At 42.0% G+C, this 57,671-nt stretch carries 57 protein-coding genes and 3 tRNA genes (2 of these 60 cut by a window edge); 27 read left to right on the top strand and 33 right to left on the bottom strand.

Features of this window, described 5'->3' with window-relative positions; translation table 11 throughout:
* On the top strand, positions 1-1,323 hold the 3' portion of the coding sequence (locus tag CYK47_RS01850) for a sensor domain-containing diguanylate cyclase (protein ID WP_122898357.1). The gene continues 114 nt to the left of window position 1, outside the view; only the last 1,323 of its 1,437 coding nucleotides appear in the window; its start codon lies off the left edge, out of view; the stop codon is at positions 1,321-1,323.
* A 25-nt stretch (positions 1,324-1,348) separates the two neighbouring features.
* On the opposite strand, the gene CYK47_RS01845 is transcribed toward CYK47_RS01850, so the two are convergent.
* Entirely contained in the window at positions 1,349-1,528 is a 180-nt protein-coding gene (locus tag CYK47_RS01845) for a hypothetical protein (protein WP_122898355.1), read from the bottom strand.
* Positions 1,529-1,726: 198 nt separating this feature from the next.
* On the opposite strand from CYK47_RS01845, the gene CYK47_RS01840 reads away from it, so the two are divergent.
* The 3 genes from CYK47_RS01840 (at position 1,727) to CYK47_RS01830 (ending at position 3,911) form a co-directional block, all read left to right on the top strand.
* Positions 1,727-2,953, top strand: coding sequence for a pyridoxal phosphate-dependent aminotransferase (locus tag CYK47_RS01840; RefSeq protein ID WP_122898353.1), 1,227 nt, complete (start codon positions 1,727-1,729; stop codon positions 2,951-2,953).
* 215 nt (positions 2,954-3,168) lie between these two features.
* The gene (locus CYK47_RS01835; RefSeq protein WP_122898351.1) at positions 3,169-3,414 is read left to right on the top strand and encodes a hypothetical protein; all 246 of its coding nucleotides are present in this window, start codon (positions 3,169-3,171) and stop codon (positions 3,412-3,414) included.
* A gap of 62 nt (positions 3,415-3,476) precedes the next feature.
* A complete protein-coding gene (locus CYK47_RS01830) occupies positions 3,477-3,911 on the top strand; it encodes a PaaI family thioesterase (RefSeq protein ID WP_122898349.1) in 435 nt (144 codons plus the stop codon).
* On the opposite strand, the gene CYK47_RS01825 is transcribed toward CYK47_RS01830, so the two are convergent.
* Both CYK47_RS01825 and CYK47_RS01820 read right to left on the bottom strand, forming a co-directional pair.
* Entirely contained in the window at positions 3,908-4,741 is an 834-nt protein-coding gene (locus CYK47_RS01825) for an alpha/beta fold hydrolase (RefSeq protein ID WP_252150237.1), read from the bottom strand. The genes CYK47_RS01830 and CYK47_RS01825 overlap by 4 nt on opposite strands.
* Before the next feature lie 31 nt (positions 4,742-4,772).
* Complete coding sequence (locus tag CYK47_RS01820; RefSeq protein WP_122898345.1) at positions 4,773-5,189, bottom strand: hypothetical protein; 417 nt, start codon at positions 5,187-5,189, stop codon at positions 4,773-4,775.
* A gap of 236 nt (positions 5,190-5,425) precedes the next feature.
* Between CYK47_RS01820 and CYK47_RS01815 the strand changes: the two genes are divergently transcribed.
* Positions 5,426-5,501: transfer RNA gene (locus tag CYK47_RS01815), tRNA-Asn, on the top strand.
* Between the two features lie 45 nt (positions 5,502-5,546).
* Here the strand turns inward: CYK47_RS01815 and CYK47_RS15410 are convergent.
* From CYK47_RS15410 to CYK47_RS01755, 13 genes are all read right to left on the bottom strand, one after another.
* Entirely contained in the window at positions 5,547-5,699 is a 153-nt protein-coding gene (locus CYK47_RS15410; protein WP_164709130.1) for a hypothetical protein, read from the bottom strand.
* Between the two features lie 131 nt (positions 5,700-5,830).
* The gene (locus CYK47_RS01810; protein ID WP_122898343.1) at positions 5,831-6,658 is read right to left on the bottom strand and encodes a DUF4198 domain-containing protein; all 828 of its coding nucleotides are present in this window, start codon (positions 6,656-6,658) and stop codon (positions 5,831-5,833) included.
* Positions 6,659-6,775: 117 nt separating this feature from the next.
* Positions 6,776-7,429 carry a MiaE family protein gene (locus CYK47_RS01805; protein WP_122898342.1) on the bottom strand — a complete coding sequence of 218 codons (654 nt, stop codon included), beginning with the start codon at positions 7,427-7,429 and terminating at the stop codon, positions 6,776-6,778.
* Positions 7,430-7,437: 8 nt separating this feature from the next.
* Positions 7,438-8,163, bottom strand: a complete 726-nt coding sequence (gene pdxJ / locus CYK47_RS01800; protein ID WP_122898340.1) for a pyridoxine 5'-phosphate synthase — start codon at positions 8,161-8,163, stop codon at positions 7,438-7,440.
* A 9-nt stretch (positions 8,164-8,172) separates the two neighbouring features.
* Positions 8,173-8,883 (bottom strand): DNA repair protein RecO, encoded by a 711-nt coding sequence (gene recO / locus CYK47_RS01795; RefSeq protein ID WP_122898338.1) that lies wholly within the window; start codon positions 8,881-8,883, stop codon positions 8,173-8,175.
* 6 nt (positions 8,884-8,889) lie between these two features.
* Positions 8,890-9,087 carry an NF038104 family lipoprotein gene (locus CYK47_RS01790; RefSeq protein WP_122898336.1) on the bottom strand — a complete coding sequence of 66 codons (198 nt, stop codon included), beginning with the start codon at positions 9,085-9,087 and terminating at the stop codon, positions 8,890-8,892.
* 20 nt (positions 9,088-9,107) lie between these two features.
* Positions 9,108-10,136: a GTPase Era gene (era, locus tag CYK47_RS01785; RefSeq protein ID WP_122898334.1), complete on the bottom strand. Its 1,029-nt coding sequence runs from the start codon at positions 10,134-10,136 to the stop codon at positions 9,108-9,110.
* Positions 10,137-10,142: 6 nt separating this feature from the next.
* On the bottom strand, positions 10,143-10,835 hold the full coding sequence (rnc, locus tag CYK47_RS01780; protein WP_122898332.1) for a ribonuclease III: 693 nt from the start codon (positions 10,833-10,835) through the stop codon (positions 10,143-10,145).
* Positions 10,810-11,181 carry a DUF4845 domain-containing protein gene (locus CYK47_RS01775; protein ID WP_122898330.1) on the bottom strand — a complete coding sequence of 124 codons (372 nt, stop codon included), beginning with the start codon at positions 11,179-11,181 and terminating at the stop codon, positions 10,810-10,812. Before CYK47_RS01775 ends, rnc begins: the two co-directional genes overlap by 26 nt.
* 17 nt (positions 11,182-11,198) lie before the next feature.
* Positions 11,199-12,026, bottom strand: a complete 828-nt coding sequence (lepB, locus tag CYK47_RS01770) for a signal peptidase I (RefSeq protein WP_122898328.1) — start codon at positions 12,024-12,026, stop codon at positions 11,199-11,201.
* 25 nt (positions 12,027-12,051) lie between these two features.
* Positions 12,052-13,869 (bottom strand): translation elongation factor 4, encoded by a 1,818-nt coding sequence (gene lepA, locus CYK47_RS01765; RefSeq protein WP_122898327.1) that lies wholly within the window; start codon positions 13,867-13,869, stop codon positions 12,052-12,054.
* Positions 13,870-14,250: 381 nt separating this feature from the next.
* On the bottom strand, positions 14,251-14,694 hold the full coding sequence (locus CYK47_RS01760; RefSeq protein WP_122898324.1) for an acyl-CoA thioesterase: 444 nt from the start codon (positions 14,692-14,694) through the stop codon (positions 14,251-14,253).
* Between the two features lie 82 nt (positions 14,695-14,776).
* On the bottom strand, positions 14,777-16,159 hold the full coding sequence (locus CYK47_RS01755) for a Do family serine endopeptidase (RefSeq protein WP_122898322.1): 1,383 nt from the start codon (positions 16,157-16,159) through the stop codon (positions 14,777-14,779).
* 230 nt (positions 16,160-16,389) lie between these two features.
* On the opposite strand from CYK47_RS01755, the gene nadB reads away from it, so the two are divergent.
* Complete coding sequence (gene nadB, locus CYK47_RS01750) at positions 16,390-18,036, top strand: L-aspartate oxidase (RefSeq protein WP_122898321.1); 1,647 nt, start codon at positions 16,390-16,392, stop codon at positions 18,034-18,036.
* A gap of 35 nt (positions 18,037-18,071) precedes the next feature.
* On the opposite strand, the gene CYK47_RS01745 is transcribed toward nadB, so the two are convergent.
* The 5 genes from CYK47_RS01745 to pabC form a co-directional block, all read right to left on the bottom strand.
* Positions 18,072-18,947, bottom strand: a complete 876-nt coding sequence (locus CYK47_RS01745) for an arginase family protein (protein WP_122898319.1) — start codon at positions 18,945-18,947, stop codon at positions 18,072-18,074.
* Positions 18,948-18,957: 10 nt separating this feature from the next.
* Positions 18,958-19,917 carry a hypothetical protein gene (locus tag CYK47_RS01740; RefSeq protein WP_122898317.1) on the bottom strand — a complete coding sequence of 320 codons (960 nt, stop codon included), beginning with the start codon at positions 19,915-19,917 and terminating at the stop codon, positions 18,958-18,960.
* 120 nt (positions 19,918-20,037) lie between these two features.
* The gene (gene tmk / locus CYK47_RS01735) at positions 20,038-20,643 is read right to left on the bottom strand and encodes a dTMP kinase (RefSeq protein ID WP_122898315.1); all 606 of its coding nucleotides are present in this window, start codon (positions 20,641-20,643) and stop codon (positions 20,038-20,040) included.
* A 2-nt stretch (positions 20,644-20,645) separates the two neighbouring features.
* Positions 20,646-21,683, bottom strand: coding sequence for an endolytic transglycosylase MltG (gene mltG, locus CYK47_RS01730; protein WP_122898313.1), 1,038 nt, complete (start codon positions 21,681-21,683; stop codon positions 20,646-20,648).
* Positions 21,684-21,686: 3 nt separating this feature from the next.
* The gene (pabC, locus tag CYK47_RS01725) at positions 21,687-22,490 is read right to left on the bottom strand and encodes an aminodeoxychorismate lyase (RefSeq protein WP_122898311.1); all 804 of its coding nucleotides are present in this window, start codon (positions 22,488-22,490) and stop codon (positions 21,687-21,689) included.
* A gap of 173 nt (positions 22,491-22,663) precedes the next feature.
* Between pabC and CYK47_RS01720 the strand changes: the two genes are divergently transcribed.
* The 6 genes from CYK47_RS01720 to CYK47_RS01695 all read left to right on the top strand — a co-directional run bounded on the left by CYK47_RS01720 (position 22,664) and on the right by CYK47_RS01695 (position 28,158).
* Positions 22,664-23,671, top strand: coding sequence for a sulfate ABC transporter substrate-binding protein (locus CYK47_RS01720; RefSeq protein WP_122898309.1), 1,008 nt, complete (start codon positions 22,664-22,666; stop codon positions 23,669-23,671).
* 29 nt (positions 23,672-23,700) lie between these two features.
* Positions 23,701-24,306 carry an RBBP9/YdeN family alpha/beta hydrolase gene (locus CYK47_RS01715; RefSeq protein WP_122898307.1) on the top strand — a complete coding sequence of 202 codons (606 nt, stop codon included), beginning with the start codon at positions 23,701-23,703 and terminating at the stop codon, positions 24,304-24,306.
* Positions 24,307-24,392: 86 nt separating this feature from the next.
* Complete coding sequence (gene cysT, locus CYK47_RS01710; protein ID WP_122898305.1) at positions 24,393-25,226, top strand: sulfate ABC transporter permease subunit CysT; 834 nt, start codon at positions 24,393-24,395, stop codon at positions 25,224-25,226.
* Positions 25,223-26,107, top strand: a complete 885-nt coding sequence (cysW, locus tag CYK47_RS01705) for a sulfate ABC transporter permease subunit CysW (RefSeq protein WP_122898303.1) — start codon at positions 25,223-25,225, stop codon at positions 26,105-26,107. Before cysT ends, cysW begins: the two co-directional genes overlap by 4 nt.
* Before the next feature lie 11 nt (positions 26,108-26,118).
* Positions 26,119-27,180 carry a sulfate/molybdate ABC transporter ATP-binding protein gene (locus CYK47_RS01700; RefSeq protein ID WP_122898301.1) on the top strand — a complete coding sequence of 354 codons (1,062 nt, stop codon included), beginning with the start codon at positions 26,119-26,121 and terminating at the stop codon, positions 27,178-27,180.
* Positions 27,181-27,234: 54 nt separating this feature from the next.
* Positions 27,235-28,158: a CysB family HTH-type transcriptional regulator gene (locus CYK47_RS01695; RefSeq protein ID WP_122898299.1), complete on the top strand. Its 924-nt coding sequence runs from the start codon at positions 27,235-27,237 to the stop codon at positions 28,156-28,158.
* Between the two features lie 35 nt (positions 28,159-28,193).
* Here the strand turns inward: CYK47_RS01695 and rutG are convergent, their stop codons facing one another.
* The 6 genes from rutG to rutD all read right to left on the bottom strand — a co-directional run bounded on the left by rutG (position 28,194) and on the right by rutD (position 33,367).
* Positions 28,194-29,525: a pyrimidine utilization transport protein G gene (gene rutG / locus CYK47_RS01690; protein ID WP_122898297.1), complete on the bottom strand. Its 1,332-nt coding sequence runs from the start codon at positions 29,523-29,525 to the stop codon at positions 28,194-28,196.
* Positions 29,526-29,536: 11 nt separating this feature from the next.
* Complete coding sequence (locus CYK47_RS01685) at positions 29,537-30,052, bottom strand: flavin reductase (protein ID WP_122898295.1); 516 nt, start codon at positions 30,050-30,052, stop codon at positions 29,537-29,539.
* A 21-nt stretch (positions 30,053-30,073) separates the two neighbouring features.
* Positions 30,074-30,454 carry a pyrimidine utilization protein C gene (gene rutC, locus CYK47_RS01680; protein ID WP_122898292.1) on the bottom strand — a complete coding sequence of 127 codons (381 nt, stop codon included), beginning with the start codon at positions 30,452-30,454 and terminating at the stop codon, positions 30,074-30,076.
* Positions 30,455-30,464: 10 nt separating this feature from the next.
* Positions 30,465-31,199 (bottom strand): pyrimidine utilization protein B, encoded by a 735-nt coding sequence (gene rutB / locus CYK47_RS01675; protein WP_122898290.1) that lies wholly within the window; start codon positions 31,197-31,199, stop codon positions 30,465-30,467.
* Positions 31,196-32,296: a pyrimidine utilization protein A gene (gene rutA / locus CYK47_RS01670; protein WP_122898288.1), complete on the bottom strand. Its 1,101-nt coding sequence runs from the start codon at positions 32,294-32,296 to the stop codon at positions 31,196-31,198. The genes rutB and rutA overlap by 4 nt, the downstream gene beginning before the upstream one ends.
* 273 nt (positions 32,297-32,569) lie before the next feature.
* Complete coding sequence (rutD, locus tag CYK47_RS01665; RefSeq protein ID WP_122898461.1) at positions 32,570-33,367, bottom strand: pyrimidine utilization protein D; 798 nt, start codon at positions 33,365-33,367, stop codon at positions 32,570-32,572.
* A 179-nt stretch (positions 33,368-33,546) separates the two neighbouring features.
* Between rutD and CYK47_RS01660 the strand changes: the two genes are divergently transcribed.
* The 4 genes from CYK47_RS01660 (at position 33,547) to CYK47_RS01645 (ending at position 36,602) form a co-directional block, all read left to right on the top strand.
* Positions 33,547-33,900, top strand: a complete 354-nt coding sequence (locus CYK47_RS01660; RefSeq protein WP_122898286.1) for a hypothetical protein — start codon at positions 33,547-33,549, stop codon at positions 33,898-33,900.
* 1 nt (position 33,901) lies between these two features.
* Positions 33,902-35,590, top strand: coding sequence for a PepSY-associated TM helix domain-containing protein (locus tag CYK47_RS01655; protein WP_122898284.1), 1,689 nt, complete (start codon positions 33,902-33,904; stop codon positions 35,588-35,590).
* Entirely contained in the window at positions 35,587-35,928 is a 342-nt protein-coding gene (locus CYK47_RS01650; RefSeq protein WP_122898282.1) for a DUF3325 domain-containing protein, read from the top strand. Before CYK47_RS01655 ends, CYK47_RS01650 begins: the two co-directional genes overlap by 4 nt.
* A 149-nt stretch (positions 35,929-36,077) precedes the next feature.
* The gene (locus tag CYK47_RS01645; protein WP_122898280.1) at positions 36,078-36,602 is read left to right on the top strand and encodes a tetratricopeptide repeat protein; all 525 of its coding nucleotides are present in this window, start codon (positions 36,078-36,080) and stop codon (positions 36,600-36,602) included.
* Between the two features lie 11 nt (positions 36,603-36,613).
* On the opposite strand, the gene CYK47_RS01640 is transcribed toward CYK47_RS01645, so the two are convergent.
* Complete coding sequence (locus CYK47_RS01640) at positions 36,614-37,087, bottom strand: hypothetical protein (RefSeq protein ID WP_122898278.1); 474 nt, start codon at positions 37,085-37,087, stop codon at positions 36,614-36,616.
* Between the two features lie 59 nt (positions 37,088-37,146).
* Positions 37,147-38,460, bottom strand: a complete 1,314-nt coding sequence (locus CYK47_RS01635) for an amidohydrolase (RefSeq protein WP_122898459.1) — start codon at positions 38,458-38,460, stop codon at positions 37,147-37,149.
* 359 nt (positions 38,461-38,819) lie between these two features.
* Between CYK47_RS01635 and ahcY the strand changes: the two genes are divergently transcribed.
* The 5 genes from ahcY to CYK47_RS01610 all read left to right on the top strand — a co-directional run bounded on the left by ahcY (position 38,820) and on the right by CYK47_RS01610 (position 46,018).
* Entirely contained in the window at positions 38,820-40,202 is a 1,383-nt protein-coding gene (ahcY, locus tag CYK47_RS01630; RefSeq protein ID WP_122898276.1) for an adenosylhomocysteinase, read from the top strand.
* A 76-nt stretch (positions 40,203-40,278) separates the two neighbouring features.
* Positions 40,279-41,115 carry a methylenetetrahydrofolate reductase [NAD(P)H] gene (gene metF / locus CYK47_RS01625; RefSeq protein ID WP_122898274.1) on the top strand — a complete coding sequence of 279 codons (837 nt, stop codon included), beginning with the start codon at positions 40,279-40,281 and terminating at the stop codon, positions 41,113-41,115.
* 27 nt (positions 41,116-41,142) lie between these two features.
* Complete coding sequence (locus tag CYK47_RS01620) at positions 41,143-41,859, top strand: 16S rRNA (uracil(1498)-N(3))-methyltransferase (protein ID WP_122898272.1); 717 nt, start codon at positions 41,143-41,145, stop codon at positions 41,857-41,859.
* A 560-nt stretch (positions 41,860-42,419) separates the two neighbouring features.
* Positions 42,420-44,699 (top strand): NADP-dependent malic enzyme, encoded by a 2,280-nt coding sequence (locus CYK47_RS01615; protein ID WP_122898270.1) that lies wholly within the window; start codon positions 42,420-42,422, stop codon positions 44,697-44,699.
* An 83-nt stretch (positions 44,700-44,782) separates the two neighbouring features.
* Positions 44,783-46,018, top strand: coding sequence for a multifunctional CCA addition/repair protein (locus CYK47_RS01610; protein ID WP_122898268.1), 1,236 nt, complete (start codon positions 44,783-44,785; stop codon positions 46,016-46,018).
* A 30-nt stretch (positions 46,019-46,048) separates the two neighbouring features.
* Here the strand turns inward: CYK47_RS01610 and epmA are convergent, their stop codons facing one another.
* From epmA to CYK47_RS01590, 4 genes are all read right to left on the bottom strand, one after another.
* Positions 46,049-47,023 carry an EF-P lysine aminoacylase EpmA gene (gene epmA / locus CYK47_RS01605; RefSeq protein WP_122898266.1) on the bottom strand — a complete coding sequence of 325 codons (975 nt, stop codon included), beginning with the start codon at positions 47,021-47,023 and terminating at the stop codon, positions 46,049-46,051.
* Positions 47,020-48,087, bottom strand: a complete 1,068-nt coding sequence (locus CYK47_RS01600; protein WP_122898264.1) for a 4-phosphoerythronate dehydrogenase — start codon at positions 48,085-48,087, stop codon at positions 47,020-47,022. Before CYK47_RS01600 ends, epmA begins: the two co-directional genes overlap by 4 nt.
* 388 nt (positions 48,088-48,475) lie before the next feature.
* A tRNA-Ser gene (locus CYK47_RS01595) sits at positions 48,476-48,566 on the bottom strand.
* 86 nt (positions 48,567-48,652) lie between these two features.
* A complete protein-coding gene (locus tag CYK47_RS01590; protein ID WP_122898262.1) occupies positions 48,653-50,674 on the bottom strand; it encodes an NADPH-dependent 2,4-dienoyl-CoA reductase in 2,022 nt (673 codons plus the stop codon).
* A 255-nt stretch (positions 50,675-50,929) separates the two neighbouring features.
* Here CYK47_RS01590 and argG point away from each other — a divergent pair, with 255 nt between their 5' ends.
* The 6 genes from argG to CYK47_RS01560 form a co-directional block, all read left to right on the top strand.
* Entirely contained in the window at positions 50,930-52,273 is a 1,344-nt protein-coding gene (gene argG, locus CYK47_RS01585; protein ID WP_122898260.1) for an argininosuccinate synthase, read from the top strand.
* A gap of 169 nt (positions 52,274-52,442) precedes the next feature.
* On the top strand, positions 52,443-53,477 hold the full coding sequence (pyrC, locus tag CYK47_RS01580; protein WP_122898258.1) for a dihydroorotase: 1,035 nt from the start codon (positions 52,443-52,445) through the stop codon (positions 53,475-53,477).
* Positions 53,462-54,121: a ribonuclease T gene (rnt, locus tag CYK47_RS01575; RefSeq protein WP_164709129.1), complete on the top strand. Its 660-nt coding sequence runs from the start codon at positions 53,462-53,464 to the stop codon at positions 54,119-54,121. Before pyrC ends, rnt begins: the two co-directional genes overlap by 16 nt.
* A 20-nt stretch (positions 54,122-54,141) precedes the next feature.
* A tRNA-Glu gene (locus CYK47_RS01570) sits at positions 54,142-54,217 on the top strand.
* Between the two features lie 332 nt (positions 54,218-54,549).
* Positions 54,550-57,054, top strand: coding sequence for a TonB-dependent receptor plug domain-containing protein (locus CYK47_RS01565; RefSeq protein ID WP_122898254.1), 2,505 nt, complete (start codon positions 54,550-54,552; stop codon positions 57,052-57,054).
* Between the two features lie 46 nt (positions 57,055-57,100).
* Positions 57,101-57,671, top strand: the 5' portion of a protein-coding gene (locus CYK47_RS01560; protein WP_122898252.1) for a hypothetical protein. It continues 242 nt past the right edge of the window; the window shows 571 of its 813 coding nt (coding positions 1-571); its start codon is at positions 57,101-57,103; its stop codon lies beyond the right edge, outside the window.

Here is a 57,671-nt window from a genome sequence, read left to right as displayed (position 1 = left end):
CTTGCGCGTTATTTAACTGCCCATCCGCATGAAGTATTAAATTGTGCTCGCGCAGTTAAAGTTTTAGATGTGAATCCAAAAACTCTACAGCTTTTATCTGCCCAAAATGTCGATGACATTCAAAACAATTTAACCCAAATTTTTCGTGAAGATATCATTCCTTGGCATACTGCCCAATTGTTGGCAATTTGGCAGCGCAAACTTGAATTTATTGGCGACACCATCAACTATACCTTGCGTGGCGAATGCTTAAATTTACAAGTACGCGGTTTTGTCTTACCTGAACATCAGCATGATTTTTCTAAAGTGGTAATCACCACAGAAGATATCAGCGAATATAAAAACATGCTGCGTTTAGAAGCAAAAAATCGTGAACTGGCAGAAACGTTATTTCAAAGTTCACCTGCAGCTTTATTATTGTATGACTTAAATGCGATTCGCCAATGCTTAGAACAACTCGATCTAGAACATGTTTCTAGCGCAGAATGTTATGCTCAAATCAGTGCGTGTTTGGATCGGTTAGATTTAATTAAAGCGAACCAAGCCGCTCTAGATTTAATGCAAGTAACAGATATCGACCATCTTAAACACAATTTAGATGCTATTTTTTGGCAAGATGCCTTAAAACAGTTTTTTTGCCAATCTTTGGCAGCACTTTGGCACAGTTCCCAACAACAACAAGGAGAAAGTCACTTTATTCGCTTAGATGGCAGCACTTGCCATGTGTATATGCAATTTAATATTTTTCCAAGCGAGCCTAAATGGCAATTATTACAAATTGCGCTGACGGACATTAGCGCACAAAAACAGGCGGAATATATTTTGGAACATTTAAGTCAACATGACAGCTTAACCGGTGTTTATAATCGTGGGCATTATATGCAAGAAATTCAGCGCCTTGAGCAACAAGCACCGAAACATTTATCTTGTATTTATTTAGATTTAAACCACTTAAAACCTATTAATGATCAATATGGACATGCCATTGGTGATCAACTTTTACAACGTGTCGGTCAATTATTACAGCGGTTTATTGCGGGCTATCCGTACTTTGCGGCCCGTTTAGGCGGTGATGAGTTTATGATCTTAATGCCTGAGGTCAATCAAGCTCAATTGGCCCAGCACTTAGCCCAACTCACACAGCTATTACAGCATGAGCAACAACACCATGAACATGCTTTAAATGTGTCTTTAGGTGCAGCAACCCAGTATCCAGATGAAAGTATTCATAGCATGTTACAACGTGCAGATCAGAATATGTATTTACATAAACAGCAGTATTATCAACAAAATCCAAGCTATGAACGACGCAAGAATGGTTAAAAAAAGCGCTCCACGAGCGCTTTTTTTAACGTTTACCCATCGAACGACGTGTCCCGCGAGGTGGCATCCAAGTACGATCGGCATATTGTTCAGGTTTAGGGCGCACATCATTATGTGCTTTGTCTAATTTGGCTTTTTCTTCCGCAGTTTGTGTCGGAAACGGGAGATTTACCAACAGCTTTGGTACAGCAGCTCGCTTAGTCATGACAATGGCTCATATCAAATTAGGCGTTATTTTAAGGTTTTTTTGGATTTGATGCGAGTAACTTAAACTTTTTCAAAAAAAAACCTTGATATATCGAATTAAATTTCATTTTTTTGCTTTTTTTTCAGCACGAGTAATTTTTTTGGGCTAAGATAGTATGCTTTTTATTTTTTAATCCCTATAAGAAGGAATACTGCCGTGGACGTACGTCTCTCTGATCGTGTAAATAGCATCAAACCGTCCCCTACTCTTGCTGTGACCAATAAAGCAGCAGAATTAAAAGCTGCGGGTAAAAATGTCATTGGTTTGGGCGCTGGCGAACCTGATTTCGACACACCACAACACATCAAAGATGCAGCAATTGCAGCAATCAACAATGGTTTTACAAAATATACAGCTGTAGACGGTACGCCAGGTCTTAAAAAAGCAATTATTGCCAAATTAAAACGTGACAACAACTTAGAATACGCTGCAAACCAAATTTTAGTGTCTTGCGGTGGTAAACAATCTTTCTTTAACTTAGCGTTAGCTTTGTTAAATAAAGGTGACGAGGTGATTATCCCTGCACCGTACTGGGTGAGCTACCCTGACATGGTGATCATCGCTGAAGGTACGCCTGTTATCGTAAAATGCGGTGAAGAACAGCGTTTTAAAATCACCCCTGCACAGTTAGAAGCGGCAATCACTGACAAAACACGTTTAGTGGTACTCAACAGCCCATCTAACCCGACAGGTATGATCTATACCAAAGAAGAACTTGTTGCTTTAGCTGACGTACTGCGTAAATACCCTGAAGTATTTGTTGCTTCAGATGACATGTACGAACCAATTCGTTGGGATGACGAATTCTACAACATCGCAACGGTTGCACCTGACCTTTACGACCGCGTAATTGTGTTAAACGGTGTGTCTAAAGCGTATGCAATGACTGGCTGGCGTATTGGCTATGCAGCGGGTCCTGCGAAACTGATTGGTGCGATGAAAAAAATCCAATCACAATCAACTTCAAACCCAACTTCAATTTCGCAAGTTGCGGCTGAAGCTGCATTAAACGGTCCTCAAGACGTTCTTGAGCCAATGATTGAAGCGTTCAAACGTCGTCACGACTTAGTGGTTAATGGTTTAAATGCCATCAATGGTATTTCTTGCCTACCTGCTGACGGTGCATTCTATGCATACGCAAACATCCGTCCGTTAATTCGTGCAAAAGGTTTAAAATCTTGCACAGAATTCTCTGAATGGTTACTAGAAGAAACTGGCGTTGCCGTTGTTCCTGGTGATGCATTTGGTTTAGGCGGTTTCATGCGTATCTCTTATGCAACTGCTGACGAAGTACTTGTTGACGCGCTTGCACGTATCAAAAAAGCGGCTGACTCAATCGAAGGCGTAGATGCTGCGATTGCTTCAATTGCTGCTGAAAAATAATTTGATGATTTAATCAAATGAAAAAGCCCGCGTTAGTCGCGGGTTTTTTTATACTCAAGTTTAAAAAAACCAAATTAATTGCTTATTTTCCAACTGATTTTTTAAAAAATAAATACTTAAGTTTACCAAGCCTACATATTTTGCAACGTAATTTCGCTGTTCAGCTCAGCCTCTTCAGCCTAAGATAGCCCCATCTTTCCCATAACGAGCCTCTTATGCGTTATCAGGTTATTGACGTTTATCACAAACATGATCTTAAACACTATATTGCCAAGTGTATAAAACCGCATTCACCGCAATTTATTATTGTGCAAAGTCCACGAATTTTATGCCTCGATTTAGACATCTTAGACGTAAGCGACGATATCCAACATGCCTCTTCTGCGATGGGTGAACAGATTGGTATGAAAGTGTTAAGTCAATTCGACAGCTTTGATAAAACCTATATGTCACGTCATTAATACTTGACCAAAGTGGCTGATATTCATTAAGTTAAAACAACAATAAAAAATTGAGAATAAGCATGAATATCAAACAAATGACTGGGCTTGAAATGCTCACTGCAATGTGCTTAGGCAAATTACCACGCGCGAGCATTAGTCAGACCATTCCTATGCAACTGTTTGCAGTCACAGAAGGTGTAGTACGTTTTAAAGTCAAAGCAGATGAGCGACATTTAAATCCTTTAGGCGGTGTGCATGGTGGCTTTGCCGCAACTGTGCTTGATTCAGCCACAGGCTGCGCAGTGCATACGATGTTAGATGCAGGTGTGGGTTATGGCACGATTGATCTGAATGTCAAAATGTGCCGCCCTATTCCACAAAATACCGAACTGCTTGCCACAGGCACCGTACTCAATATGAGTAAAAACTTAGGTATTTCTGAGGCCAAAATCGTCGATCAAGACGGTAAAATGTATGCCTATGCCACCGCCACCTGCATGCTGATTCATCCTTAAGTCACATTGGCTAAAAAATCCTGAATCGTCTTTAACACATAATCGGGTTGTTCTTTATGTGGTACATGATGACAACCCTCAAGGATTTTCACCGTGGCGAATGTGCCGATATGAGCAGCAAAACATTCAGGATGTGCAAGCGAACCATATTCATCATACTCACCATGTAAAATTAAGCTAGGTGCTTGAACCTTTTGCGCTTGCTCATCTAAATGCCAAGCACTAAAGCCTGCACTTAACCATGTATTGACCCATGCATCTAATACCCATTGGGCTTTATCAGCATGATATTTCGCTAAACGTGCCAACTGTTGCGGATCTTTAAACGACTCTGCCGCAACTTGAATAGCGTGTTTGGTTTTATCTTCATTAAAAGCTTGGGCAGCTTCGGTAATTAACGCGACACATTGCTGTGGATAAGTTGCCGCACAGGCGACTGCCATGCCACCACCTACACTATGTCCAAATACCACAAACTCATCTATATCAAAGGCCTGTAACACTGCTTGAAAGGCATGTGTTGCTTCCGTCACCACAAAGTCTAATGCTAAGGACTTGGGATGCACGCTCGATTGACCAAAACCCAAACGATCATAAGCAATTACGCTACGCTGGGTCACTTGCGCCAGTTGGGCTGGAAAATCCCGCCAAAGTGCCACACAGCCTAATGAATCATGGATTAAAATAATTGGAGCTTTTAAGCTGCCTTCAACTTGCCAACATTTACTGTACAGTTGACCCTGTTGGGTTTGAATATATTGTTCATGACTGATGGGGGTCATCGTTGCTTGGCTCTTGTTATTCTTGAGCAAATACCATAATGGAGCCATGCTGGCTTGTAAAGCGTGCAGAAACCATGCGTCACGCAGCTTGCGGTGCGCTTAAACTCTTATAAATACTGTAATACTGAACTGCGCTTTCGACTTCTACTTTAACGGCTTGATTTTGGCTGACTGACCACGCCCAAGCTTCATACTTTCCGGTTAAAATATTGCCATGAATATCGTATACATATAAATCTTGCTGCTGGGGCAAATGGCGTTTTAATACGGGATCGGCATCAAAAATTTGTGCAGCAGGCTGAATCACCCACTTATTACCCAACCACAACTGTAACAACTCACCTAAACACAATTCAGCACGATTAAATGGCCATAGGTCAAGACTGGCCTGTTGCACAGGCGTGGCATATTGCGCTGGCGTATTTAAAATATTGAGATATTCAGCTTGATAAAAAGCAAATTGAGAGAAAATTTCTGAAATGGTAAGCGTCTGCATGCGCTGTCTCCGATTTAGCCATTTTAGTGCTGGCAAGTTGGTTTAAATCCACACTGTTTAGGTTAAACCTAAACGCTGTTGTTGTTTTTAGACTAACAAGCAGCTTCACTTTTGACAAGTAGTCATACCCGAAAAATATGATATTTTTCAATATTGTTTAAATACTAGACATTTACATGATTTTTCTTAGATTTATCTTGACCACTTTAAAAATCTCTCTATAATCGCATTCAGATTCTCCAATAGCTCAGTCGGTAGAGCGACGGACTGTTAATCCGCAGGTCCCTGGTTCGAGCCCAGGTTGGAGAGCCAAATACCAAAAAGCCCAAGCATTTAAGACTTGGGCTTTTTTTATGCCTAATCTTTTAAGCAATCTGCTTGGCGTAAAGACAATACGACTTTTTCAGCTTGCTCAATTTTATAGTGTTCAACCGCAATACGCCGTTGCTGCTGTTGATTATATTGACACATACTGCCAATACGACCCTCAGTATAATTGCCCCAATGCATTGAACAATAATTTAGTCATAACAGCATCGTTATTGCCAAAGCTGTGAGGACTAATATCTTGGTCAACCAAAGAAGATATGCCTATTCTTATCTCCAAAGCATAAAAAAACCTGCCGCAGCAGGTTGAGATGTTAGTCAGTCACATTAAATGCCAACGTATATTTATAACGCTTAAGCTGATTACCTTTTTGAGTCAAAGGTTGTTGATAATCAATGGTGAGTAAATATTGCCCTGCTTGCTCTAGATTAAAATGTAGCTCACCTTTGGTATTAGATTTCACGGTTTTGAGCACTTTTTGCTCACGGCTAAAATCTGTGGTTTGCGCCAAAATATGCGCTCCAACATTGGCCACGCCTTTTTTATTATCTAAGACATTAAATTGCACCGCTTGGCCCGCTTTAAGCGCATTTGGATGACTGATAAATTGCACATCAAAACCGTCATGAAGATGATGAATCACATGGTTAGACGTTGCTCGACGTGATACAAAAGTTTCAATGATTTCTAAGCTTTGAACAGTTTTGACTTGACTATTTTTCTTTAAATTTTCTGCATAAAACACTTTATCATTGGCTTTGGCAGGATCAAACTTAGCTGCAATGAGTGGCTTCCATGTTTTGCCATCCAAAGCAAAACGACTGGTCAAACCTTGCTTTTCACCGCGAATACGGTAAGTGCCATCGATTTTATTTTCTAGGCTAAAACTGCTCACGGTTTGGGTTTGGCTAAAGGCATCATCTTGTAAATAAACTTTTTTGCCTTCAGGATTATGGTAATGAAATTTAAAGTTTTTAATAGCAACTTCTGAGGCAAATGGGTTGTCATAGAAACCTGCAATGACTGCCGTGTGATTATTAAAAGTTTGATAGCTTAAAGGTGCAACAAAAGGATAATGTGCATGGCTATAAGTAGCGGCTAGTGTCGCCATCACAACTAGAGAACGTGTGAAAATTTTCATAAAGTTTAAACTAAAATATCATGTGCACATTATGCTACGTGGCTGGCTTTAATTTTGCAAATAATTATTATTCTCAAATCTATGCATTAAAAAATCCCTCACGAGGAGGGATTGTATTTAAGCTGCTTGTACTGGTACACCACTATGGAAACGGAAGGTATCATCCGGACTTAAAATCAGATTTTTTTCTACTTCACGAATATGCTCAATGCGGTCTTGAATGGTTTCTTGCGGATTTTTCAGCTGGTAGTTTTTCGCCACATCCACTGCAAGGGTCAAATAATCTTCGTAATGACGTGATTCAGATTTCAGTAAGTAACGGTAGTAACGTCCTAACTCTTCATCTACGCACGGTGCCAACGCATAAAAACGCTCACATGAACGCGCTTCTACAAAAGCACCAATCACCAAAATATCAATTAAGGCTTCTGGCTCGTAAGTACGTACTTCTTTACGTAAACCACCGGCATAACGTCCTGCGCTTAAAGAAATCCAGGCCTGACCGCGCTTTTTCATCAGTTCCAATACTTGCTCATAGTGCAACATTTCTTCACGGACTAATTGTGCTAAACGCACCTGTAAGTCCGAGAAGAAGTTATAGCGGAACATGAGGTTCATGGCGGTACTCGCCGCTTTTTTCTCACAGTTGGCATGATCTTGCATTAAAATATCAAGATGATTCACTGCTTCATCAAGCCAAGCTTTCGGGGTTTCACAACCTAAGAAGCCAATGACTGGCTTCATCAGATCATCATAATCAATGTTTGACATAACAACTCTTAACGTGCTGCTTTAATCGCAGCTTTCATTTGCTGTACAGCTTGCGCCAACCCTATAAACACTGCATCCGCAATAATAGAATGACCAATGTTTAATTCGTGGATTTGTGGAATGGCTGCAATTGGGGTCACGTTATCTAAGTTTAAACCATGACCTGCATTCACTACCAAACCTTTGGCTGCAGCGTATTCTGCACCTTTGATAATGCGCTCAAGCTCAGCTTGCTGTGCCTCAGCACTCTCTGCATCAGCATAAGCACCTGTATGGATTTCAATGGTTTGTGCACCACACGCCACAGCAGCATCAATTTGCGCGAAATCTGCATCAATAAATAATGACACATCACAGCCCAAAGCCACCAATTCTTGCGTGGCTTTTTTTACGTCGTCAAAATGACCAACCACGTCTAAACCACCTTCTGTGGTCACTTCTTGACGCTTTTCTGGCACAAAGCACACATGCTGTGGCAAGATTTGTTTGGCAAATGCTACCATTTCATCGGTAACCGCCATTTCAAGGTTCATATGGGTTTTAAGTAACGGGCGCATACGACGTACATCATCATCTTGAATATGACGACGATCTTCGCGTAAATGCAAGGTAATGCCTTCAGCGCCTGCTTGCTCACACATCAATGCAGCATTGACTGGATCTGGATAAGTCGTGCCACGCGCTTGGCGTAATGTTGCGACATGGTCAATGTTAACACCCAATAATGCAGCCATAATCTGTTCCTATTTATTCTGCGTTTGCGTATTTTGAATCCATAGTTGGCGACTCTTTAGCGGTCGGTCACCAAGTAAGGCACTCAAGATTTGCCGATATAATTTCGACACCAATTGTAACTGCTGTGCACTAAAATCCCTACCTTTTTCATATTGGGTTAGCTGCAACAAGTCTTGTCCTAAAAAACTATTTTGCACCGAATGTGTGGCTAAAAAGCCGTCATTGAGCTGAAATATATAATGCTGCGTAGCAATAAGTGCTTGACCATTGCTATCCACACTAAAATCAATGGCATAGCCCAATTCTTCTAATAAGATATGCTCAAATTGACGTAAAATTTGTTTTAAATAATGTTGAGTATCGCTTTGATCAGGCAAATTTTGCAAGGCATTTAGAGTTAAACCATACTGCAAAAAGGTGCTCGGCATCACTTCTTCTAGTGGACAGAGTCTTAAAATTAATTCGTTTAGATAAAATCCTGCAAAAAAGGCATCACCAAAGAAGAAAATCGGCTGCTGCATCATTTCAATTTGAGAGAAATTTTTAAGTTCAGACTTACCTGAGGCATGTAGAGCAATGGGTTGATATTGCGGTGGCGGAGTGTGTCGTAATACCCCATCGATACGTCCGTATTCTTGGGTAAATAAATGCACAATATGACTGCGTTCACGGTATTTACGGTGATGAATTAAATAACCATGCAGAGGCTGATTGCGCATAAATGCTTAATCCCGCTGCTTATTTTTTTTATTATCTTCATCGTCATCATCCCCATCTGGGATAACAGCACCCACCACGGCCGCTGTGCCTTTGACAACGCCCTTGGTGGTTTTATACGCTACTTTCACGGGCACAGTGACCACTTTATGAATACAGCCTTGTAATAATCCCACAGACAATACAATTGCAATTATTCGTAACATCACTCTGCCTCGTTTAAGATTTAGATATCGCTATAGCCCAAGCTCTTTAAAGCACGCTCGTCATCTGACCAACCGCCTTTGACTTTTACCCAAAGCGTAAGCATGATTTTTTGTTCGAACATTTTTTCCATGTCGACACGCGCATCCATACCAATCTTTTTCAGCTTCGAACCTTTTTCACCAATCACAATGGCTTTTTGCCCTGGACGGTCAACAAAGATGGTCGCATCAATATAAGTACATGGTGCTTTCATACGACCAGTTTTTTCATTTAAAGTGGCTTCTTCGGTTTTAAATGATTCGATCTGTACGGTTAAATCGTATGGCAGTTCTTCACCCAATTGACGCATGATCTTTTCACGAATGATTTCAGACGCTAAGAAACGCTCTGAACGATCGGTTAATTGATCAAGTGAATATAAAGGCGGTTGGAACGGTAAATAGTTGGCAATCGTGTCACGTAAATGATCAAGATTGGCACCACGTAATACCGACACAGGCACGATTTCCGCAAAATTCATCAATTTTGCGCGTTCTTGAATCAGTGGCAAAGCATGGTTTTTGTTTTCTAGTGTATCAATTTTATTGATCACTAAAATCACAGGCATATCTGCATTTTTAAGTTTTTCCAAAACCAATTCATCGTTTTGAGTCCACTTATCTGCATCTAAGACAAATAACACTAAGTTCACGTCACGTAGCGCAGAGTGCGCAGCACGGTTCATCATTTTATTGATGGCACGCACTTCTTTTTTGTGCATCCCTGGGGTATCCACAAATACGGCTTGCGATTTTTCGCGTGAATCAATCCCCACAATCTTATGACGTGTGGTTTGTGGTTTACGTGAAGTAATCGACAGTTTTTGACCCAAAATATGGTTCATCAGCGTAGATTTACCTACGTTTGGACGACCCACAATAGCAACAAAACCACTGCGATAGTCAGAAGGAATGTCGGTACCTTGCTCGCTAAAAAATTGACTAATTAAGTCGTTCGAGCTGTCTTGCGACTCGTGATCAGCATCAATGTGATCGGAAGAATGTGTCATGGCAGATTACTGCTCCAATAATTTTAAAATATCCGCCGCTACTGCTTGCTCAGCAAAACGACGACTTGCGCCCTCACCCATCATGAGGCTTAAACCCTGCACCTGACATTGCACTTTAAAATGCTGGTTTGGGGCATCGCCTTGAATATCTACCACTTCGTATACTGGGAGAGGTTTTTTACGGGCTTGTAGATATTCTTGTAAACGTGATTTTGGATCTTTGAGTTGATCAGTTGGCTCAATGTGATCTAAATACGGTTCGTACCATTTTAGCACAATTGGGCGTAGCAGATTGAGGTCGTTACAATCAATATAAATGGCACCAATAATTGCCTCAACGGTGTCGGCTAAAATCGATTCACGGTGATGACCCCCTGATTTTAACTCACCCGTACTTAAAATTAAGTGTTGGCTGAGTTGTAAATCATTGGCAATTTTACCCAGTGCTTCTTGGCGCACGAGCGTGGCACGCATACGGGTTAAACGGCCTTCATTTTCAGTCGGATAAGCATGATACAAATAGTTGGCAATAATCATCCCTAACAACGCATCGCCTAAAAACTCTAGGCGCTCATAGTTGTATTTATGACTGACCGATCGGTGCGTGAGCGCCAGTTGTAACAATTCAGGTTGTTTAAACTGATAACCGATACGACTTGCGAAGCGCATATCATTAATTTTTGACTGACCTTTGATCAAAACTTTTCTCGAACTTTAATACCAAATCAACATTCAGTAAGAAGGGTTTTCTTACTTCATAATTGGTTTTTACTTTTAAACCATCAGCATTCATCACACGAAGAATATCGTCTGTTTTCACATCACGAACATTATTCATGTCTAAACGTTGTGCCAACTGCGATTTAAATTGAGCAGGACTAGTACGTGAATTAGACGTCGCTAAGACTTGTTCAATTTGTGAGTTAATGACGTGGTTATCCCAATATGGACTCCACACCGCCACCAAGACTTTTACAATAAAAGCAAAAGCAATGATGACCAATAAAATTGCAATATAAGAGGTGCCTTGTTGTGCGCGACGCATATTTTTATCCTAAAGTATTAATCAATACTCCCGTTACGGCTAAATGACGGTAGCTTGAAGCCTGGTTCTTTATGCATCCAAATATAAAATGCGCGACCAGTTAAATTTTCTTCTGGTACAAAGCCCCAAAAACGACTGTCAGCACTTTGATCGCGGTTGTCCCCCATCGCGAAGTAATGACCTTCAGGTACTTTGACTTCCCAATATAAACCTTGCATGCTCTGATACTTACCATTTTCAACATAGTTAATAAATGGTGCTTGACGTGCCACGTTTACACCTTCAAGTTCACGCATGCTAAAAGTATGCGTGCCTAAAGTTTCTTTATGATAAATCGAATTTGGTGTGTCTTGAATATCTTTTTCACGGCTAAATTCAAATGGCACTTTTGCCACCTGCTCACCATTAATGCTCAGTTGCCCATGATCATAAACAATATGATCACCTGGTAAGCCAATAATACGTTTGATATAGCTAATGCTTGGTTGCGGTGGATAACGAAAGACTGCTACATCACCACGCTCAGGGCTGCCTGTATCAATAATTTTTTGATTGATGATCGGTAAGCGCACGCCATATTCAAATTTATTGACTAAAATAAAATCACCCGTTTCTAAGGTTGGCACCATAGAGTCGGATGGAATATTAAATGGCTCATATAAGAATGAGCGCAGTACCAGCACCACAGCCAGTACTGGCCAGAAGTCATACGCCCAGGTAATGATAAAATTTTCATTGCCTCGACCTTTAAGCTCGCGCTGTTTAAAGACAAACTTGTCGAGCAACCACACTATAATAAACAGTAAGGTGACTGGAACGAGGATTAAATTAAAATCAAAATCCATGAGCAATATGACTCCCTATATCGTCTTAGCGTTCTACTTTAAGTACAGCAAGGAATGCTTCTTGTGGAATTTCTACACTACCCACTTGCTTCATACGTTTCTTACCTTCTTTTTGTTTGGCAAGAAGTTTCTTCTTACGCGACACGTCACCACCATAACATTTGGCTAATACGTTTTTACGCATTGCTTTTACGGTAGAACGGGCAATAATTTGCGCACCAATGGCAGCCTGAATCGCGACATCAAACATTTGACGTGGAATCAAATCTTTCATTTTTTCAACCAAGGCAATACCACGGTGACGCGCATCTTGACGGTGGCAAATCATGGCTAAAGCATCCACTTTATCACCATTGATCAGTACATCAACTTTCACCAATGATGATGATTCAAAACGCACAAAGTTATAATCCAGTGATGCAAAACCGCGTGAACATGACTTCAATTTATCAAAGAAGTCCATCACAACTTCGGCCATTGGAATTTCAAAGGTAATGGCCACTTGGTTGCTGACAAACTTCATGTCTTTTTGCACACCACGGCGCTCAACACATAAGGTCATCACGTTACCTAAGTACTCTTGTGGTACTAAGATATTACATTCAGCAATCGGTTCACGTAGATCTTCTACAGTCGAACCATCTGGCATTTTTGATGGGCTGTCGATGTAAATGGTGTCACCATTTTTCATCACCGCTTCATAAATTACCGTTGGTGCTGAAGAAATTAAGTCTAAATCGTATTCACGCTCTAATCGTTCTTGTACGATTTCCATGTGTAGCATACCTAAGAAGCCACAGCGGAAACCAAAACCTAAAGCATCTGAACTTTCTGGTTCAAAGAACAACGCAGAGTCGTTAATTTGTAGTTTTTGGAGTGCTTCACGGAACGGTTCAAAGTCGCTCGCATCAATTGGGAATAAACCTGCATAGACCTGCGGTTTCACCTTTTTAAAGCCTGGTAGCGTTTCTACTTCTGGTGTTGTCGCAAGGGTGATGGTATCACCAACTGGCGCACCAAAGATGTCTTTAATACCGGCAATCACAAAGCCAACTTCGCCCGCTTCTAAAATATCGGTTTCAGTGTGTTTGGGATTAAAGATACCCACAGAGGTAATAATGTGCGTTTGACCTGTTGATTTCATCAACATTTTGTCACCTTTACGCACACGACCCTGTTTAATACGCACTAAAGACACAACGCCTAAGTAATTATCAAACCATGAGTCGATAATTAAAGCTTGTAAAGGTGCTTCGCGATCACCAGTTGGTGCTGGAATCACATTGACCAATGTTTCCAATACACCTTCAATACCTAAACCAGTCTTTGCTGAACAGGTTGGTGCTTCAGTCGCTTCAATACCAATAATGTCTTCAATTTCTTGAATCACACGTTCAGGTTCTGCTTGCGGTAAATCAATTTTATTTAAAACAGGTAAAACTTCTAAACCTTGCTCAATCGCGGTATAGCAGTTGGCCACTGATTGCGCTTCTACACCTTGCGCTGCATCCACCACCAACAACGCACCTTCACAGGCTGCCAATGAACGTGATACTTCATAAGAGAAATCCACGTGCCCTGGGGTATCAATAAAGTTCAATTGATACTCTTCACCATTTGGATGTGTGTAATACAAGGTTACAGAGGTCGCTTTAATGGTAATGCCACGCTCACGTTCTAGCTCCATCGAGTCTAAAACTTGCGCTTGCATTTCACGATCTTGCAAACCACCACAGGTTTGAATAAAGCGATCGGCGAGGGTCGACTTACCATGATCGATATGCGCGATGATGGAGAAGTTACGTATGTTTTTGATATTTACAGACTTTTTAGCAACTGCCATAAACTACTCTAAAAATGTGTACACATTCAGATCACAAGACTACATCAGCAATCGTAAGGTGCAAAAAGGATATTCCGAAGATGCTGCACAGTATAAGCAGGCGCGCGTTAAAAATACATAGAGCTAAACAAATATCGCTCGAAATCGTTCAGAAATTGGTAGTCACTTAGCTAGATCAAGCACAGTAAGGGCAGTAAAACTTAAGTATTAAAGAAAAGTAAAAAGAAGACGGTGCTTATTTTTAAGCCTATGCCAAACGAGAAGAGGGATATTTGGCATAGGCTTATGCTTATTATAAATGATTAATTTTACTAACATCTATATTTAAACTAGCTAAATCATGCTCATCATTCAATAAGTGTACAGTTTTTAATCGTAAAATTATTTTAAACTAAAGTCGTAAGGATTTTCAGTATTAGCTAAGGGTTGATAAGCCTGTAAAAACGTCGGTGACATGCGTTTTGGCCGACCTGTTGCCAGTTCTATACAGGCCCATTTGGTACTGGCGGTAAATAAAAGACTTTGATCTTTTTCGCGATAAAATGCATATTGGCGAAATGAATACAAACTATTTAAATCATTCAGCCACGTTCTTAACATGATTTCATCGTCTAAAAAGGCTGCCTTACGATATTGCACATGATGTTCAACTGCCACCATCGCATGCTTTAATTGTTGGTACTCTTTTAACCCTAAACCCAAAGCTTCAATGTGCGCAGAAGCTACATCTTGCATCCAGTGCATATACACCACGTTATTGACGTGGCCCAAACTGTCAATATGTTCAGGTTGGACTTGAATGGTTAAATCAAAAATATCACTCATGTAAACTGCTTACCCCATGTTTATTGCAGTGTCATCCTATGACTTAAAAAAGCCATGCTCAACATGGCTCATCACTCGAATGTTAACGAATACGCATCCCTACAATCATCGCTTGGTTTTTACGCATTAAGGAAACTCGTACCACTTGGTCTTTTTTAAATTGTGCCACCGCTGCAATAAAGGCTTGGCTATTTTGGATGCTTTGATTATTCAATGCAGTAATAATATCACCCGCTTGAATACGTGCTTCAGCCGCAATCCCACCACGACTCACTTCCTGCACCAAGACCCCACCTTTTAAGCCACTATGGCGTAACTCATCCGCACTTAAGTTGCGAATGGCAATGCCTAAGACGGGTCCTTGCTGGTTGGTTTTATTGCTGCTTTGTTGGGCTGGAGTAGCATCAGGTGCGGTGCTTAACATGGCGGAAATACGTTGGCGTTGGTCATTGCGTAGCACTTGCAATTCGATCACTTGCTGCGGTGCAGTACGATTGAGAAAATTTAATAGTTGTGCAGTTTCACGAATAGGATTGCCATTGAGTTGCAAAATCACATCACCCGCTCTTAAACCTGCACGCGCAGCTGGCGAATTGGGAGTGACTTGAGTAATTAACGCACCTTCGGGTTTCGCTAAACGATAAGACTCTGCTAAAGTACGGTCAATATCTTGTAGTTGCACCCCTAAATACGAGCGAATCACGCGACCGTTCTTCTTAAGTTGTTCTGCCACATCCATCGCGACATCAATTGGAATAGAAAAAGACAAGCCCATATAGCCGCCAGTGCCACTAAAAATCCGAGAGTTCACCCCCACTACTTCACCACGTTGGTTAAATAGCGGCCCGCCTGAGTTCCCCGGATTCATGGCAACGTCAGTTTGAATAAAAGGCACAGCATGTTCACCGGTAACATTACGCATTTTGGCACTGACAATCCCCGCAGAGGCAGAATAATCAAAGCCAAATGGTGAACCAATCGCCAGCACCGCCTCACCCACTCTCAATTGATCTACATTGCCCACTTTAAGTTCGGGGTAGTCATTGCCCTTAACTTTTAATAAGGCAACGTCGGTGCGTTCATCACTGCCTACCACCGTAGCATCAATCTCACGGCGATCATTTAAGGTAATGGTCACTTTAGACGCATTTTCAATGACATGATGATTGGTTAGTAAATAACCATTTTTATCAACAAAGAAGGCCGTACCATAGCTATTTTTTTCCTGTGGGATGGCTTGTTGCGGCACCATAATATTCGGCCCAAAGAAACGACGTAATAATTCGGGCACTTGCTGTTGCAGCAATTCCTGTTCGGTCATTTTTTTGGTGACGCTCACACTCACTACCGCAGGGCTGACATTGGCCACCAAGTTAGAAAAATCCACCGTTGCTGCCTGCGTACCAAATGCCGCTGTACTCAACACCGCCGTATAAACGCTTTGTTTTAAAACACTGTTATTCATAGCAAGATCACACAGATTTCTAGTCAATTGGGGAGGAATAAGCAAGGTTTTAACATAAACCAAAGCCCAATTTGGTAACAATATGTTGAATTATATTTGAATAAACAAATAGTTATTTTTTTATGTGACATATATCACAGTTTTAGTTTTTTCTTAAAGATGCTGGCCTTTTGCACTTGCCTTTTGTTTAAAAAAGAGCTGTTATTATCGGACTTTTTTTAAATTAGCGGATGGACATGTCTAATTTACCTACCACCCATCATTTTGATGTGCTGATTGTCGGTAGCGGCGGCGCCGGTTTAAGTCTGGCTTTATCACTCCCTCACACCATGCGCATTGCGGTTTTAGCCAAATCCGATTTAACCGATGCCAGTACCTTTTATGCCCAAGGTGGTGTTGCCGCAGTCCTCGATCAAACCGATTCGATTGAACAACATATTAATGACACCATGATTGCAGGTTCACAACTCTGTGAACATGATGCGGTGCGCCAAACGGTTGAAGGTGGTCAGCCATCTGTTGCTTTTTTATTAAATCAAGGGGTGCAATTTACCTTAGATGAGCAGCAACAACTACATTTAACCCGCGAAGGGGGGCATTCACAGCGCCGTATTATCCATGCTGCAGATGCAACAGGCCGTGCCATTTCGACAACCTTGGTAGAGCGCGCGCGTGAGCAACGCAATATTGAGATTTTTGAAAACTTTATTGCCATCGATTTAATTACCACACATAAACTTGGTCAAAGTGGCGACAATCGTGCCTTAGGTTTATATGCACTGGACGATAAAACCGAACAAGTACATACCTTTTTAGCACCCTTTACTGCCCTTGCCTGTGGCGGTGCGATGAAGGCTTATTTATATACCTCCAACCCTGATATTGCGACAGGTGATGGCATTGCTATGGCCTATCGCGCGGGTTGCCGCGTGGCCAATATGGAATTTAACCAATTCCATCCGACCTGTTTATACCATCCCCAAGCACGTTCGTTTTTAATTACCGAAGCAATGCGTGGAGAAGGTGCTTATTTACGTTTACCTGATGGTGAACGTTTTATGTTGCGTTTTGATGAACGCGCTGAATTAGCCCCGCGTGATATCGTGGCGCGTACCATTGACCATGAAATCAAACGCTTAGGTATTCGTCATGTGTGGCTAGATATTACGCACAAACCTGCTGAATTTATCATTGAGCATTTTCCAACACTATATGCGCGTTTAATGGAACTGGGCATTGATATCACCAAGGAGATGATTCCTGTGGTGCCTGCGGCGCACTATACCTGTGGGGGCGTGGTGGTAGATGAACACAGCCAAACCGATATTGCAGGTTTATATGCGATTGGAGAAACCTCTTATACTGGCTTACATGGTGCCAATCGTATGGCGAGTAACTCATTATTAGAGTGTTTTGTCTATGGCATGGCAGCAGCCGCGCATATTCAAACCCAAGCGAGCCACAGCTATCCTGTGCCTATCGTACCTGCATGGGATGACTCTCAAGTCATTGATCCTGATGAAGATGTAGTGATTTTACAAAACTGGGATGAATTAAGACAAACCATGTGGAACTACGTAGGGATTGTCCGTTCCACTAAGCGTCTACAGCGCGCCTTGCATCGCATTGAAATGCTTAAAACAGAAATTGCTGAGTATTATCAAGATTACCAAGTCAGTAAAAACTTGATTGAACTGCGCAATTTGGTGTTAGTGTCTGAAATGATTGTACGCTGTGCTTTAGCACGTAAAGAATCGCGCGGTTTACATTACACGCTCGACTATCCAGCACTTGCGCCTGAGTTGCGTAAAACCGTGCTGAATCCACCTAACTTTAGCGTAGAACAGCCTTTTGTAAATGTTGAACTGACCGCTTAAAACCCACCAAAACGGATGCTTAAAGCATCCGTTCTTTATTCATGTGGATAATAAATGGCTTGTGCAATCTCAAAGGTACGCACATGCAATGGAATTAATTTCTCTAACTTTTGATACCCGCCCGCCAATACAAACAGCAGCGGAATTTGGCTATTTTTGCCTAAACGAAACACCAATTGTTCACGTTGTTCAATTAAGTCTGTACTAAACCATGCCGAACCATGTGGATCATCTTGATGACAATCCATTCCAGCTTGATAAATAATTAAATCTGCACCCCATGCTTGTGCTGCGGCAAAACCTTCATGAATCGCCTGTTGGTAGTCATGAAAATTGCCTTGGGTGGGGTGAATATAGCGTGTTTCAGCACGTTCATAACTGGCACAACCAAAGGCCTGCCCATAAATACTAAAGTTATATAAGTTTGGCAATTTAAGTACAAATTCAGCCGTCCCATTACCACCATGTTGGTCACAATCTAAGACAAAAATACGTTTGTCTGGAAATTGCTGGGCAATTAAAGCCAAACCATTAAAGGTACAATAGGCACAACCAAAATCAGGTGTTGCATGATGAAAGCCTTGCGCAATATTGGCAGCCAAACCATGTTCAAATGCCAATTCTGCTGCTTGCAGCTGCCCTGCATTCACAGCCAATACCGCATCTCTGAGCTTAACATTCCAAGGTTTAAAGCCTTGAATCGTCGCCAGTTTACGCGGCTCACCAGTTAAAAAGGCCTCAACATAATGCGCTTCATGTAAGGTTTTCAGCAGCGCTACATCTAAGTCTTTAGGCTCATAAAAGCGGACATAATCATAGTCGCTTAGGGCTTGGGCCACTAAAGCCAATTTTTCCATACTATTACTTGGCGTATGGGCAAAATACTGCGGTGAATAACATACATGAAGCACGGCGATTTCCCTATTGCGCTTGCGCGACCTGCAAAATTTGTGACAGTTGCGTGGTTTCAGGACTGTATAAACCGTTTTGAACTTGCTGTTCAAAATGGCTACTAAAAGCACGGCGACGATTTGCTGACGAAATCGCCAAAGTAGTTAAACGTAAGAAATGAAAACCCGGCATGTCAGCTACAGGTGCGACAAAACCGTTATAACCTTTATTGGCACGCTTATTGGCAATCTGTTCGGGGTCATAACTAACTGAAAACAGTGAACCTTGCGGCAAACGCACCCCATTAATTAACACGGGCTGTAAGCTAATACAGGAATGGTTATCGCCCATATTCAGCTTTTCCATCAGCACAGGGCGCTGCTCTGCATCTACAAAAATATTAATTTCACCACGACGCAACACTTGATCATGGGCAATTTTTAAAAAGAATTTTTCTGCCATCGGGCAAGACCCGACTTTGGGCTTATCAGTTAAAGTGTTTAATTCGATATAACCCGTATCTTGAGCGTTCTTTGGTAAAATCAAATCTTCAATTAAATCTGCCAATACTTGGCTTTCTTCTCGCTCAAGTAAATGGCGTATTTGGCGTAATTTTTTTTGCCATTCAACTTGGAAACTCAAGGCTTGCGCATAATCATCTTGATGGCTAGCCAAATAAGCCAATACGTCTGGATTTTGGTCTAAATTACGCCATGAATTTAAGCTCAGACCATGACTTGCTGCCTGTGCAAGCAACTGTTTTAAGGCTTTGCTGTCGACATCTTGGAAGATACGTAAATCTTTATATTCATCAGGATAACGTGGCAGATTGACTGCTTCGGCAATCACCCGTGTGGCTTGGGTATAACCACAGCCGCGACGTTCGGTTTGATGGCTATAATGTTCATTTAACATTTCAACCAGCGTTTCTGATAATGAGTAGCCTTGTTCACGATAGCAACTTACCAACTCATGATCTACATTTGACATGCTTGTCCCCAATTTCCCACAGTAAAGCATCGCGCTAGACGATGTGCCTGAGCATTATTCCAGCAGCAAGCGCTTACCTTAACATAGTGTAACTTTCAACTAAATCGCATATTCTGCCAATTATAGTATGGCAATATGCTGCATTGCCGCGGCAAAGACCTCATCGGCACTTTGCGTAGCATCTAGACGTTTAATCCTATTTGGCTCATTTTGGCACAGCAAGGCATAACCTGAACGCACTTTCTCAAAGAATAGAGCTTTTTCTTGTTCAAAACGATCGAGTTGCCCACGGGCACGCGCCCGCGACATCCCTATTTCAATCGGTGCATCTAACCAAAAAGTAAGGTTTGGCATCTGGCTGACAAAGTTTTGATTTAATAATGCCAGTTTTTCTGCACTTAAACCTCGCCCTGCACATTGATAGGCAAAGCTGGCATCAGTAAAGCGGTCGCATAATACGGTTTTACCCGCAGCTAAAGCAGGAACAATCACTTGGGCTAAATGTTGCGCACGCGCGGCATACATCAATAATAATTCAGTGTCATTGCTCATCGCTTCATCATGATTGACACTCAGTAGCAAAGCACGAATTTGCTCTGCCATAGGTGTACCCCCTGGTTCACGGGTTAATACGACCTGTTGACCTTGTGCTTGTAAGGTCTCAAAGATGCGACGAATGAGTGTGCTTTTCCCGACACCTTCGGTGCCTTCAAAACTAATAAACATGCTTATTCCTTTTTGGCGCGTAAGACTTGCAAATATTCTTGCACGGCACGATTATGCTCGGCCAATGTAGCGCTAAATTTATGTCCACCATTGCCTGTTGCCACAAAATATAGCGTATCTGCATCATCTGGATGCATGGTCGCCTCAATGGCTTTTTTACTTGGTAAAGCAATTGGCGTTGGCGGTAAACCGTTAATAGTATAGGTATTATAAGGTGTTGGCGTGCGTAAATCTTTACGGGTAATATTGCCATTATAGGTGTCACCCATCCCATAAATGACCGTTGGATCAGTTTGCAGACGCATACCAATTTTCATACGACGCGCAAACACCCCTGAGACTTGTTCTAATTCACTATCAATACTGGTTTCTTTTTCAATAATTGACGCCATGATGAGGGCTTCATATGGGGTTTTATAGGGCAAGCCTTCAGCACGATTTTGCCATGCTGCATCTAAAGCCTTCATTTGACGTTGATATAAATCCGTTAAGATTTTTTTATCTGTTTCGCCTTTGGCAAAAAAGTAAGTATCGGGTGCAAATAAACCCTCAGGATGCGTATAAGGAATATTCAGTGCTTGTAACAGTTGCTCATAAGGCAAATGCGCTACTTCTTTTTTAACCAAATCATCTTTTTTCAAACGTTCAATCAATTGCTTAAAAGTAGTGCCCTCAATCACTAAAATACGGTTCATTTGCGCATTTTTTGCATCTGAAATCATGCTTAATACTGCACGAATACTCATGTTGTCGCTGACTTCATAGACCCCTGCTTTTAAGGAATCTTTAATCACCAGTTTTTGATAGAGCTTAAGCACGATCGGAAAGCTGACTTTATCGTCTTTGGCCAGCTGATCGATAAAACCTGAATAGGTATCGCCCTGATTAATGGCGAGCATTTGTTTTTTGCCTTCAATCGGATAGGCTTTAAACAAGCTCGACCAGATAATCGCGACAGCCAGTACACACATGCCCAAAATAAGCAGCAGCAATACTTTTAGGCCAGTATGAGATGATTTTTTTTTCGCTTTTGACGCCATAATTTAAGCAATTCTATTCAGTTGAAGTTGTGCGAATAAGGTCTGGCAACTGGTCACATCTAAAGCATGATCGGCAAATTGCGTCACCATTTTCATCGCGCTTAAGGCATTACAGAAAAATAGACTTTGTAACTGTTGTAGCTCGTCTTGATGTACGCTGCGCACTTCACAGGCAATGCCTTGTTGCTGCATACGCGCCAAAATCTCAGCCCGCATGACACCTTGTACGCCATTATAGCGAAGTTCTGGCGTCACCCAAGTATTGTTTAACTTTAAAAAGCAGTTACTGCTCACCCCTTCAACAATCTCGCTTTGCTGATCGAGTACGATGGCTTCGGGCAACTGGCGGCTGTCGGCTTCGGCTTTAAGCATGACTTGTTCTAAACGATTCAGACTTTTTATGCCTACTAAAGCAGGCATAGTCTGCCCTAGCCTGAGCTTTAATACATCACTGTGAATACTTTCTGGCTCAAACGGCAATACCTGCTCTTTAGGGTAAAAGAACAGCCATACGTCTGCTTCTTGCTCAGGCAAACTGTATCCGCGCTGTCCCACGCCACGGCTAATAATAATTTTTAACGTACCAGTTGCTCTTGGCAAATGTGCCAAACTCATCGGTAAAGAGACTAAATTGGCGCGTAGCTGTAAGGCTTGGCAGGCTTGCTCTAGCCGTGCAATATGCCGTGCTTGTAATTCAATTTGACCGTCAATCATCCGCGCGGTGCTAAAGCAGCCATCGCCATAATGAAAGGCACGATCATGTAAATCAATTTGCGCCACGGCTTTGCCATTTTTAAAACATTGCATCTGGAAGCTCCCTCTTCTGTAGGTTTTATTGTAAATCGGCTTAGATTTAATCCTGAGCCAAATCTATTTCTTTTTTACTTATATAAAATTCATTTTTTATTATTTTTTATGCAAAAAGACTCGCGCTATGCTGCATCCACTTCAACAACATCAAATTTTTTTTGAGGAAGACTATGCGCTTAGCTACATTAAAATTAGGGATTATCGCCGCGCTTGTATCGGTTTCTAGCCTTGCTGCCGCCAAAGACTTCCTCAATGTCTCTTATGATCCTACCCGTGAACTATATGAAGATGTCAATCAACAATTTGGCAAATATTGGCAACAGCGCACGGGACAAAAAATTAATTTTAAACAATCACACGGCGGTTCAGGTAAACAAGCGCGTTCGGTGATTGATGGTTTATCTGCTGATGTTGTAACTTTGGCTTTGGCGGCAGATATTGATGTATTGGCACAAAAAGCGCAACTATTACCCAAAGATTGGCAACAAAAATTACCGCATAATTCTACACCTTATACGTCAACCATCGTCTTTTTAGTACGTAAAGGCAACCCTAAAAACATTCAAGATTGGGGTGATTTGGTAAAAAAAGATGTGGCGATTATTACCCCAAATCCAAAAACATCAGGTGGTGCACGCTGGAATTATTTAGCGGCTTGGGCATGGGCCCAACACCAAGCGGGGGCTAATGAGCAAACTGCGCAAGAATTTGTACGTAAAATTTATAAAAACACCAAAGTTTTGGATTCTGGTGCGCGTGGCGCGACCACCACTTTTGCCGAGCGTGGCATTGGTGATGTGTTGTTGGCTTGGGAAAATGAAGCCTATTTAGCCTTACGCGAACAGCCAGGTAAGTTTGAACTGATTACCCCAAGTTTATCCATCTTGGCTGAACCACCGGTGGCGATTGTTGAGAAAAATGCTGTGAAACATGGCACCCAACATTTAGCCAAAGGCTATTTAAACTTCTTATATTCGCCTTATGGTCAATACTTAGCAGCCAAACACTACTATCGTCCGCGTGATGTTGCCACTTTAGAGAAAAACCAACACATCTTTAAGCCATTAAAATTGGTCACGATTGACCAAGAATTTGGCGGTTGGAATAACGTTCAACAAAAACATTTTGAAAACGGTGGCATTTTCGATCAAATCGTCAAAGCCAATAGCGCCAAATAAACACCATAGCTTAAACAAGGAGCATGCTCATGATTGATACGGTGATCGTCCCAGGTGTTGCAGGTAGCGAAGCTCATCATTGGCAATCTTGGTTAGAAACTCAACTTATGTCATGCTGCCGCGTTCAACAAAATGATTGGAATCATCCTGTATTGCATGAGTGGATCGAACAATTTGTACACACTGTAGCGCCAATTGAAGGGGCTGTACAAATTGTGGCGCATAGTTTTGGTTGCTTAACCACCATGGCTGCCTTGCATTTGCATCCTGAGCTAAATCGCAACATTAAAAATGTCGTGTTGGTCGCACCTGCCAATCCAATACGTTTTGGTGACAATGGTTTTGCTCGCGATAGTCAAAATAATTATGCTGAGTTTTTCCAGCAAATACGACCACTAGTTCCAACCAGCATGCTGATTAGCGAAAATGATCCATGGTTAGCTTTTACAGATGCAAAACAATTGGCACATGCTTGGCAGATTGAGCCAATCAACTTAGGCGCAGTCGGACATATTAATGTGGCATCAGGATTTGGACCATTTCCGCAGATTTTTGATTATTTGATCTCAGAAAACACGATGTCTCATATCAGCATTACTGATGATGGCAAGTATTTTTTTAAATTTGCAATTTAAGCATGGCTCTCTATGCTTGTGACAACGTTCAGTTTTTATTTTGCGTTGACTGCTTTGAGTCAACATTCTCTCTTTGAGGAGTAATCATGTCGCAGCGATCCCGAGTGCTGCCAGGATTTGGTCTGTCTCTAGGCTTTACCCTAGCGTATTTATCCTTAATCGTTTTGATTCCTCTGTCTGCGGTGTTTATTAAATCGCTAGGCTTTGGTTGGGACGGTTTTCTTGACATTATCAGTTCGGAGCGAATTTTAAAGTCGCTGCAACTGAGCTTTACTACTGCCCTTTTGGCAGCGTTTATTAACGTGGTATTTGGTTTATTACTGGCATGGTGTTTGGTGCGTTACCGTTTTCCGGGTAAACGTATTGTTGACGCTTTGGTGGATTTACCCTTTGCGCTGCCTACTGCCGTAGCAGGTATTGCCTTAACCTCGTTATATGCACCAACAGGTTGGATTGGTCAATATTTAGAGCCTCTTGGTATTCAAGTGGCATATACCCCTATTGGGATTACCTTAGCGCTGATCTTTATTGGTATTCCGTTTGTGGTACGTACCGTACAACCTGTACTTGCTGATTTAGAAACCGAACTCGAAGAAGCTGCTTCTGCACTGGGTGCAACGCGTTTTCAAACCATTACCAAAGTCATTTTACCCATTCTATTTCCAGCACTCCTCACTGGTTTTGCTTTGGCCTTTGCCCGTGGTGTCGGTGAATATGGTTCGGTGATCTTTATTGCCGGTAACCAACCTTTTGAAACTGAAATTGCACCGTTAATGATTATTTCGCGTTTAGAAGAATATGATTATGCGGGTGCAACCACCATTGCTGTGGTGATGTTAGTGATTTCATTTGCGATTTTATTCTTAATTAACTTAGTACAAGCATGGGCAAGCCGTCGTACTGGGAGAACTGCACGATGAATATCAATGCAAATGCTTTGGCCGACAAATTGCAATCGCGTGATGCGACCCGTGAACCGCTTTGGGTACGTTATACCTTAATCACGATTGCCTTAATTTTCTTTTTAAGCTGCTTATTATTACCGCTGATTTTGGTGTTTGTAGAAGCCTTTAAACAAGGTTTAGGCGTATATACACAAGCTTTGGTGCATCCAGATACCTTATCTGCAGTCAAGTTAACCTTGCTCACTGCAGCGATTGCTGTGCCTTTAAACGTAGTGTTTGGTGTGGCCGCAGCTTGGTCGGTGGCAAAGTTTAATTTCCGTGGTAAATCTATCCTCACCACCATTATTGATATGCCGTTTTCGGTGTCGCCTGTAATTGCAGGTTTAATGTTGGTGCTTATGTTTGGTACCCAAGGTTGGTTTGGCGGCTGGCTGATGGACAATGACATTAAAGTGTTGTATGCCGTGCCTGCGATTGTTTTAGCGACTATTTTTATTACCGTTCCTTTTGTGGCGCGTGAACTTATTCCTTTAATGGAAGCACAAGGCACCGAAGAAGAAGAAGCCGCGATTGTTTTGGGTGCTTCAGGTTGGCAAACCTTTTGGAAAGTCACTTTACCCAATATTAAATGGGGTCTGATCTACGGCGTGATTTTATGTAATGCGCGTGCGATGGGTGAGTTTGGTGCCGTATCGGTGGTGTCGGGGCATATCCGCGGCGAAACCAATACGCTGCCTTTACATGTAGAGATTCTCTACAACGAATATACCTTTAGTGCCGCGTTTGCCGTATCTTCGCTGTTGGCTTTATTGGCGATTATTACCCTGATTTTAAAAACATGGGTGGAAATGCGCCAAGAAAAACAAAGCCAAAAAAATGACGATTCAGCTTCTTAAGGAATGACCTCATGAGTATTCAAGTTAAAAATATTGAAAAACACTTTGGTGCATTCCATGCACTGAATAACATCTCTTTAGATTTTCCAGATGGTCAATTGGTGGCGCTGCTTGGCCCATCGGGCTGCGGTAAAACCACGTTACTGCGTATTATTGCTGGTCTTGAATCTGCCGATTCTGGTCAAGTGATTTTAGAAGGCGAAGATGCGACTAACGTGCATGTACGTGAACGTGAAGTCGGCTTTGTGTTCCAGCACTATGCGCTGTTCCGTCACATGACGGTATTTGACAACATCGCCTTTGGTTTACGTGTCCGTCCACGTAAAACTCGCCCATCTGAAGCGGAAATTAAAAAGCGTGTTACGCGTTTACTTGATTTAGTGCAACTGGGCTTTTTGGCAGATCGTTATCCTGCACAGTTATCAGGGGGTCAGCGTCAACGTATTGCTTTAGCGCGTGCTTTAGCCGTTGAACCGCGTGTATTGTTACTTGATGAGCCCTTTGGTGCTTTAGATGCCAAAGTACGTAAAGAATTACGTCGTTGGTTACGTACCTTACATGACGAACTGCACATCACCTCTATTTTTGTCACCCATGACCAAGAAGAAGCACTCGAAGTTGCCGATCAAATCATTGTCATGAACAAAGGTAACGTCGAGCAAATTGGTTCACCGCGTGAAGTATATGAACGCCCTGCCACGCCGTTTGTGTTTGACTTCTTAGGTCAAGCCAACCGTTTTGAAGGTGTTAACCAAGCAGGTAATATCCAATTTGGCGCAGACCGTATTCAATTGGCGAGCGCGAAAACTGGCCCACAAGGCGATGTCATTGCCTTTGCGCGTCCAGATGAGCTCAAAATCCATGCTCAACCGCAAGACAATGCGATTCAAGCCACATTCATTCGTGAATTGTGGATTGCGGGCAAAGTCATCGCAGAACTCGAAGGTCGTGAAGGAAATCTCATTGAAATTTCTTTAACACCAGATGAGGCGAAACTACACCAGTTCCGCCCAAATCAAACTGTATGGCTGACTGCATCGGCCTTACACTTATTTGCAAATCAAGTCGCATAAGACTAAAAAAAGATGGGGCAATTTAGCCCCATGCATCAAAGGGTAAACAACATTATGAATTTCCAGCAACTACGGATTATTCGCGAAACCGTCAGACAAAACTTTAATCTGACTGAAGCTTCGGCTGCGTTGTATACCTCGCAATCAGGCGTTAGTAAGCATATTAAAGATTTAGAAGATGAACTTGGCGTACAACTTTTTATTCGTAAAGGTAAACGCTTACTGGGTTTAACTGAACCCGGTCAGGCGCTGCTGGGAATCGTAGAGCGAATGTTGGTGGATGCAGATAATATCAAACGCTTAGCCGACGATTTTAATAAGGTCGACGAAGGCACTTTAACGATTGCCACCACACATACCCAAGCGCGTTATGTGTTACCCCCAATCGTGAATAAGTTTAAAAAGGAATTTCCAAAGGTTCACTTGATTTTGCAACAAGCCAGTCCAATCGAAATTACCGATATGTTATTACAAGGTGAAGCGGATATCGGGATTGCCACCGAGTCACTCACCACAGAAGATAACCTAGCCAGTGTGCCATTTTATAATTGGCAGCACAGCATTATTACCCCACAAAATCATCCCTTGGCGCAAAAAAGCAATATTGACATCCGCGATTTAGCGCAATACCCCATTATTACTTACCATGGTGGTTTTACTGGACGTTCTAAAATTGACAAAGCATTTGAAGAGTCAGGTTTAGATTTTGATATTGTGATGTCAGCATTGGATGCCGACGTGATCAAAACCTATGTTGAACTGGGTATGGGCATTGGGATTGTCAACGATGTCGCTTATGACCAAGAACGTGATTATCGTTTAAAACAGATTCCAACCGATGTGTTTGGCATCAACACCACTTGGCTTGCGGTACGTAAAGGTCACTTACTGCGCGGTTATGGCTATGAGTTTATTTCACTCTGCTCACCAGATGCGGATATTCGCGCCTTAAAACGCGTGGCTTATCCTGAAGATTAACACTTAAAAAGAGCAGCTGAACGCTGCTCTTTTTTTCAATGTGATACAGCTTGTTTGGCGTCTACCAGTGTCGTTTTTGCCCCACGATTGAATAATAAATTGAGTAAAATTGCCGCCAAAGTTGCGGTTCCAATCCCACCCAAATCAAAACTGCCAATTTTAAGACTTAAATTACCTGCACCCATAATTAAGCTCACTGCGGCAATAATTAAAGTGCTGTTTTGGGTAAAATCGACTTTATGATCAATCCAAATTTTTGCCCCAGCAATAGTGATCAATCCAAACACGACAATCGAAGCACCGCCCAATAATGCCACCGGAATCGTGCTAATCACTGCGCCAAATTTAGGCGACAAGCCGAGCAATATGGCAAAACAACCTGCAATCACAAAAATGGTGGTGCTATACACCTTGGTGACAGCCATCACCCCAATGTTTTCAGCATAAGTGGTCATACCTGTACCACCCACCGAACCTGACAATGAAGTACATACGCCATCAGCAAAAAAAGCGCGTCCCATATAAGGATCAAGGTTTTTACCGGTCATCGCCGAGACTGCTTTAAAGTGACCTAAGTTTTCTGCCACTAAAATTAACGCCACAGGGGCAATCAGTAAAATCGCATTCGCTTCAAACACAGGACTGTAAAAAGTCGGTAGACCAAACCACGCGGCATTGGCAATCGGTGCAAAATCAATAGGCTTGCCTAAGCCTAAAACATTGGTCAGGACAAAATACACTAGGTAAGCAGCCACTAAACCGACCAACAGCAATAAACGCCGTAACATGCCACGGGTAAACACCGCAACAAGGCTAATACATAAGATGGTCACGACCGCCATCCAGCTATCAAAGCTATCACCCGATACGCTTTGAATGGTCACAGGCGCCAAATTTAAACCAATGATCATCACAATGGCACCCGTGACCAAAGGTGGCATGAGTTTTTCAATCCATGCTGTGCCAATTTTCATCACTACCAAACCAATCAACGCATAAATCAAACCACAGACAATAGTACCGCCTAAGGCTAAGGCAATATTGGGATTAGAGCCTGCACCGGCATAACCCGTTGCTGCAGCCACTGCGCCAATAAAGGCAAAACTCGAGCCAAGGTAACTTGGCATGCGTCCACCGGTGATCAGGAAAAATAAGATCGTACCAATGCCGGTAATAAAAATAGTCAGATTCGGGTCAAAACCCATCAGTAAGGGTGCCAGTACAGTTGCTCCAAACATGGCAAAAGCATGCTGTAAACCCAGTACGATGCTTTTACCTGCGGGTAGATATTCATCTATTTGTACAGGTGTGCTATCTAAATTGCCTTGATAGGGCTTAAATTTTGCAAACCAAGCTTCTTTTGACATCGGCTGCCCTCCTAATGTGGCATTGCAATGGGCGCACAATATTGACGATTAAAATACACTAAGGCCTGCGCGGCTTTCGGGCTTTGCATCGCCTGCACTTCACAGATGAGTAACATATGACTGCCCACCACCTGCCGCTCTCGAATTAAACAATCAAATGCCACCAAAGCATCTGTCAGCACAGGCGCGCCGGTTTTTAGGGTTGCCCATGTATTTGCATGAAAACGCTGATTTTGTGGGGTTTTACTGGCAAATAAATTAGCGAGTGCTTGCTGCTCATGGCTTAAGGTATTGACGCATAACACGTCGCTGTTTTGAAAATATTCAAACACCGAGGATTTTTGGTTAATACACACCAATAAAGTGGCCGGTTGGTCAGTCACACTACAGACTGCCGAAGCGGTAAAACCCGCCTGCCCCTGTGCTGTACACGTGGTAATAATGTTCACGGCGGCAGCTAAATGTGCCATGCCCTGTCGAAAACTTAAGGGATCTAGGCTTTCAGTGAATTGCAGTTTACTGTTCATGACTGACCTCTGTTTTTTATTTTATAAATGTGCAGTTGAGGCAATTTCAACCAAAGCTTCAGGTTTGACTAAACCGGTTTGAAGGCAATAACGTGCCGGCTTATCTCCAGGGAAATATTCGGCATAGACTGCATTAATCGCGGCATAATCAGCCCAGTCTTTAACAAAGATATGATTAAAGGTAATGTCCTCCATGCTGCCGCCTGCTGCTGCTAAGACGCCTTTAATGGTTTCTAAAATATGTCGCGTTTGCGCGGCTGCATCACCTACATGTACCACGTTGTTATTTTCATCAAAGGCCAAAGTTCCTGACACATAAATAATGTTGTCAGCTTTGGTGGCAGGCACATAAGGCGCGAGTGGCTTGGCCGTTCCTGGGGGGATAATCACTTGTTTTGGCATATGCTTCTCATTATGCAGATTGTTTTAAGTTATTGTTTTGAAAAGTGCTGCAGAATTTTTCGGTATGACTCACCCAACCAAAGAAGGTTTCAACATTATAAATACTGGCAGCATGGGCTTCGCTTGGCCCAGCTTGATGACAAGCATCTTCTAACACCACGCCAAAATATTCTAAAAAGAAACCATCACGTAAAGTCGATTCCACACAGACATTGGTGGCAATGCCGACAAAAACCAAATTACGAATACCACGGCAACGTAACATGCTGTCTAAAGCGGTATTAAAGAAGCCACTGTAACGGGGTTTTTCAATGACTAAATCCTGTAGTTGAGGTTTAAGCTGATCAATCAACTCAAAATCCCATTCACCTTTGGCCAGTAACTTGCCATATAGATTTGGATTTTGGCGCATGGTTTTTAAGGCATTGGATTTATGAAAGTTAGGTGAATTTAAACCACCGGCTTCACGGTACTGGTTGTCCCAACCATTTTTAAAATAAATCACTTGTATGCCGGCACTGTGTGCTGCATCTACTGCTTTTTGAATATTCGCCACTACAGGCGCCGTTTGTGACACATCAAAACCGGCTAAGTCTAAATAGCCACCTTTTGAGGTATAGGCATTTTGCATATCAATCACAATCAGCGCAGTTTGCTCAGGTGCAATTTGAATGGCTTCAGGACGTGCGTTTAAGACTTTGCCGGTGCCAATCGCTTGGGTAAATTCACTACATACAATACTCATGCTGTTTTCTCCAAAGTTTGCCCATCTACCACCACATGCTGACGGCATTGCATTAAAGGTTGAATGCGTTGACCAAAATCTTCTACCCCCTGAATAAAGTCATCAAAGGTGAGTAAAATACCCTCAGTACCCTGAATTTGCCCAATCTCATCGAGCATTTTCGCGACATTGGCATAAGAGCCGACTAAGGTGCCCATATTGATATTCACCGGCGAGACACTCGATGCCATTTGGCGAATATTGGTGTCACTGCCAGATTTGGTGTCTTTACCGCCTTGATTCATCAACCAATTAATCGCTTCGACATCGGCACCCTCGTTATAGTGTTGCCATTTGGCAAAGGCTTCAGCATCGGTTTCGGCTGCAATCACCATAAACAGCACATAAGTTTGTACATCACGATCGGTTTGATCGGTATGGGTTTTTAAACGATCGTTAATTTCAGCATAAGCCGTTGGGGTATTTAAACCTTTGCCAAATACAAAGTTATAGTCGGCATATTGCGCGGAAAACGCCAAACCTGCATCCGATTGTCCTGCGCAAATAATTTTCATATCGGCTTGCGGTTTTGGACTGACGCGGCAATCGTTCATGGTGAAATGTTCACCTTTAAAATCTGAACGTCCATCGGTCCACAGTTCACGTAAAATTTGCACGTATTCAGACAAATATTCATAGCGTTTGCCAAAATATTCATCGCCCGGCCACATCCCCATTTGGCTGTATTCTGGTGCTTGCCAACCAGTCACTACATTTAAACCAAAGCGACCATTGGAAATTGAATCAATGGTGGATGCCATACGCGCTACAATCGCAGGTGGCATAACTAAAGTTGCTGCAGTGGCATAAATTTGAATTTTTGAGGTCACAGCAGCAAGGCCGGCCATTAAAGTAAAACTTTCTAAGTTATGCTCCCAAAATTCAGTTTTACCGCCAAAGCCACGCAGCTTAATCATCGATAAAGCAAAGTCAAAACCGTAATGTTCTGCACGTTGCACGATCTGTTTATTCAGCTCAAAACTGGGCTGATATTGCGGTGCATTTTCCGAGAGTAACCAACCATTATTTCCAATAGGACAAAAAACGCCGACTTTCATCACACACCTCACTGTTTATTTTGCTTTTACTTTTTTGTCTGCAGATGCAGTTTTATTGTTCATCATAGATTTAGCAAAGGCTGTGCCAACATATATTTAGTACATTTAAATCAATCAATTAGAATGTATTTTTTTGACTATTAAGTAAAAAACGCTTTTTTAACTTAAAAATTTTTTATGAAGTGAATGTTTAAAATAGTGCGTTTTTTAAACTTTTGGTAAAAAATGCGCCATAAAAAACCGCCCATCAAGGGCGGTTAATCAAAAATTCCATCAAGCAAAGCTGGGTTGTAAAAAGTTTAAAATAGCTTGATTGATTTGTTCCGTTTCAGTGACCGTGCAGGCATGTGCACCATGATTAAAAATACTTAATTTACCATGACCCAAAATTTTTTTTAAATCTTCACTTTTCTGATACGGCACTAAAAAATCATCGCGATTGGCAATAAAATGCAAGCGAGTTTTAGCCAATGCAGCACGATGCTCGGCATTGACTTGAAACACACTTAAAGCCCGAATTCGTGCCAAAACATTGGCAGGCGGTGGGAAATCTTGTAACTGCTTTTGTTCTTGTTTGGCAATCGTTTGATGATGCGCAGAAATCCATGCCGGTGGATATAAAAACAAAGCTTGTGCTTCTACATAAGCCGCACTACCTGCATATTGCAGCAATCGCGTTCTGGCTTGGAAACACTTCAGCGTATGTGGGTCAGGCTGATTCCAAGCATTAATCGCGGTTAACGTTAAGATTTCAATCTTTAAACTTTGCACTAAACGCGCCAGTTCAATCCCAATTAACGCCCCTAAGGCATGCCCCATAAAATGTAGCCGCTGAATCTTTTCTTGTTGGATTAAATCAAGTAGCTCTTGCGCCATATCAGTCATGCTATAACCATCTTTAAGCATGCCACTGTTTTGATGACAACCGACTTGATCATAGACCAAAACATGAAAATATTGCTGTAAAACCGCAATTTGCGGTTGCCAAAATGTGCCATGCCCACCGAGTCCAGAAGACAATAGCATGTAATCTGCCTGTGTACGATGACAAGGATAAAGTTGTGTCTGCATATACATTCTCGTTGCCAAAATTCAAGCAACACTTTGCAAAATACATGCCGTGTTAGATCAAGCCTGCCAAGATACAACGAAATCGCATAATTTTTTCACTTTAGCAGACAAAAGAGATTTTAAATATAAATAATAATTGTTATCATTTCGTAAATTTTCACTATTCACTTTAATACAACATGAACACCCCTCTTCATGTGGATCGCTTCGAGCCAATCCATGATCCACGCGTCAAGCGCCCCAAAAAAGTAAAGCCTGCTACTCCTTTTAGTTACCGTTTCATGATTTTCTATCGCTTTGTATTGGCTTTAGTGGGCGGCTATATACTCTCTGCTTTAAGTGCCATTTGTATCGCGGAATTATTTGTGGCCAATCCTGCAAGCGCAGCCATGAGTGCGACCCTAATTGCCTTTTGTGTGTACTGTGCTGCCTTTATTTGGGTGTTTATGGTGCAAAAAACCGTAAAAGCCAGTCTTGGCATTGTTATTCCTAGCCTTGTGCTATGGCTTATTGTTCAATTTTTAGGGAACTAAAATGCGTGTAGATGGAAAAGCAGAAGGCCCACGTCAGTCAATGTCTTGGTTGCATACATGGGCCAGCCTTATTTTAGGTTGGCTGCTGTATGCGATTTTTGTGACAGGTACATTAAGTTTCTTCCAAAATGAAATTAGCGTTTGGATGAAACCTGAGCTGCATCAGTCAGTTCCGAGTCAATCACAAATTCAACAAACTCAAGTTGCCTTAAATTATTTACAAAAAAACCATCCAGATGCGGGTAGTTGGTCGATTCAACTACCAACATCACGGCAAAATACTACGGTTTTAAGTATTCGTGGTGCGAATGAAGACCCGCGCGCGCGTCGTGGTGGTCAACGGATTACTTTAGATAGTGCAACGGGTGAAGTGTTAGAAGCGCGTGAAACCCGTGGCGGAAGTTTCCTCTATCGTTTTCACTTTGAACTGTATGGTTTAGAACGCAGTTGGGCACGTTGGATTGTGGGCATCGCCACTATGTTGATGTTTGTTGCTATCATCAGCGGTATTATCACCCATAAAAAAATCTTTACAGATTTCTTTACCTTCCGTCCAGGTAAAGGTCAGCGCTCATGGTTAGATGCGCATAATGCCACTGCGGTATTTGCCCTCCCATTCCATCTCATGATTACATTTAGTGGTCTATTGCTGCTGTTATTTACCCTGATGCCATGGGGGATCGAGCGAATTTATGACAACCGCGGTGCATTTTTACAAGAACAACGTAAAGCATTAATTGAAACACCTGAACAAGTGCGTCCTGAAGCTGAACGTGCTGAAGGTCAGCAAGTACGTGGTGAAGGTCGCGGCGAACGTCGTCCTAAGGCCGAACCAAAACCTGCACCACTGACTGATCTTGCCCCAATTATTGCTGATGCACAGCAACAATGGCCAAACAATCGTGTCGGTACCATTACCATCGTGGCACCTAACACGACCAAAGCCGAAATTGAACTACGTGCTTTACATGGTGAAAGTGTTGCCCATCGCAATATTTACCAAACTTTAAGTTATAACGGGGTCACAGGCCTTGAAAATCCAGATGATGGTTCAAAACTAAAAAATCCAACCATTCCTGCAGCAATTTATAATGTCACCACCACTTTGCATGAAGCACGCGGTGTAGATTTATCTTTACGTTGGATTTTATTCTTATCCGGTATTTTAGGCACACTCATGGTGGCAACTGGCTTGTTATTGTGGTGTGTTAAACGTGCCCCGCAACAAGAAAAACAAGGTTATAAATCTTTTGGCTACCGTACAGTAGAAGTATTAAACGTAACAGCGATTATTGGTTTACCAATTGCCTGTGCAGTGTATTTTTATGCCAACCGTTTGATTGATGCCGGTTTAGAAAAACGCAGTGCCTTGGAGATTCGTGCCTTCTTTATTGCTTGGGGCTTGGTATTTGTCTATGCCTTAATTCGTAAACACCGCCAAGCATGGTTAGAAATGCTGACCCTTGCCACTGCTCTATTTGCATTATTACCCGTACTCAACTTTATCACTGGGGGTGCGCCACTTTGGAGCAGTATTGCCCATGGTCAATGGGTGATTGCATCTTTTGATTTAGCCATGTGGGTGTTGGCAGTCGTGTTTGGATTTAGCTTAATTAAAGTTAAAAATCACCAAAATCCAGCAGCAAAAAAAGCCAAAGCAGGCAAAGCACCACAGGAGAATAACGAATGAGTTGGTTTATTTTCATTTGGGCGCTATGTAACTTAGGTTTTATTGGCTTAGCCACTTCGATGTCCAAGCATCAAAAACAGATCTTTGGCAAAGAACTGAATGCCAAGCAAACCAAACTTGCGAGTATCGTGGGTTGGTTACTACTGATTGCCGGCTTAGTGGCTTGTATCATCCACGGCGATAGTATCAGCAACATGATCAGCTATTGGATTGGGGTACTCAGTTTCTCAGCGCTCATGGTCGGCTTAACCCTGAGCTATTTTGCCCATAAAGTAAAATTATTGGCTATGGTTTCGATGATCTTAAGTGGCTTAGCACTGGTCATCCATTTGCTTTAATGGCTTTGCCTATAACAAAGCTCGCCTCGTGCGGGCTTTTTTATGGTCTAGATTCTCATTTGCAGCGCATTGGTAAAAATTTATCTCACGATGATTGCTTTTTTTATAAAGCAGCTTAGGCTTAGTAGGTTTTTTATTGAGATCTTCCCATGACTACTCCAATTTCTGTGCCTAAAGCGCTATTAAACCGTGCGACTGCTGGTAATTTAGAAGCGCAATTTGATTTAGCTCAACTGTATATGAGCAGCGAACACGATGAAGATATCGAACGTGCTGAAGAATGGGCGCTAAAAGCTGCCTCTTTAGGTCATGTTGAATCGATGTATTGGCTAGGCGAAGGTTATACCGTGTATGCCAAAGAAGTCGCGGAAGAAGATCCTGAAGAAGCGAAAACTTATTTTGAACATGCCCATAATTGGTTAAAACAAGCTGCAGAACGCAAGCACGCTGCCGCGATTTTAGAGTTGGCAGGCTTTTACCGCCGTGGCGATGTGGTTGAAAAAGATGTAGTTAAATCTGTGGAATTGGTTGAACAAGCTGCCAACTTAGGTGAATTACAAGCCATGCGTGATTTAGCCTTTATTTATGCCAATGCTTTAGGTGTAGATGCCGATGAAGAAAAAGCCGACTTTTGGACGCAAAAAGCCGATGCTTTAGAAGCCAAAGATGCATAAAAATAAAGCCCTCAATTGAGGGCTTTTTGTTGCTCATGCACTTTATTCATCAAATATTGATAGATATGTTGCGCTTTCAGTTCATTCAAAATTTGACTCGCAGCTGTATTAGTTCGATTCAATGAAGGTTCAACTTCATAAGTATGTAGCTTAATACGCTTGCGTTTTGTTTTTTGAGCAAAGTCTTGAATTGCATCATATGTTTCACCCCGTGTACGACACGCACAAATAATGTAATCACAGCTATCTAATTCACTTATGCGCTCGAATAATTTGGTATCGGGATCACCCTTGGTATCCACAGCAACTTTGATATCACCTATTGCTACAATCAAACGCATATCTGCATTTTCCATCTTTAAACATTTGACCAAAGTATCAGGCTGTGCAAAAGCATCCTTGACCAACATCTCAATCAATAAAGTTAAAGTTTGTGTCTTTCCTGTATTCTCAGCACCAGCCAAGCTAATAATTAGTTTTTTCATTATATAAAATAGTTAAGTTACCCTACGCATAGAATAACTTAAACCTAAGTAATTAAAAACTAGATCTTATTTCTCCAAGCACTTTGCACTTGGCTTGCTACTTTTGGATAATCTAAAATAAACCGCACATGGCTTTCTACACCCGTTTTTAAAGTAGCATCATCCACCAAAAAGTAAGGGCTATGGTTTGGCGCGGCTTTTTTCATATCTTGATGGGCAGGCGTTGCCCCTAAAAACACAAATAAAGATGGCATCAGCTTGCCATAATAAGCAAAGTCCTCACTGGCACTGGCATTATTGGCTAAAATTTTCACATTGCCATTGGCTGCTTGTTTTAAAGTGGCTGTCATGGCTTCTGTTAAAGTTGCATCATTCATGGTCACAGGTGCATAGGCGGCAATCTCAACCTGAGCCTTTACCTCATGTGCAGCCGCAGTATGTTCCACCACTTGTGGGATCGTTTTTAAAATATTCTCGCGAATACTTTCATTATTGGAGCGAATCGTACCCAGCATCGACACTTGCTCAGGAATAATATTGCCTGCGGTACCCGCTTGAATATGTCCAATACTTACCACACCCATGCCTTGGGTTAAATCTGTGCGACGACTAATAATACTCTGCAAATTGTTAATCATCTGCGCAGATGCAACAATTGGGTCACGCCCTGCCCATGGCATCGAACCATGTACTTGTTGTCCATTGACGCTAATTCTTAAATTATCAGCACTATTTAAAATCGCCCCCGACTTATAATGTAAATGTCCGCTTGGAATACCCGCAATCACATGCAAGCCAAAAATCACCTCTGGCTTCACTTGCTTAAATGCACCATCAGCAATCATTTTACGTGAACCAATTTGATCACCTTGACTAAAGTTATCAATATCAGCCCCGCCTTCTTCTGCAGGTTGGAACACAAACACCACTGTGCCTGCGATATTGGCTTTATTTTCCGCCAATACTTTGGCTGCACCTAACAACATTGCAGTATGTGCATCATGCCCACAGGCATGCATGACATGGCTTTCTTTGCCTTGATATATCGCTTTAACTTGACTTGCAAAACTTAAATTGGTTTTTTCTTGCATAGGCAATGCGTCCATATCGGCACGTAAGGCCATCACAGGGCCGGGTTTAGCGCCTTTTAAGATACCAATCACCCCTGTTTTAGCAAAACCAGTCTTGACCTCAATACCATAAGATTTAAGTTCTTTTTGTACTAATTTTGAGGTTTCAAATTCCATATTGCCCAGTTCAGGGTGTTGATGAATATGCTGACGTAGCTGAATAGTTTTGCCTTCTACCGATTGTGCGGCATCTTTCACCCAATCCGCCAAAGCCAATGGGCTACTGGCAAATGTAAGTCCCATCACAGCATACTGGACAATTTTTCGCATTATGATCTTGTTCCTGTTGTTTTCGATCACTTAGCATAAGCGAAGTGAAGATCGGCCTGCGCCACTATTTAAGTATGGATTTAATACCTTAAAGATATAAAACAAAACCCATTTAGTGCTTAAATATTCAACCAAAACCGAAGCACATGGCTTTCCCCTTGGCAGTTTTCCAAGTACAATACTGCCCTAGTCGAGGGATGCTGCGACTGATCTTACAGGCACCAAATGTAAGACTGGCCAGGCTCGACGATCGGTTTGTTTTTTCTAGACAGACCAACAACGGCATCCGCGAACTGAATGATCAATTTTTATTATTAATTAAGGAGATCGTGATGAACGCGGTTAATGCTTCATTTACAGATTATAAAGTAGCAGATATCACTTTAGCGGACTACGGCCGTAAAGAAATTAAACTTGCAGAAGCTGAAATGCCAGCCCTTATGGGTCTGCGTAAGCGTTATGCTGCAGCGAAGCCACTTGCAGGTGCTAAAATCTTGGGTTGTATCCACATGACAATCCAAACTGCGGTTTTAATTGAAACTCTAGTAGAGCTTGGCGCTGAAGTTCGTTGGACATCTTGTAACATCTTCTCTACGCAAGATCACGCTGCTGCTGCAATCGCTGCTGCGGGTATTCCTGTTTTTGCTTGGAAAGGCGAAACAGAAGAAGAATACATGTGGTGTTTAGAGCAACAAATCAATGTCAATGGCACGCCTTGGGATGCCAACATGATTTTAGATGACGGTGGTGATTTAACCCTACTTGTGCATGAAAAATACCCAGAAGTGATTGCAAAAATCCACGGTGTAACTGAAGAAACCACGACAGGTGTGCAACGTCTGTACGAAATGTTACGTGACGGTACTTTAAAAGTGCCTGCAATCAACGTCAACGATTCTGTAACTAAATCTAAAAACGACAACAAATACGGTTGCCGCCACTCGTTAAATGATGCCATCAAACGTGGTACAGATATGTTGTTGTCTGGCCGTCGTGCGCTTGTGATTGGTTACGGTGATGTAGGTAAAGGTTCTGCGCAATCACTTCGTCAAGAAGGCATGATTGTACGTGTAACAGAAGTTGATCCAATCTGTGCAATGCAAGCATGTATGGATGGTTATGAAGTTGTTTCTCCATACAAAAATGGCGTTCAAACTGGTAAAAAAGAAGACGTAAATCTTGATCTTCTGCAAAACACTGACTTAATCGTAACCACAACAGGTAACTACCACGTTTGTGATGCTGCAATGCTGGATTCATTAAAAGCGGGTGCAGTTGTGTGTAACATTGGTCACTTCGATACTGAAATCGATACGAACTACTTACGTGGTTACAAGTGGGTTGAAGTGAAACCTCAAGTTCACCAAGTATATCGTTCAGAAAACGAAAACGATTATTTAATCCTTTTATCTGAAGGTCGTTTGGTAAACCTTGGTAATGCAACAGGTCACCCGTCACGTATTATGGATGGTTCTTTTGCCAACCAAGTACTCGGTCAAATGCACTTATTTGCTGAGAAGTTTGCTGATCTTCCAGAAGAAGAAAAAGCTGCAAAAATCCGTGTTGAATTGATTCCTAAGAAATTAGACGAAGAAGTTGCTGCGGCAATGGTTGCTGGTTTTGGCGGTGTATTAACACAATTAACCCAAGAACAAGCAGACTACTTAGGTGTTGCTGTTGAAGGTCCATTCAAAGCTGAAGCTTATAAATACTAATCTTTAGAAAAAGCAGGCATCTTGCCTGCTTTTCTTTGGTTTTTTATTGCAATTTATAAGTTTAAAGGATTTGAACATGTCTAAAAAAATTCCTATTTCTTTTGAATTTTTCCCAACTAAAACTGATGCAGGTGCGGAAAAATTAAAAGTTGTTCACCAAGAACTGCAACAGCTCAAGCCAGAGTTTTTCTCTGTGACTTATGGTGCAGGTGGTTCTACCCGTGAACGCACTCTTTCAACCTTAGCTGATTTCAATGGCAAAGGTACACCTGTTGCGCCTCACCTGTCTTGTATTGGTGACAGCAAAGCACGTATTGCTGAACTTTTGGATTTGTATAAATCTCAAGGCATTGACCGTATTGTGGCACTGCGTGGTGACTTACCATCAGGTCAAGTGGGCTTAGGTGAGCTACCTTATGCAACTGACCTTGTACGTTTTATTCGTGAACATTCAGGTGACCACTTTCAAATTGAAGTGGCAGCTTATCCTGAAATGCACCCTCAAGCAGATAGTTTTGATCTAGACATCAAACATTTTTGTGAGAAAGCCAATGCAGGTGCCAATGCAGCATTAACACAGTTCTTCTTTAATCCAGATGCGTATTTCTACTTTGTAGAACGTATTCAAAAAGAAGGGGTGAATATTCCTGTTGCGCCAGGCATTATGCCAATTACCAATGCCAGTAACTTAATTCGCTTTGCAGATGGTACAGGTGCTGAAATCCCACGTTGGATTCGTAAGCAATTGGCAACCTATGGCGATGATACTGCATCAATCAAGGCCTTTGGTCATGAAGTGATTGTTAAACTGTGCGAACGCCTGATTGCTGGTGGTGCTCCAAGTTTGCATTTCTATACCATGAACACCACTGACCCAACTCGTCAGCTGGTCAAAGACTTAGGTCTAGCTTAATTTTATTGTTTTTAAAGTGAGTATTTTATGCCACGTTTTTATATGGAAGCGACGTTAACGGTTGATACGTCTGCCGATTTAACCGAGACCGTTTTTCATCATTGGTGTAAAGTGCTCCGTGCTCAAGTCGGTGAAAAAGCCACTTTGTTTAATGGACAAGGCGGTGAATACGATGTCGAGCTGATTGAAGTCAATAAAAAAACTGCTGTTGTTCAAGTACTGAGCTTTAATCCTGATAACCGTACGCCTGCTTTTACAGCCCTTTTGGGTCAAGTGATGAGTAAAGGTGATCGTATGGATTATGCGATTCAAAAAGCGGTGGAACTTGGCGTATCAAGTATTCAGTTACTGACCTCAGAGCGCTGTGAAATGCGTTTAAAGTATGACCGTGATCAGAAAAAACTAGACCACTGGCAAGGTGTCGCGATTGCAGCATGTGAACAATGTGGCTTAAATCGTGTACCCCAAATTTTAGCACCTATGCCTTTAGAAAAATGGTTAGCCACTGAATTACCCGCAACCAGACTTGTGCTTGCACCCAATAAAGATGAATCAAATGTGCTGAACAAAGCCACGCCTGATTTGGCTTTATTGATTGGTCCTGAAGGCGGTTTAAGCGAAGCAGAAATTGCCGCCGCTAACCATATAGGCTTTGTTAATTGGTGTATTGGCCGTCGTGTACTGCGTACCGAAACTGCGCCTGTAGTGGCATTATCTATTTTAAATTATCATTTTGTTGCTTAAATTTAAGTGCACAGCAAGAAGTAGCCTACGGGCTGCTTTTTTATTACTCAATTTTAGCGGCCGTATTGCATATACTGAGATTTGCTTAAGACTTATTTTGACTTAAACTGCTTGCTTAAACTTGATCGTTTCAGCAGTTTTAGCAACAATTGAATAAAGATTCAGTTAAAACCCTACGCTATTAAGACTAAACAATCCATTCGACTATTGGATGAAGCAATGCAAAGGCATAGATTTAACGCAGCAAATAAATCTTAAATTACTAAGGCACTTTAGTCTAATATGGCTAGTATGCTGACTTAGAGTTGTTTAGACTGTGTGCAATTCTGCATAAGCTAATTACAACTTATAGAAAAAAATTTTATAAAAATAATAACTTAGTTTTATATAACCCTTTTAATACCATTTAACTATTAATCTATAGATCTCTGATCTAAGTTTGCCTATAAAATCAGCAGTCGTGTCTATTAGAAGGCGGTGACTAATGTTATATTCGATCAAATTTGGTCAAACACCACCAGTTCATCTGGTCGGCAACTTTAAGGTAAAACGAGATTCAAATGGACGATCAATCATTAAAACAGCAAGCTTTGTACTATCATGAATTCCCAACACCAGGGAAAATCAGCGTTACACCAAGTAAACAACTGGTCAACCAACACGATTTAGCTTTAGCTTATTCTCCAGGTGTGGCTGCACCATGTTTAGAGATTGAACGTGATCCATCAACGGCTGCTTTATATACTGCACGCGGTAACTTAGTGGCAGTGGTCAGTAATGGTACTGCGGTACTAGGTCTAGGCAATATTGGCCCATTGGCATCTAAGCCAGTGATGGAAGGTAAAGGCGTTTTATTTAAGAAATTTGCTGGTGTTGACGTTTTTGACATCGAAATTGCCGAAAATGATCCAGACAAAATTGTCGACATTGTGGCGGCATTAGAGCCAACCTTTGGTGGGATTAACTTAGAAGATATTAAAGCGCCAGAATGCTTCTATATTGAGCAAAAACTACGCGAGCGCATGAACATTCCGGTGTTCCATGATGACCAACATGGTACGTCAATTATTGTGGGTTCGGCATTACTGAATGCATTGCAGTTAAATGGCAAGAAAATTGATGAAATTAAAATCGTGGCATCAGGTGCAGGCGCAGCAGCATTATCTTGCTTAGATTTACTCTGTGCTTTAGGTGCCAAAAAAGAGAACATCGTTGTTGCCGACTCGCGTGGTTTATTGACGACAAAACGTCAAGGCTTAGATGACTCGAAAAAACGCTATGTGCAAGATATTGATGCAGAGCAGCTTGCAGATGTGATGGCTGGTGCAGATATGTTCTTAGGTTTATCTGCTGCAGGTATTTTAAGCCAAGATATGGTGAAGCAAATGGCGGCTGACCCAATTATCTTTGCACTTGCAAATCCAGACCCTGAAATTTTGCCAGAACACGCACATGCCGTTCGTGATGACGTGATTATGGCAACAGGGCGTTCGGATTATCCAAACCAAGTGAATAACGCACTGTGCTTCCCATATATCTTCCGTGGTGCGCTAGACGTTGGTGCAACTACGATTAATGAAGAGATGAAGATTGCCTGTGTGCATGCGATTGCACGTATGGCACATATTGAAGCAGATGCTGCTTCTTATGGTGAAAAATCTGCGTCATTTGGTCGTGATTATTTGATTCCACGTCCACTTGATCAACGCTTAATTTTAGAAATTGCACCTGCAGTTGCTAAGGCAGCGATGGATTCAGGCGTAGCAACACGTCCAATTCAAGACTTTGCGGTTTACCATCAACGCCTCTCTGAGTTTGTGTATAACTCAGCGCTTATGATGAAGCCGATCTTCGCCCAAGCAAAAACTGATCCTAAGCGTATTGCATATGCTGAAGGTGAAGATTTACGCGTATTGCGTGCTGTGCAAATTGCAGTCGATGAAGATTTAGCCAAACCAATCTTGATCGGTCGTACCTCTGTGATTGAAGCTAACATTAAAAAGTTAGGCTTACGCTTAGAAAACGGTGTCAACATCACCATCGTAGATCAAGAAAATAACCCGCATTACCAAGAATTTGCGGATGACTATTACACGATTATGCAACGTAAAGGTGTAACACCTGAGTATGCACAGCGTGAAACACGTCGTCGTTCAACGCTGATTGCGGGTATGTTGGTCAAACATGGTCATGCTGATGGTATGCTATGTGGTACTTATTCAAGCTACGATATTCATTTAGATTTCGTAAAAAGCGTGATTGGTTTACAAGAAGGTCGTAATAACTTCTTTACCTTAAATGCTTTAATGCTTGAAGACCGCAACCTGTTTATTGCAGACACCTATATCAACCGTAATCCAACGGCTGAACAGTTGGCTGAAATGACCATTTTAGCGGCTGAAGAAGTGCGTCGTTTTGGTATGACACCGCGTGTTGCGTTATTGTCGCATTCAAGCTTTGGTTCAGACCAAAATGATGCCAGCGCGCAAAAAATGCGTAAAGTGTTTGATATCTTAAGTGAAATTACACCTGAGCTTGAAGTTGAAGGTGAAATGCATGCCGATGCAGCACTAGATGAAAATATTCGCAGCTTTGCCTTCCCGAACTCTCGTTTCAAAGGCTCTGCAAACTTACTCATCATGCCAAACTTAGATGCAGCCAATATCTCGTTTAACTTATTGAAATCAACCTCAGGTAACAACGTGACCATTGGTCCTATTCTGCTAGGTGCAGCTAAACCTGTACATATTCTTACTCCAACGACCACAACACGTCGTGTGGTGAATATGACTGCGTTAACTGTGGCTGAAATTCAGCAAGCGGAGCAAGACGCGCTCTAAGCAAAATCTTGTAAAAGCGTCTTTCTTGACTTGAGAAAACCTCTATTCTGTTGCATGATTGCCTCAAGAATAGAGGTTTTTTCATGCAAGTTTATTTAGTAGGCGGCGCAGTACGAGATCACTTACTCGGACACCCCTATCACGAAAAAGATTATGTGGTTGTTGGTGCGACACCACAACAAATGCTTGCGGATGGTTTTCAGCCCGTAGGTAAAGATTTTCCGGTTTTTTTACATCCAGAGACAAAAGAAGAATATGCTCTTGCCCGCACTGAGCGTAAAGCTGGTCACGGCTATCATGGTTTTGAATTTTATACTGACCCAAGCGTAAGCTTAGAAGAGGATTTAATTCGACGCGATCTCACCATTAATGCCATGGCAATGGATGATGAGGGTACTGTCTATGATCCTTATCAAGGTCAACAAGATTTAGAGCTTAGGCTATTACGCCATGTTTCGGATGCATTTGTTGAAGATCCATTACGAGTGCTACGTATTGCCCGTTTTGCAGCGCGTTATCATGCTTTAGGCTTTCGCGTTGCGCCTGAAACGTTGCAATTGATGCAAACCCTTGCGGAGTCGGGTGAGCTTAAAGCATTGACACCTGAACGGGTTTGGAAAGAGACTTCTCGCGCGTTGATGGAACCGCATGCCGATGTGTATTTTGAAGTCCTGCGTGAATGCGGCGCTTTAAAAGTTTTATTCCCTGAAATTGATGCCCTGTTTGGCATTCCACAGCGTCCTGAATATCATCCTGAAATTGATTGTGGCATTCATACCATGATGTCATTACAGCAAGCGTGTAAAGCAGGTTACGATTTAGATGTGCGCTTTGCAGTATTGGTACATGATTTAGGTAAAGCACTCACCCCTAAAGATGAGTTACCACGGCATATCATGCATGAAGAACGTGGCATTCAACCAGTGACCGAAGTCTGTGAGCGTTTAAAAGTCCCGACCAATACCAAGCAATTGGCTTTGGCAGTCTGTAAAGAACATCTTAAATGCCATCAAGCACTCAACTTAAAGCCCGGCACTTTATGGCGTTTATTACAGCGTTTAGATGTATTACGTCGTCCTGAACGTGTAGAAGCCTTTGTACAAGCCTGTGAATGTGATTCGCGTGGTCGCTTAGGTTTAGAAGATCGTGCTTATCCACAAGCGCAGTATTTACGTGATGCGATGCAAGTGGTGCGCAACATTAAAGCGCAAGATTTACCGCCAGAGATTAAAGGCCCTGATATTGGTGAAATGCTGATTCAGCGTCGGATTGAAGCGCTTGCTGGGCTTAAAGCTCAACAGCAAATTATAAGCGAATAAAAAAAAGCACCCAAGGGTGCTTTTTTTGTTTTAAGCGCGATCCGCAGGGAAGCTAATCACCTGCTCTAAACGCATTTTTTCTGTAGCAATCATCAATAAACGATCTATACCTAAGGCAATGCCTGAACATTCTGGCATATGCGGTAAGGCAGCCAACAAATGTTCATCGATTGGCATGACATGTAAACCTAATTTTTCACGCTCACGATTATCGGCCTCGAAACGGCTACGTAAAACTTCGGCATCAATCAGCTCATCATAAGCATTGGCGAGTTCTAAACCTTCAATATACAGTTCAAAACGTGCTGCCACTAACTCACCGTCTTCATCGATACGCGTTTTAGCGAGTGATGCCAATTCTGGTGGGAAATCAGTTAAAAATACCGGTGTATCAAAGCCTAAACTTGGCTCGACCATATGCGAGAATAATAGGTCGATATAACCTAAACGATCATCGCCTAAATCAAGATTTAAACCGACACGGCGCGCAGCATCTTTAAGCTCTTGTAAGCTTGCTTGCAATGGATTGAGATCTAAACGATCCATAAAGGCATGTTTATAGCTTAAAACGGTCGGACGTACTTCACCAAAGCGCTGCTTTAACACCACATTGAGTAGATCAGTCACTTCTAGCATTAAATCTTTTAAGCTAAAACCGGGACGATACCACTCAAGCATGGTAAATTCGCTATTGTGTTTACGGCCATGCTCATCATCACGGAAGACTTTACAGATTTGGTAAATTGGCCCGCTGCCACTGGCCAATAAACGCTTCATGGAAAATTCAGGCGAGGTTTGTAAATAATGCGTGCGTGCTTTACCTTGCAGATGACGCTTGGTTTGTACAGAAGCCAAATACACATCCGTCACACCCGCTTGCGATAAAACTGGCGTTTCCACTTCTAACACATCCCGCTCAGCAAAAAACAGGCGTAACTGGGTATACATGTTGGCACGGGCACGTAAAGCATTTAAATCGCAGGTCGGTTGATAATCAATACTCATGCTTTTGGTCCTGCGTGGGCTGCCCATTCACGGCGCAGCGGATAAGTTTTACGTAAATGGTCAAAGGCTTTCTGTTCAACTTTGCCCTGTTGAATACAAGCGCGTAAATTAGCATCATCACGCGCAATATCATAAATTTGGCGCAAATCCTGTGCTAAAACAGCTGTTAAATCTTGATCTTTAAAATATTGCTCACAAACTGGCAGTTGGCTTTCAAAGCATTTGTCTGCGTTAAAGCCAAAGGTTTGACAAAAGGTATCATAAATCATTTGTGTACCACGGGCTTTGCCTTCTAGGCTATACCCTGCAATATGTGGCGTAACGAGTGTGATTAAATCTAAGACTTCGGCACGAATTTCAGGTTCATGTTCAAATACATCTAGTACGACTTTACGCCCTGTTGTTTGAATATCTGCAATTAAATCCGCTTCCGCAACCACAGGCCCACGCGCTGAGTTGATTAAAATGGTATCTGCTGCCATCTTAGCGAAGGCTTTAGCATCAATTAAATGATAAGTTGGATGCGTGCCTGTTTTGGTTAAAGGCACATGAATCGAAATGGCATTAGCACGTTTTAACAGGCTATCAAAATCAACTTGCTCAACATCATCTAATTGTACAAATGGGTCATAGCCAAGCACTTGCCAACCTAATAATTTGGCCATTTTTACCAAACGTGAGCCAACATTACCTAAACCAATTACCCCTAAAGTAAAGTTGTGCTTGGCATGTAACAAATCAGGTTTTACATGTAGCAATGCAGTAATGACATATTCAGCAACGGCTTGGGCATTACAGCCTGCGGCATTTGACCATGCAATATGATGAGCATCTAAAGTTTGAATATCTAAGTGGTCTGTACCAATCGTGGCACTGCCCACAAATTTAACTTGGCTGTCTTGTAATAACTCAGCATTGACTTGAGTCACTGAACGCACCAAGAGTGCATCTGCATCTTGTACATCATGTGCTGTTAAAGTACGTCCAGCTTTATGGCTAATCTCGCCAAATTCAGCAAAGAAATAATCAGTAAAGGCCAAATTCTCATCGGCAATAATTTTCATATGGCAATCCAATGCAGCAATTGTAATTATGATACCTCCATCCTGAATATCTCTCTATGCTTAAACTGAATTGGATATTCAAAAAGCGTAATCCATGCTTATAAAAAATTAGAAAGACAAAAACCTGTACTGCTTCAGTCATGGAACAACTATTCTGTTTAGAACGGACTATCACCACTTATTGCACATATCAATATTAATACTAAGCGCTTTCCCTCTTTGAATTTTAATATGCACATAGAGGATAAAATCTCACTAGTGTTACTCGGAGCAGAAGAGGCAAAAAAAAATTATTGTAAGTTTTGATTGGGAAAAGTATAGAAAACTTCGTGAGAAAGAAATATAAAAATAAAAAACCCCTGATCATTGATCAGGGGTTTTTTGAATTTGGCGGAAGCGGTGAGATTCGAACTCACGGAGGGGTATAAGCCCTCGTCGGTTTTCAAGACCGGTGCATTAAACCGCTCTGCCACGCTTCCATGCGGTGTATATTACGGAGAAGCCTTTTGCCTTGCAAGTGAAAAATGCAATAAATTGAATTAAATGCACAACTTTTCATCAAATGTTAAAGTTTTGCGGCTAATTCAGCACCATCGCGTATGGCACGCTTAGCATCTAGCTCGGCAGCCAACTTCGCGCCACCAATTAAATGATAATTGACTTGGCCTTTAGGGCTATTTTTTGGCATTAAATCTGTAACCGATTCTTGCCCTGCACACACCACAATATGATCTACACGTAACAATTGGCTTTGCCCTGCCAAATTAATCCATAAGCCTTCGTCAGTCACAGCCTGATATTGCACCCCATGTAGCATACGTACGCCATATTTTTTAAGCTCTGCGCGGTGTACCCAACCTGTGGTTTTGCCCAATCCTGCACCTAATGGGGTGTTTTTACGTTGTAATAAATAAATTTCACGTTTGGGCTGTGGCGCTTTAGGGTCAACCAAACCGCCCGCTGTGGTGTAATTCGGATTTGAGTCTACCCCCCATTCTTGTTTCCATTCATCAATGCTTTGATGGCTGTCTTTGAGTAGAAACTCTGCCACATCAAAGCCAATGCCACCCGCCCCAATCACAGCAACACGTTTCCCCACGAAGGCACCTTGTAAAACTTGTGCATAAGACAAAACGTGCGCGGCATCTGAACCACATATATTTAAATTGCGGGGCACTACACCCGTGGCAATAATCACTTCATCAAACTCAGCTTCCACCAAAAGCTGTGGTGTCACTTGGGTATTAAGCTTTAATTCAACTTGATGCTTGGCTAATTGCACCTGAAAATAACGGATAGTTTCATAAAACTCTTCTTTGCCGGGAATCACTTTGGCTAAATTAAACTGTCCACCAATTTCAGTTTTTGCTTCAAACAACGTGACTTGATGGCCACGGCGTGCTGCAACCGTGGCTGCGGATAAACCTGCTACCCCCGCCCCAACCACTGCAATTTTTTTAATTTTCTTGGCAGGTAAATACAGCAGTTCAGTTTCATAAGCCGCTTGTGGATTAACTAAGCAGGTAGCGCGTTGGTTTTTAAAGGTATGATCTAAACAAGCTTGGTTGCAGGCAATGCAGGTATTAATTTCATCGATGCGATTGCTTTGCGCTTTAGCTACCCATTGGGGATCGGCTAAAAATGGTCGTGCCATTTGAATTAAGTCGGCTTGATCGGTTGCTAAAATCTGCTCGGCTGTGTCTGGCATATTAATGCGATTGGATGCCATTACCGGGATACTCAGATGTTTTTTTAACTCCGCAGTGTAATCGACAAATGCTGCCCGTGGCACAGAGGTGACAATGGTTGGGATACGCGCCTCATGCCAACCAATGCCCGTGTTTAAGATATTGATACCCGCTTTTTCTAAAGCTTGTGCAATTTCAATCACCTCTGACATGCTATTGCCATCTTGCACCAAGTCCAATAAAGACAGGCGGAAACACACAATAAACTTTAAGCCTACCGCTTCACGAACTGCTTTAACAATTTCTACAGCCAAACGCATCCGATTCAGCAGTGGCCCACCCCAACGGTCTTTACGTCGATTCACAAGCCGACTTAAAAATTGGTTAATCAAATAGCCTTCTGAGCCCATAATTTCAATGCCATCGTAACCGGCTTTTTGCGCTAAGCGTGCAGTATGTGCATAATCTTCAATGGTGGCCAAAATATGCGCATGGCTCATTTCACGCGGTTTAAACGGTGAAATCGGCGATTTAATCGGGCTTGCCGACACCACAAAAGGCTGATAACCATAACGTCCGGCATGTAAAATTTGCAGTAAAATTTTACTCCCATGTTGATGTACAGCACGGGTGACTATTTGGTGTGGAATGACATCCGCCAAAGTATTTAAAGTCCCGCCCATCGGTAACAACCACCCTTGCCGATTCGGCGAAATGCCGCCAGTAATCATTAAACCTACCCCGCCTTTTGCGCGTTCAGCAAAATAAGCTGCAAGTTTTGGATAGTTGTAAAAACGATCTTCGAGTCCGGTATGCATCGAACCCATCACCACGCGGTTTTTCAGTGTGGTAAAGCCTAAATCAAGTGGCATCAATAAATGTGGGTAAGCTGGCTGCATGCTCGCTCCTTATTCTTGTTTATCTTTTATGATTTTCAATCAGTATAAAGTTAAATCTAATCCATCTTGTAAAATTGTTTGCCAATAAGTGATGCAGCTCAGCCGATTGAGATTTATTTTGCAAATGAACTTGATAATTTTAATCGATTGTCTTTTTAAAGCCAAACAACAGCAATTTATAGTGATACAATGCTGAGTTTAGATTTTCTCCTTGGCTGCCATCATGGTTGCCTATTTATATAGTTAGGACGAGCAATGACTGATAATGCAACGATCTTGCAGAATGTACCAGTAGGCAAAAAAGTAGGTATCGCTTTCTCTGGTGGTCTAGATACTTCAGCAGCCCTTTTGTGGATGAAACAAAAAGGCGCAGAACCTTATGCATACACTGCAAACTTAGGTCAGCCAGACGAAGATGATTACGATGCGATTCCAAAGAAAGCTGAGGCGTATGGCGCAGTTAAAGCTCGCTTAGTCGACTGCCGTTTACAGCTTGCATTAGAAGGTATTGCAGCGATTCAATGTGGCGCGTTCCACATCTCTACCGGTGGTATGCCATACTTCAACACGACACCACTAGGTCGTGCGGTAACAGGTACAATGCTTGTGACTGCAATGAAAGAAGATGACGTCAACATTTGGGGCGACGGTTCGACTTACAAAGGTAACGACATCGAACGTTTCTACCGTTACGGTCTATTAACCAACCCTGCGCTTAAAATTTACAAGCCTTGGTTAGACCAAACCTTTATTGACGAATTAGGCGGCCGTGCAGAAATGTCACAGTTCCTGATCGACAACGGTTTTGACTACAAAATGTCAAAAGAGAAAGCATACTCAACAGATTCAAACATGTTAGGTGCAACTCACGAAGCTAAAGATCTTGAATATCTTGATGCTGGCATCAAAATCGTTGAGCCAATCATGGGCGTTGCGTTCTGGAAAGATGACGTAGAAGTAAAAGCTGAAGAAGTATCGATTACTTTTGAAGAAGGCTTCCCTGTTGCAATCAACGGTCAACGTATCGAAGATCCAGTAGAATTCATATTAGAAGCCAACCGTATCGGTGGTCGTCATGGTCTTGGTATGTCGGACCAAATCGAAAACCGTATCATCGAAGCGAAATCTCGTGGTATTTACGAAGCTCCGGGTATGGCGCTGCTTCACATCGCTTACGAGCGTCTTGTGACAGGCATTCACAACGAAGATACCATTGAACAATACCGTATCAACGGTTTACGTTTAGGTCGTTTACTTTACCAAGGTCGTTGGTTCGATTCTCAATCACTCATGCTTCGTGAAACTGCGCAGCGTTGGGTGGCTAAAGCGGTTACGGGTACTGTAACTTTAGAATTACGTCGTGGTAATGACTACACTATTCTAAACACTGAATCTCCAAACTTAACCTATGAAGCTGAACGTTTAACCATGGAAAAAGGCGATTCAATGTTCTCGCCAATGGATCGTATCGGTCAATTAACCATGCGTAACCTTGACATCACTGATACACGTCAAAAACTAGGTATTTATACCAACTCTGGTTTATTGGCTGTAGGTACAGGTTCTGCTGTTCCGCAATTAAAAGACAAAAATAAATAATTTTGTCGTTTAAAAAAACCGCTCAGTTGAGCGGTTTTTTTATATTTAAAGGGCAAACAAATACTTAAATATATCAATTTTTCTTAAAAATCTAATTTTCCTTGTAGTTAACGATTACCATTTTTAGATTTATGGCTTATCATCTGAGTTATTTTTTAGCAGTATAGCCGTGAATACGATTACTCTTCTTCAGCCAGATGATTGGCACGCTCATTTACGTGATGGTTTAGCATTACAACGTACTGTGCCAGATTTGGCGCGCCAATTCTCACGCGCGATTTGTATGCCTAATTTAGTACCACCGGTTAAAACCGTTGAAGAAGCCAATGCCTACCGTGAACGTATCATGGCGCATGTGCCTGAGGGTTTAAATTTTGATCCACGCATGGTGCTGTACTTCACCAATCAAACGTCGCCAGACGAAGTGGTAAAAATTAAAAACTCTGCACACGTTAATGCGATTAAACTTTATCCGGCTGGTGCAACAACCAACTCAGATAATGGCGTGAGTGATATTCAAAAAGTATATAATGTCATTGAACAGATGGAAGCCCATCAAGTGCCATTGTTATTACACGGCGAAGTAACGCATAATCATGTGGACATTTTTGACCGTGAAAAACGCTTCTTAGACGAAGTTTTAGCACCGCTGTTACAAAAATTTCCAAAACTGAAATTAGTTTTAGAGCATATTACAACAGCAGATGCGGCTGAATTTGTTTTAGCGCAAGGTGACAATGTCGCTGCGACGATTACCCCACAACATTTATTATTTAACCGTAATGATATGTTGGTTGGTGGCATCAAACCGCATTTCTATTGCCTACCGATTTTAAAACGCCAAACCCATCAAGAGAAACTGCTTGAAGTGGCAACATCAGGCAATGCCAAATTCTTCTTAGGTACCGACAGTGCGCCGCACTCGAAAGATGCCAAAGAAAATGCTTGTGGCTGTGCGGGTTGCTATAGTGCGCCAACAGCGATTGAGTTGTATGCACAAGCTTTTGACCAAGTGGGTAAAATTGAGCGTTTAGAAGGCTTTGCCAGCCATTTTGGTGCTGATTTCTATGGTCTACCACGTAATACCTCAACCATTACGTTAGTCAAAGAAGAGCAAGTAATTCCTGAAAGTTTTGACTATTTGGATGGTGAAAAAATTATCCCACTTTATGCGGGTAAAACCATCCAGTGGAGAAAAGTGTGACAGAAGAAACAAGGCCGGTCATTGGTCAACGTTTCCGTGGTTTTTTACCTGTTGTTGTCGATGTCGAGACAGCAGGTTTTAACTCACAAACCGATGCCCTGCTTGAAATTGCTGCGATTCCCATTATTTATGATGAGAATGGTCAATTTGTGCCAGGAGAAGCGCATCATGCCCATATTAATCCATTTGAAGGCGCGAACCTTGACCGTCGCTCATTGGATTTTATTGGCGTTGATCCGTTTAACCCGATGCGTATGGCGATGGCTGAAGATGAAAAAACAGCCTTAAAACGCATTTTTAAATCAATTAATGAAGTGCGTCGTCAGCAAAATTGCACCCATGCTGTACTGGTTGGGCACAATGCTCATTTTGATTTAGGCTTTTTACAAGCCGCCATTGCACGTAGTGGAACTAAAAATCAAAACCCATTTCATAGTTTTTCTGTGTTTGACACAGTCACTTTAAGTGCGGTGATGTTTGGTCAAACAGTGTTGGCTAAGTCTTGTATTCAAGCGGGTATTGAGTTTGATGGCAAGGAAGCGCATTCGGCTTTGTATGACACGCAAAAGACCGCTGAACTGTTTTGCTATATTTTGAACAAACTCGGCCCACATTTGCTTGACACTTTGGTGGCGGATCAATAAGATACCGCCATCTTCTAAACGTCCCTATCGTCTAGAGGCCTAGGACATCGCCCTTTCACGGCGGTAACCGGGGTTCGAATCCCCGTAGGGACGCCATATCTTGCCTTTTAGCACTTTTCTTATTTACATACCCTGCATAATTGGTGTGTCACTCTTCCATCTTATATAACTGATCATTAAGCATTTATTAATCTTGATTTCGCTATTCTGTTGCGTAACTCGGATTGAATCCTCTTATACTTAGGTTTACAAGCAATATTGATCCCCTAAAGCTACATGCTATACCTAAAAAATATATTTCAGCCTTCCTTTATGTTGTATTTTTAATCAAACAATCTAAATAAGAACAGATTTCCATTTCAATTGTTGCACTTTAGTTAATTATTAATGATAATCCTTCTCGTTTTCACTTGCATGTGTGTTTCCTTATGCGCTTTCATTACTCTACCCTTACCGCCGCTATACTCACAATTTTAACCACAAGTCATGCATATGCTGAAAATACCAAAACAGAAAAGCAAGTTGCACTCCTGCCGATTGTGGTAGAAGCACAACAAGGCAATGAGGTAGGAAAACAGGTCTATACCCAAGAAGATATTAAAAAAATTACCAATGTAAATAAAAATATCACCGACTTTTTACGAGTTAATCCGAATGTTCAGTTCTCAACTGATCAATCTGCCGCAAGTAGCCAAGGAGAATTAAAGCCTGCTGAAATTTCAATTAATGGTGCACAAAGCTTTCAAAATAACTTTATTATTAATGGTGTATCCAATAATCATCTAATTAACCCTGCCGAAAGCGGTGGCAACGCCTATAATAATTTTAGTACTGGCTCACAAGGCATGGCGATCAATACCGACTTACTCTGTCAGATTGAACTGCGTGACAGCAATGTTTCTGCCGAGTACGGTAACTTTACTGGTGGTGTCATCAGTGCAGATACTTGTGCTCCAAAAACTGAGGTCGGTGAGTTACACGGTACAATTAGCTATGACTACACCTCAAGTGATTGGTCACGTTTTAATTTTTTAACTGAACGTGAAAGCGAATTATTTGAAGAACCATCTGCAAGCCATCAAAAAGAATTTAGCAAACAAGGCATCAGTGCCAACCTCTACGGTAAATTATCAGATGCATGGAGCATGAATAGCTATGCTTCAAAACGTGAATCGATTATTCCAGTCTTAAGTGGTTTTGATACACCATACAAAGTTGACCAAAAACGCCATAATGACAATTTTGGTACAACACTTTTTTATGAAGGCAATGAAAATCTTAAAGCGAAATTTGGAATAGATTATGGTCTGTTAGATAGCATGACCTATACCGCTTCGCGTCGTAATTCAGGTTCTACCTTAGAAAGCCAAAGCCTGACCACCTTTGCCGAAATTGAGCAGCAATTAGACGGTGTTAAACTCACCCATAAACTTAACTATCAAAACCTAGACAGCATGCGCGATAGTGACAATAACTATGGCTATATGTGGCATTACAGCGCGGGCAGCAAAGACTGGAATGACAGCAAAACCGTCAGCGAAGGCAGTATTTTAGGTGATTTAAACCTTGAACAAGCGTCATATAGTTACCAACTTAAAGCTGCTTTAGATCCAATCACTTGGGGAAAAACCCAGCATCAATGGATCATCGGTAGCGGCTATGAACATTTTGATGTGAGTTGGAAGCGCCATGAAGATGTATATATGTCAAACACCAGTGCTATTAATATCAAAGACTTAGGTCAGCAAAGTTGTTTAGCCAATGATGCTTTATGTGATGCCACACCTACCATTCAAGGTTGGAATGGTCAATATATTGCTGCTGGTACGATCTATAAAGCTGGTGAGTTTCAAGCGCAACAAGATCGCTTCCATTTATTTGTTGAAGACCAAATAAAATGGGGTAATTTCACCACACGTTTAGGAGTTCGTGGCGATTACGATTCTTTAAGTGGTAACTTGAACATTGCACCACGTAGCACTCTGCAATATCGTCCTTTCAATGATCAACGCTTGCGTTTCACCAGCGGTTGGAACCGTTATTATGGCGCACAAACCTTAGGTACCGAATTACAAGATTTGGTTGGTACCTTACAAGAAAAAATGAGCCGTAGCTCCACAACTGCTGATTGGGTCATTACCCCTGCTGCCAACTCTAGCAATACACGCCGTTCAGATTTAGATACTCCATATACCGATGAGCGTGTATTTGCCATCAATAGCGAAATGGGTATTTGGGATGTAGGTTTAAAATGGGTACATCGTGATTTTAAAGATGAAATTTCACGTACCCGTACAGATGTACCCAACAACGGCTTTAACTTCTCTTACCAATATGCCAACGATGGTCATGGTGCATCTGATATTTATAGTCTGAGTATTCACAATACGCAGCCGATTCTGTGGGGAGCAACCCGCAACCGCTTTAGCTTAGGTGTAGACTATAGCGATGTATTCCGTAGCTATGCAGACTACAATGCTGAATTTAAAGAAGCTGAACAAGAACGTTTTGTGATGTACGGTGGTAAAGTCATACGTTGGTCAGAACGCCCTGCGACTAATTTTAACCAACCGTGGACAGCGCGTGCGAGTTGGGATATTCAACTCACCCAATTACCCATTACCATTAGTAATTTGTGGATGTATAAAGCAGCATATGACGATATGTTAAAAGATGCCGTTAAGGTCGATTATAACGGCGAAAAAATTGAGTCATATTCAGCGCAAGAAATTAAGCCACGTTTTACTTGGGACATCCGTACCAGTTATGACTGGGATTTAGGTAAAAATTATCATGCTATTTTTGGACTAAGTATCAATAACCTCACCAACCATCGTAACCGCTATTCAACGGGCTCAAGTTCAACCACAACGCCACGGATCATGGCAGAGATTGGGCGCCAATTTATGGCCGATGTCAGCTTTAAATTTTAATAAAAGAGCACTCTATGAGTGCTCTTTTATTTTAAGGACAAAAAAAATGCCACATATCCTGACGCTAGTTGCGGCTGTAGCCGCTGTATTAGCGCTCATTGTCTTTAGCTTTCAGCAAGAACAAGTACCACGGCAGCTGCAGCAAAATACTGCTGTAAGCACTGAGCAAAGCGCACAACAGCCAGAGACAGCAGCAAGTCGTCCTAGTCCTACAACTCAAACTTCACACAACAAAAGTTCAAAATTATCTGCGACAGCTAGCGCTTATTATCAACAGGCTTATGAACATGGCTATGCAAGCCTAGTAGCGGCTTTTGAAAGTGGTGCAATTGCCAATAGCGATATGAGCCAAAAAGAAAAACAAAAAATCTGTGAACTCACCTTAAGTAGGGTACACGTGGCTGAACTGAAACGCTTAGAACATACCGAGTGCCAAGTGCAAAATGGCAAAATTAGCTTTATGTCAGTTAACTCCGGCTTAAAAACGCCAGATGGAAAAATTGATCAAGCCGCGATTATTGAAAAACTCGCCTATTTGCGCGAGCATCAGCAATTGCAAACTGATGTGACCCATACCATTGCAGGCTTAGAATATAAAGAACAAGATTCGCTGTATA

It is taken from the genome of Acinetobacter sp. B51(2017), assembly GCF_003711395.1.
Taxonomy (GTDB): Bacteria; Pseudomonadota; Gammaproteobacteria; order Pseudomonadales; family Moraxellaceae; genus Acinetobacter.
Note: the sequence above shows the minus strand (reverse complement) of the source record. Positions and strands in the feature narration are given on the sequence as shown.

Excerpts from the sequence above, each read along its gene's own strand:
- rutG (WP_122898297.1), bottom strand. The coding sequence starts at position 29,525 with ATGTCAAAAGAAGCTTGGTTTGCAAAATTTAAGCCCTATCAAGGCAAT.
- CYK47_RS01700 (WP_122898301.1), top strand. The coding sequence starts at position 26,119 with ATGAGTATTCAAGTTAAAAATATTGAAAAACACTTTGGTGCATTCCAT.
- CYK47_RS01775 (WP_122898330.1), bottom strand. The coding sequence starts at position 11,181 with ATGCGTCGCGCACAACAAGGCACCTCTTATATTGCAATTTTATTGGTC.
- cysW (WP_122898303.1), top strand. The coding sequence starts at position 25,223 with ATGAATATCAATGCAAATGCTTTGGCCGACAAATTGCAATCGCGTGAT.
- era (WP_122898334.1), bottom strand. The coding sequence starts at position 10,136 with ATGACACATTCTTCCGATCACATTGATGCTGATCACGAGTCGCAAGAC.
- CYK47_RS01715 (WP_122898307.1), top strand. The coding sequence starts at position 23,701 with ATGATTGATACGGTGATCGTCCCAGGTGTTGCAGGTAGCGAAGCTCAT.
- CYK47_RS01655 (WP_122898284.1), top strand. The coding sequence starts at position 33,902 with ATGCGTGTAGATGGAAAAGCAGAAGGCCCACGTCAGTCAATGTCTTGG.
- CYK47_RS01640 (WP_122898278.1), bottom strand. The coding sequence starts at position 37,087 with ATGAAAAAACTAATTATTAGCTTGGCTGGTGCTGAGAATACAGGAAAG.
- nadB (WP_122898321.1), top strand. The coding sequence starts at position 16,390 with ATGGACATGTCTAATTTACCTACCACCCATCATTTTGATGTGCTGATT.
- CYK47_RS01720 (WP_122898309.1), top strand. The coding sequence starts at position 22,664 with ATGCGCTTAGCTACATTAAAATTAGGGATTATCGCCGCGCTTGTATCG.
- CYK47_RS01645 (WP_122898280.1), top strand. The coding sequence starts at position 36,078 with ATGACTACTCCAATTTCTGTGCCTAAAGCGCTATTAAACCGTGCGACT.
- CYK47_RS01835 (WP_122898351.1), top strand. The coding sequence starts at position 3,169 with ATGCGTTATCAGGTTATTGACGTTTATCACAAACATGATCTTAAACAC.
- CYK47_RS01610 (WP_122898268.1), top strand. The coding sequence starts at position 44,783 with ATGCAAGTTTATTTAGTAGGCGGCGCAGTACGAGATCACTTACTCGGA.
- rutA (WP_122898288.1), bottom strand. The coding sequence starts at position 32,296 with ATGAAAGTCGGCGTTTTTTGTCCTATTGGAAATAATGGTTGGTTACTC.
- CYK47_RS01635 (WP_122898459.1), bottom strand. The coding sequence starts at position 38,460 with ATGGGACTTACATTTGCCAGTAGCCCATTGGCTTTGGCGGATTGGGTG.
- ahcY (WP_122898276.1), top strand. The coding sequence starts at position 38,820 with ATGAACGCGGTTAATGCTTCATTTACAGATTATAAAGTAGCAGATATC.
- CYK47_RS01685 (WP_122898295.1), bottom strand. The coding sequence starts at position 30,052 with ATGAACAGTAAACTGCAATTCACTGAAAGCCTAGATCCCTTAAGTTTT.
- CYK47_RS01810 (WP_122898343.1), bottom strand. The coding sequence starts at position 6,658 with ATGAAAATTTTCACACGTTCTCTAGTTGTGATGGCGACACTAGCCGCT.
- mltG (WP_122898313.1), bottom strand. The coding sequence starts at position 21,683 with ATGGCGTCAAAAGCGAAAAAAAAATCATCTCATACTGGCCTAAAAGTA.
- CYK47_RS01615 (WP_122898270.1), top strand. The coding sequence starts at position 42,420 with ATGGACGATCAATCATTAAAACAGCAAGCTTTGTACTATCATGAATTC.
- cysT (WP_122898305.1), top strand. The coding sequence starts at position 24,393 with ATGTCGCAGCGATCCCGAGTGCTGCCAGGATTTGGTCTGTCTCTAGGC.
- CYK47_RS01620 (WP_122898272.1), top strand. The coding sequence starts at position 41,143 with ATGCCACGTTTTTATATGGAAGCGACGTTAACGGTTGATACGTCTGCC.
- CYK47_RS01695 (WP_122898299.1), top strand. The coding sequence starts at position 27,235 with ATGAATTTCCAGCAACTACGGATTATTCGCGAAACCGTCAGACAAAAC.
- tmk (WP_122898315.1), bottom strand. The coding sequence starts at position 20,643 with ATGTTTATTAGTTTTGAAGGCACCGAAGGTGTCGGGAAAAGCACACTC.
- CYK47_RS01825 (WP_252150237.1), bottom strand. The coding sequence starts at position 4,741 with ATGGCTCCATTATGGTATTTGCTCAAGAATAACAAGAGCCAAGCAACG.
- lepB (WP_122898328.1), bottom strand. The coding sequence starts at position 12,026 with ATGGATTTTGATTTTAATTTAATCCTCGTTCCAGTCACCTTACTGTTT.
- rutD (WP_122898461.1), bottom strand. The coding sequence starts at position 33,367 with ATGCAGACACAACTTTATCCTTGTCATCGTACACAGGCAGATTACATG.
- CYK47_RS01650 (WP_122898282.1), top strand. The coding sequence starts at position 35,587 with ATGAGTTGGTTTATTTTCATTTGGGCGCTATGTAACTTAGGTTTTATT.
- CYK47_RS01760 (WP_122898324.1), bottom strand. The coding sequence starts at position 14,694 with ATGAGTGATATTTTTGATTTAACCATTCAAGTCCAACCTGAACATATT.
- CYK47_RS01600 (WP_122898264.1), bottom strand. The coding sequence starts at position 48,087 with ATGAAAATTATTGCCGATGAGAATTTGGCCTTTACTGATTATTTCTTT.
- CYK47_RS01845 (WP_122898355.1), bottom strand. The coding sequence starts at position 1,528 with ATGACTAAGCGAGCTGCTGTACCAAAGCTGTTGGTAAATCTCCCGTTT.
- CYK47_RS01660 (WP_122898286.1), top strand. The coding sequence starts at position 33,547 with ATGAACACCCCTCTTCATGTGGATCGCTTCGAGCCAATCCATGATCCA.
- CYK47_RS01805 (WP_122898342.1), bottom strand. The coding sequence starts at position 7,429 with ATGTCAAACATTGATTATGATGATCTGATGAAGCCAGTCATTGGCTTC.
- CYK47_RS01820 (WP_122898345.1), bottom strand. The coding sequence starts at position 5,189 with ATGCAGACGCTTACCATTTCAGAAATTTTCTCTCAATTTGCTTTTTAT.
- CYK47_RS01740 (WP_122898317.1), bottom strand. The coding sequence starts at position 19,917 with ATGTCAAATGTAGATCATGAGTTGGTAAGTTGCTATCGTGAACAAGGC.
- CYK47_RS01790 (WP_122898336.1), bottom strand. The coding sequence starts at position 9,087 with ATGTTACGAATAATTGCAATTGTATTGTCTGTGGGATTATTACAAGGC.
- rutC (WP_122898292.1), bottom strand. The coding sequence starts at position 30,454 with ATGCCAAAACAAGTGATTATCCCCCCAGGAACGGCCAAGCCACTCGCG.
- rutB (WP_122898290.1), bottom strand. The coding sequence starts at position 31,199 with ATGAGTATTGTATGTAGTGAATTTACCCAAGCGATTGGCACCGGCAAA.
- CYK47_RS15410 (WP_164709130.1), bottom strand. The coding sequence starts at position 5,699 with ATGCATTGGGGCAATTATACTGAGGGTCGTATTGGCAGTATGTGTCAA.
- pdxJ (WP_122898340.1), bottom strand. The coding sequence starts at position 8,163 with ATGGCTGCATTATTGGGTGTTAACATTGACCATGTCGCAACATTACGC.
- metF (WP_122898274.1), top strand. The coding sequence starts at position 40,279 with ATGTCTAAAAAAATTCCTATTTCTTTTGAATTTTTCCCAACTAAAACT.
- CYK47_RS01590 (WP_122898262.1), bottom strand. The coding sequence starts at position 50,674 with ATGCAGCCAGCTTACCCACATTTATTGATGCCACTTGATTTAGGCTTT.
- argG (WP_122898260.1), top strand. The coding sequence starts at position 50,930 with ATGACTGATAATGCAACGATCTTGCAGAATGTACCAGTAGGCAAAAAA.
- recO (WP_122898338.1), bottom strand. The coding sequence starts at position 8,883 with ATGCGCAATCAGCCTCTGCATGGTTATTTAATTCATCACCGTAAATAC.
- pabC (WP_122898311.1), bottom strand. The coding sequence starts at position 22,490 with ATGCAATGTTTTAAAAATGGCAAAGCCGTGGCGCAAATTGATTTACAT.
- lepA (WP_122898327.1), bottom strand. The coding sequence starts at position 13,869 with ATGGCAGTTGCTAAAAAGTCTGTAAATATCAAAAACATACGTAACTTC.
- CYK47_RS01755 (WP_122898322.1), bottom strand. The coding sequence starts at position 16,159 with ATGAATAACAGTGTTTTAAAACAAAGCGTTTATACGGCGGTGTTGAGT.
- epmA (WP_122898266.1), bottom strand. The coding sequence starts at position 47,023 with ATGAGTATTGATTATCAACCGACCTGCGATTTAAATGCTTTACGTGCC.
- CYK47_RS01565 (WP_122898254.1), top strand. The coding sequence starts at position 54,550 with ATGCGCTTTCATTACTCTACCCTTACCGCCGCTATACTCACAATTTTA.
- CYK47_RS01830 (WP_122898349.1), top strand. The coding sequence starts at position 3,477 with ATGAATATCAAACAAATGACTGGGCTTGAAATGCTCACTGCAATGTGC.